Source organism: Staphylococcus pseudintermedius (assembly GCF_001792775.2).
Lineage (GTDB): Bacteria > Bacillota > Bacilli > Staphylococcales > Staphylococcaceae > Staphylococcus > Staphylococcus pseudintermedius.
Genome location: NZ_MLGE02000006.1, coordinates 1 through 57,671 on the forward strand (window position 1 = coordinate 1; position 57,671 = coordinate 57,671).

The window sequence follows — 57,671 nt, forward strand, 5'->3', positions numbered from 1 at the left end:
AAATAGGACAGCTTGAGCGCGTATCGCACGACAATGTTGTCCTATTTTTTAACGTTATTTAATTTTTTTCACAACTTCAGATTTTAAACCAATTTGTCCAAAACCAGGAATTTTACAGTCGATATCGTGGCCGTCTTCAGGGTCAACGAGTTTAATATTTTTTACTTTCGTTCCTTGTTTAATCATTTGAGAACTGCCTTTGATTTTTAAATCGCGAATGACTGACACCGTGTCACCATCTTGAAGTGGATTACCATTTGCATCACGGATGACGGCTTGTTCAGCAGCTGCTTCGAGTGTATCGTTTGTCCATTCATACGCACACATCGGGCAAATGTAAAGTCCGCCATCTTCGTAAGTATATTCAGAATCACACTGCGGACAGTTTGGGATTGCGGTTGTCATGTTAGAATCAACTACTTTCATTAAAAATATAAATCTAATCTAACACATTCTGAGTGAAAAGTATGTAACAAATTTAACGACATGTTACGATAATTGTATGAGACGCAATGAAGTGTCATACGGTCACTAACTAAAAGAAAGAGGGATGGAAGATGACAAAGTTTGATGTAGAAAACCCTTCAACAGGAGAAGTTATTAAAACTTATGCATTTACAGAAGAAGCTGAAATTCATCATAAAATTGAACGTGCGTATGAAGTGTATTTATCATGGCGTGAAGTCGATGCGCATGAACGTTCACGTTTATTATGGCAATGGTCAACTTTAATTAAAGAGAACCGTGAAGCATTAGCAGAATTGATTACACTTGAAGGGGGCAAGCCTTATCAAGAAGCATTAGGTGAAGTGGATTACGCTGTTGGTTATGTGGATTGGTATGCTGAAGAAGTGAAGCGCATTTACGGTAGAACGATTCCGGCTAATTCGCCAGATAAGAAAATTTTAGTGGATAAATTTCCGGTTGGGGTTGTAGGGGCCATTACACCGTGGAACTTCCCAGCTGCAATGATTACACGTAAAATGGCACCCGCGCTCGCAGCAGGTTGTACAATCGTATGTAAACCAGCGACACAAACGCCCATGACGACGATTCGTTTAGTCGAATTAGCACATGAAGCGGGCATTCCTGAAGATGCGATTTCATACATTTTAGCAAGTGGTAAAACAGCAGGGAAAATTTTCACTGAACATGAACTGATCAACAAAGTGACATTCACAGGCTCTACACCCGTCGGTAAAAAGTTAATCGAACAATCAGCAGCATCTGTAAAAAATGTCACAATGGAACTCGGCGGTCTGGCACCACTCATCGTGCATAAAGATGCCGACATTGAACATGCAGTCGAACAAACGATTAAAACAAAATTTAGAAATGCAGGCCAAACTTGTATTTGTGCCAACCGTATTTATGTACATGAAGACATTGCAGAAGAATACGAAAAACAACTCATTGAACAAGTCCATGCCTTAAAAGTAGGGGACGGTATGGAGAAAGATGTGAAAATTGGACCACTCATTAACCAAAAAGGCGTCGATAAAGTGCTCGATCACATTCAAGATGCGGTTGAACATGGCGGTCAATTATCACGTGAATTAGATGACATTCAAGCGCTAGGTGGTAACTTCTTAAAACCAGTAGTCATTACGAATGTTAACCATGATATGAAATGTATGCACGAAGAAACATTCGGTCCAGTAGCGCCTGTAATGCGTTTTGCTGATATTGATGAAGCGATTCATTTAGCGAATGATACAGAATTTGGATTGGCATCTTACTTCTTCACAAACGATTATCGTACAGGACTTTATATATACAACAACTTACATTACGGTGTCGTAGGTTGGAATGACGGTGCACCATCCGCACCGCATGCGCCATTTGGTGGTGTGAAAGAAAGTGGTTACGGCCGTGAAGGTGGTATTGAAGGCATCGAACCTTATCTAGAGACTAAATACCTCTCAATCGGTACAAAAACTAAATAACGATTGATTGAATCAACTAAAGGCTGGGAGAACATATCTTCCGGTCTTTTTATTATCGAATCCTCCTTTAAATTCTTTATTTATGTTATGCTTTTATTAACTAAAATCGTATAAAAAAGGATTAGCTCAATGATTATTTCACTTGACATTTTAGGTTTTCTTTTTATACTTTTGCTCGTGATTCATATGTTTAAATTAGATGTTTTGATTGCCAATATCGACTTTGAACAAATTGATGAACGCAATCGTGATACTGTTCGTAGACGATGGTTGATTTGGACGGAAATGATGATAGCTATATTATTTGTTTGGAGCTTATGCTTTTATTTGTATCATTTTTATATCGTTGTATTCATTATAGGTGTTTTCTGTTGGGTTATCATATATTCAATCGGGTTGCATTATCTGACAAAAAAATTTAAAAATAGGTGAATCACAAAATTCTAATTGATAATGATAATCTTTATCAATTATAATGAAAGAAGTTATCAATTGAACAGTGGATCTGTATCGAATTGACAATCAAGGTACCTCATTTGGAGATAGATACAATAAGGGTGCAGTCGCAATCAGGGCGAATGCGTAAAAGGAGATGAAGTCCAATGTTTATGGCAGAAAACAAGTTGACATTACAAAAAGGTACAGCTGAGGCAACAATGAAGCGATTCCACCGTCGTCAAGGTATTGAGACGATTGATGGATTCATCGAAATGTATGTAACACAAACGAATGGTTTAAAAGAATATGATGAAGTGAAAATTTTAACGGTTTGGCAATCTGAGGCTGCATTTCGTGAATGGTTAGGCTCAGATGTGTTTAAAGCGTCACATAAAAATGTTAGGCAGCATCATGAAGAGAAAGAAAGCCCGATTTTGAAGAATAAAGTGTCTACATACCAAATTGGTTATCATTATGAAAAAGCACATGCATAGATAGATGGAAAGGGAATGGAATAAAAAATTTGATGCTATTGATGCAATGTTTTGTTTAACTTGCCCTCTCGCTACGATTGGTTTTTGATTGCCTTTATGGCTGATCTTTCCTAGGGGCTGGCCCTTCAACTAAATTCGGCTTGATTATAGTGTACATTTGGTGGTAGCCGAATTGGATTTTGGGAGCAGTACAGAAATCTCATGTGTAACAAAGATTTCGTTGTACTGCCCCCGCAAGGCTGACTAGACTTCTCAAAAGCATGCGCATTGAGAAGTCAGACAGCTACTGCGTTAAACGGTAGCCACTTTTAAAGTTAAATGACGTTGTTTAGCCTTTAACTTATCCCTCGGGAGTCTCAGCCTTCCGGGTAATCTTACATCAAATACAGTAACATAGGGCAAGTTTATGGAATTAAGAAAAGCAATAGCATCAATTTTTTATCCAATTCATCTTCTTTTTTATGCTGTTTGATAATCTTTAATGAATAGATAAAGGCTAGGAAAATAATGTCCTAGCCTGTTTTTGTGTTTTGATTTTTGTATGATTGTCCTTTCCTTAACCTAGAAATACTACAAATCGCTCAAAATAGATTATAATGATATCTAAAGATGCGAGGTGTAGAAATGAAAACATATATAGAACGAGATGGACGTACAATTCAGAAACACTATTTGACATTAAATGGCCATCGACAAGGAATCATTATTGAATCAAGAGGCACAGCTAAACCGATATTACTCGTTGTCCATGGCGGCCCAGGATTTCCGCTTTATTCCTTTTTTAGAGCACATCATATTGACTTAACTGATCGTTATACAGTTGTATTTTGGGATCAACGTGGCACAGGTATGTCTTATACCCGTGAAACAGTTGAAATGGCGGATTTAATCTCTGACTCGTATCAACTGATTCAATTTTTACGGCATCATTTTCAACAAGAACAAGTGTATTTGATGTGTCACTCATTCGGTACCATTATTGGAACACATCTCGCGCATCGCTATCCAGAATATATTGCAGCATACATTGGGATGGGGCAACTCGGGGACGTATTTCATAATGAGCAATGTATTTTGCAGCATTTACGCTTTCTAGCATATGAAGAACGCAATCAACGTGCAATCAAACGATTAAGCGCAATCCATTTAACGCGTGATTTTAACAAAGATTGCCAATATGAAAAGGCAAGACAACGCTATACGGCACGTTATCATGTCGGTTTTTCAAGTCGTGGCTATTCCGTTTGGCGCATGTTTCGTGTGATGATGCAAACGCCATATTACCGTTTGATAGAAAGAATTAATATTGTCAGAGGTAGTTTGTCCACGTTTGAACATTTAACTAGTGAAATGGCACATACGAATTTGAATGATATTGCCCAGGAAATAAAGGTCCCATTTTATGTTTTACAAGGGGTTCACGACATGCAGACGACATACGAAGACAGTAAAGCTTTTTTTGAGCATGTCGGTTCTGCAGAAAAACGTTTTTACGCTTTTCAAGATACTGCGCACGCCCCATTTGTCGATGAGCCTGAAAAAATGATCGAAATTATGCATGAAATTGTTGACCGTCACGTGACGTCATAGGCTATACATGAAGTATGGAGGTGAAATCGATGTCACATTATTCGACAGGTGAACTTGCGAATATGTTTGGACTTACAAAAAGAACCATTCAGTATTATGATCTTCAACACATCTTAAAACCTGCCTATATAGACGATAATCAATATCGCATGTATACAGAGCATGAGGTGGAACAGTTGCGCCTAATTTTAGTGATGAAGTCATTAGGTCTCACGCTTAAAGAGATTAAGCAAATGTTGTCAGTGGATGGAACACTTCAAACGGTACGTACTTTAGTGACACGAAAAGTAGAAGAAACTGAGGCGGAAATACGACAACAACAACAGCAACTGAAACAAATGAAGCAAATGCAACAGATGATACTGGATTCATCACGTGCACCTGTTAAAAATCTATCTGACATTGAAGATGCGATGAAACAAAAACCACAACATCAACGTCTCGTGAAACACATGTTTTTGATGGGAACGACAGCCACATTATTTGAAGTGATTGGTATTGGCTTGAGTTGGAAATATCGTCAATTATGGCCAGCCGTTTTAGGATTTGGAAGTGCAATTACAGTAGCCCAAAAAATGACACATACGTACTATCAGCAAGTCAGTTACATGTGTCCAAATTGCCAACAGCAGTTTAAACCGCCATATCGAACATGGTTATTTGCACCGCATACGTCTCAAACAAGACTGTTGACTTGCCCGAACTGTGGCTTCAAAGGATATTGTACAGAAATTTACGATACAACCAATTAAATAATGAGGATTGAGTGCGTGACATGCGAGTCTGATAATGTTGCGCACTTGCTTTTTGTCTCGTTTTTAAAATGGAATGTGCATCGGCTGTGAAAATTTGTAAGCGCTTCAAAAACACGTTGAATTGCATGGATGAAGCGGATAAGATGGAGGTGTATGAATTTTGTGAAGAGAGGAAGCATTCGTATGAAAATACTTGCAGTTACATCTTGTCCAAACGGTATTGCGCATACATATATGGCACAAGAAAAGTTAGAACAAGCCGCAGCGGCACTCGGTATTGATATTAAAGTGGAAACGCAAGGGGGTGTCGGTACAGAAAATGTATTAACAGCTGAAGAAATCGCAGCTGCAGAGGGTATTATTATTGCCGCAGATAGACAAGTGGATTTATCACGGTTTAATGGTAAGCCGCTCCTGAAAGAAAGTGTCAGAGCAGGTATTCATCAACCGGAAGCCTTAATCCAACGTGTGGTGCAGGGGGAAGCACCGGTGTATCATTCGACAGGGCAAGCTGAAGCAAGTGAGACATCTTCACACCAAAGCGAGAATAACAAAAATGGCATGCAAATGGTTTATCAACATTTAATGAATGGGGTTTCCTTTATGGTGCCATTTATCGTTGTCGGTGGGTTACTCATTGCATTGGCATTGTCATTAGGTGGTGAAAAAACAGCGACACAAGGTTTAGTGATTCCCGATGATTCATTTTGGAAACCGTTTGAAAAAATTGGTGCATTAGCGTTTAGCTTTATGGTACCGATATTGGCCGGTTACATTGCGGTGAGTATTGCTGATAAGCCAGGTCTCGTGCCAGGGATGATCGGTGGTGCGATTGCAGCGGACGGTAGCTTTTACGGTAGTACTGCGGGTGCTGGCTTTTTAGGCGGTATCGTTGCCGGTTTCTTAGCAGGTTATATTGCGAAATGGATTAAAAATGTTAAAGTGCCAAAAGCGATGGCGCCGATTATGCCGATTATTATTATTCCAATTATTGCGTCGGTCCTCGTCGGCATGATTTTTATTTTCATTTTAGGTGCGCCCATTGCAGCAGTTTTTGAATCTTTGACGACTTGGCTGAAAGGGATGCAAGGGGCAAACATTGTCATTTTAGCTTTAATTATCGGTGCAATGATTGCGTTTGACATGGGTGGTCCAGTGAACAAAGTTGCATTTTTATTTGGTTCGGCTTTAATCGCAGAAGGCAACTACAGCGTCATGGGGATGGTCGCAGTAGCAGTCTGTACGCCGCCGATTGGACTCGGACTTGCGACATTTATTCAAAAACGTAAATTCAACCGTAATGAAATTGAAATGGGGAAAGCTTCATTTACGATGGGACTCTTCGGGATTACAGAAGGTGCGATTCCATTTGCGGCACAAGATCCATTACGTATTATTCCGGCGAATATGATCGGTGCGATGGTGGCTTCGGTCATTGCTGCACTGGGTCATGTCGGTGATAGAGTTGCGCACGGTGGACCTATTGTTGCGGTATTAGGAGGCATCGATGGGGTGCTCATGTTTATCGTCGCAGTATTAGTCGGTAGCTTTGTCACGACAGCACTCGTGTTAACATTTAAAAAGCAACCGACAGCAACTCAAGCGATATCTAGAACATCAATATCCACAGTGAAGGCAAATGACGATACAGACGTAGAAGATATGTTGAATCCACAAGCAATGATTCAAACAGCAACGCCTATGGATAGAGACAAAGCCATTGATACGATAATTAATCGTTTAGTGCGTGAAAACTATGTGGCAAATGCTGCGGTGTTAAAAGAGGCTGTACTCGCACGTGAGGCCGAATCGACGACAGCCCTCGGTATGCACATCGCGATGCCCCATGCGAAAACAAATGCGGTACGTCAACCGATTATTGGTGTACTTAAACATGATCAAGGGGTACAATGGGAAAGTTTAGACGGTACATTGCCACAACTCGTCTTTTTAATTGCTGTACCGGAACAAAGTCATGATACGCATTTAAAAGTGTTGCAACAACTGTCGAAAAACTTAATGCATGATGACAAACGACAACGATTGTTAGACACAACGAATGAAGCGGAATTATACGAGACATTACAACGTATCATCAAAGCATAACTGGGACTTAAAGAGGCTGGGGGTGACTCAGTCTCTTGCTTTTTGCTTATTTTCAATTTGCAATAGAACTTATCTTTATTTAAAAAGTGTTCAATACGCGCTATAATAGACACATGTTATAGAAAGGAATGATGGCATGACAGAACGAAAATCCCCTTCATCTCAAAACATGCGTCATCGTTTAGTCAAAGCTGGTACTGTCCTTTTATTGGTTGGTAGTGGACTGCAAATGCCTTCAACATTGTCACACGAAATGACAGCGATAGCTCAGACAGATGCGACTGATGATTTGAAAACATTACGTGAAAATGCAGATAAAAAAGTGAAAGCGTTACAATATTTAAATACGGATTATAAAAATGAATTTCTTGCGTTAATTCGTGAATATGATACGTCGTCAAAAAATATTGAAGTGGTTGTTGACGAAGCAGAAGCAGCCAATCGTCTAGCGCATGACGCTCAATCGAACGATGAAATACAACCTGAATTAGATGCCATTGATGAAAAAATTAGCGCGTTAAAGGCAAAGGTTGATGAAGGTCAACGAGAATCAACTGAAGCGCGTCAAGATGTAACGTCAACAGAGACAAAGAGTGCTGAATCAGAAGGAAGAGAGCCATCCACTGAAGGCGAGAGCAAAGTAAAGGAGTCATCTTCAGCACAAACGATTGTAGCACCCCATCATGGTCAACAAGATGTGAGCGCACTGAAAGACCATATTAAGAACGATGTCGATACACTTAAACAAGACTATGCAACGCAAGACAAGCAAGTGACACCACTCCAGGGCATTGACAGTGCAATCACACGCATTGACCATTTCGTTTCAGAAAGCGTGGATCACAAGTCTGACAATTATTTTGAAGAAAAACGTCAACATTTACAAAACTTTGAACAAGACATTAAAAAACGTACGGACATTTCTGGGACTGAGAAGGCGACTTTGCTTGATGATGCGAAAACGGTAGCCAACCAACTGAACGCGCAAAATGATACGATTTTAACTGAACTTCAACAGCATGACGATAAACGTGCAGCAGTTGAATCGATATTAGGTGAGATTTTTAATGCACAAGAAGCGGCTGAACGTGCGAAACAGATAGATGTTAAAGGTAAAACAGATCAACAATTGGCAAACGAAATTCATCAACAAGCGGACGGACTTATCAAAACGTCGAGTGATGATTTATTGTTAGGAATGTTGGAAAATAATTCAAATACACAAGGTCTAGTGGAAAGCATTTTACGAACACGCTTTGACAAACAAGAAGCGCACAAAATTGCCGGCGAAATCATGCAAGGCAAGCCTTCAAATGCAGCGATACTCGACCGCTTGAAAGACCATTTTAAAGCGAATGGTAAGGCGAGTGGAGATGATATTTTAAATGCGTTAATTAATAATACGGATGCAGATGCTGAAGTGATTGAATCAATTCTAGGGGGCCGTCTTAATGCAGAAAATGCAAAATTGATTGCCGACCGTGTACAGAAAGATAAAAAGAAAACACATCAAAACTTAAAGGCAATTGAAGACGAACTTAGTGCGCAAGCGAATCGGTTGTTAACGTTACGGAAGCAATTGCAACAAATCCGTCATAATACGCAAACAGATATGAATGACTTGTTTGCACCGCTGCGTCGTATTGCAAATATTCTCGGTGGTGGTTTAAATCGTGACGACATTCACTCTTCAGGTCGTACGAATGACAAATTGCAGCAACTGTTAAATCGTGATCATTCGTTGTTAGGTCGTGGTGGTGATTTATTCAAACATGATTTTGCGCCAAAGCCGAATATCGATCCATATCAAGCGATTAATAGTCAAACGGCATCACACGGCTTTTTAGATGGTTTATTTGATCAAAATGGCGATTTCAATTTACCGAATACAGGTGAAATAGTGAAGCGGACTTGGCTACCGTTGGGTATTTTAGTCGTTGCAATCGGTGTACTGATCTTAACGGTGAGATTTCATAAAAAAACACGCAAACAATAAGCACGAAAACTATGCATAAATAAGGGGAGGAGAGATAAAAATTTTTGATGCGATTGATACGATATTTTGTTTAACTTGTCCTCAATGCTTTATGGTTTTGATTGCCATTAAGGCTTCCCTTTCCAAAGGGGTGCCCCTTCAACGCACAAACGCTTGATTAAACGGGTACATTTGTTGAGCTGTTAATGGATTTTGGGAGCATTACAGAAATATCATGTGTCACAAAGGTTTCGTCGTATTGTCCTCGCAAGGCTGACTCGGCTTCTCAAAAGCGTAAACATTGAGAAGTCAGAGAGCTACTGCGATAAACAGTAACCGCTATTAAAGAAAAGAGGTCATTGTCAGCAGTATGCACGTATTCCCACAGGCGTCTCAGCCTTCTGGGAAATCTGATATTAAAATATTGAAATTGAGTGCAAGTTTATGAAATCAAGAAAACCAATAGTATCCAATTTTTATGTCCAATTCATCCTTATTTTTTGACTGTTTAATAAATATAAATAAAGCAAAACCTGAAAAGTGGTAGAGGCGGGGATAACTTAATGTCCTTGCCTCTACCACTTTTTAAATAAAACAGCATGAGTAAAATTCTTTATTCAGTTGCTAAGTCACCGCTAATGTAATCTAATTGTGCGGCATCTTTTGCATCAATTGTACGGAATGAAATGACACCCAGTCCTCTGACATTAGATTCTGATATAACGATGGAACCATCACGATTCACTTTCTCAACGAAGGCGACGTGACCGTAATAACGATCTGCACCTAATTCATTCGGATTAAATACTACTGCACTGTGTACTTTTGGCTTGCTTGATACGCTATAACCTTGTGTAAGTGCAGAATAAGTCCAATCAGCGGCATTTCCCATTGTACCTGAAATGTGAATGTCAAATTGTGCCATACGATTGTACACATACCACGTACATTGTCCATACGGATACGGTGAGTCTGCAGATATGGCAAATGGTTTGAAAGCACCGCCATCGCTTTTCGCAGTTTCGTTATCATCTTTCTCAGCTAATAAATCTGGCATGTCATCTTGGTCAAAACGCGTTAAATCGTACGCTTCAATTAAAGCTTCTAACTTTTGGTCATATTGTGGATCTGTCGCATATGTACCAACGAGTGCTGAAGCGGCATCGTGATAACTAGAACTATGGCTTTTCCAAACGTCTTCATAGATATTCGGATTACCATCGATGCCTCCTTTAATTAAATCTGCATAATCTTGTAAGGACGCTTTGTGATCGGGGTATTTTCGGAAAGCAGCATCGATTTCATACAATTGCTTGCCGTCTGATTCCAAAGTTTTGAAATGTGCGCTTTCTCCGTGATAGCTGCCTTTAATACCAAACAAGTTGAAATAAGGATCACGTGATAATTCACTTCTACCAGAGTCAGATTCTAAAATCGCTTGAGCAATCATGATAGAGGCATAGAGGTCTTCTTGTTGACCGATATCATGTGCATCTTTCGCAATGTCATTAATAAACTCACGTGTTGATGATTGCGGAACGACACGCATTGTTCCTGCATCATTTGGAGATGTATCAGAATCGGGCATTGTTTCAAACAGTGTCGTTTGACGTGTTTGCTTTCTATCTGCCTCATTTTGATAGGATTGTTTCGGCGCTTGTTCTCGTGATGACTTGAAAGTGTCAGGGTCAGAAATTTGCGCTTCATGTTTTGGCGATTTTGACGTTGAAGATGGCTCATTAGCCTCTTTTTGTTGTTGATGTGCATGATGCGCTTGTTCAGCTTTTTCGCTATATTCGTCTAACAGTGCATCAATCACCGCATCATTTTGATTTTTTTTAGTTTGTTGATCCGAAGTCGCGTCGTCACGAGTTGATGGCGCATGGTTTTCTGTTTGTTTATCTTCGGTATCCGGTGCATCTTCCGTTGTTGATGGCTTTTCAGTTGTACTATCGTCATTCACAGGTGGTACTTCCGATGTGCCTTCTGATGTAGCTTTGCTTTTTTCTGAAGTTGTCGCATCTTCAGTTGAGGGCTGTTCATTCGAAGTATCCGTGTTGTGTGAAGGTGTAACATTTTCATGGTCATTGTCTCGCTGTTCAGTTGAAGGTGATGCCGTTGTTGCTTGGTCTGATGATAATGCGTCATCAGTTGAAGTTGTCGTATCATTTTTACTGTCTTCACCACCGCTCAGAATCGCTTGAAGTTGCTCGAAAAAGTCTCGATTTTCAGGCGTCGATGATTGCGCTTGTGTTGGCGTTGATGTCGCGTCATTTGTTGGTGCTGGATATGTATGCTGAGGCGCGTCTGTTGTTTCATTTAATGTAGAATGAAACAGTTGGCCAAACCAATCTGTATGAGGCGACAAAGACGATTTCAACTGTGAATCCAAAGGGGATGTTATGTCGAAAAGGTCAGCCTTTTTTGAATCATGTTGTTGCGAAGTTGTTTTCTCACTTGTTTTCGATGATTCTCGTTTCGTTGTTTCTTTTTTATCTGATGATTGAGATTGCTTTTTACGGTCGTCACGTGTTTCGTCTGACGCGACATCTTGATCATGATTATCCACTTTTGGATTTTTAGGTCCATTTTCAGTTTGAGGTGTTGCTGCAACAGCCCATTGAGGTGTGACAGAAGGGATGAGCAATGCAGTACTTAACAACCCTGTATAAATGAATTTCTTATTCAATTTAAGACTCCTTTCTTAAAAAAAGCGCAGTGATTGATGTGTAAAATAGGGTTGAAATGCACAATGATAATGGCACGACTCGGGTCACAAGGGGAAGTGACGTGATGTGAGATTAACGTGTTTGATTCATCACTATCAAAAGCATTCCGTTTATACAAAGGTATACAAAATGCTAAAGAACTTGTTATACTAAAAGATGTCTTGCATTTCGTTGATGCGTGTTAACTTAAAAATAAAAATAACGAAATTTTGCAATTGTTATACATATTTTATATTACATGAATGAAAGTAAATAATAAAGTGTTTCACAAAATATTGAGGTGAAAAAATGAAGAATGCCATCAAACTTTTTCTGACGGATATTAAAAAAATTGCTAAAACACCTGGAGCGATGGTGCTGATTTTAGGGTTAGCGATACTGCCTTCTTTTTATGCGTGGTTCAACCTCGAAGCAACTTGGGATCCGTACTCGAATACAGACGGCATTAAAATTGCAGTTGTCAACGAGGATAAAGGCGATACAGTGCGCAATAAAAAAATTAACGTTGGGAATCAAATAGAAGAGACTTTGCGTAAAGATGACCATTTTGATTGGCAAATGGTGAGTCGAGAAAAGGCGGATCGGGAATTAAAAATGGGAAAATATTATGCGGCGATTTATATTCCAGAAAAATTCACGCATCAAGTGACTGGAATTGTGCGTAAAGACCCTCAACAAGCTGAAGTCGAATATAAAGTGAATCAGAAGCTGAACGCGATTGCACCTAAAATGACGGATGCTGGCTCAAGTGAAATAGTGAGAAATGCGAACAAAAAATTTAACGAGACGGTGACGAAAGCTTTATTAGATGAAGCAAATCGTATTGGCATTAAACTAGAAGACCAATTGCCCAACTATCACAAAGTCAGAGATGGCATTTATGCGGCGAATAATGCATTGCCAAAAATCGAAAAGTTCCGTAAAACATTGATTTATTTAGATGAAAATCAAGACCAAATCGATCAATATGCGGACAAATTTAGAGCACTAGATCAATATAAAGATGATGCAGTGACAGCAACCGAGCGTTTAAATCAACTGAACGCGAGCATCCCAGCCATTAACGAGCGTGCCAAACTTATTGTGTCATTAAATCAAGCGATGCCAGACATTGAGCGTGTGCTCCAAGTGGCAAGTGGTGTGCCTAATCATTTCCCAGAGATTAACGATGGGGTGGACCGTGCCATTGCAGGTACAGATCAAGCACTTGTTAAACTGAACGAAATTCAACAGCTATTGCCTGCAGTAGAACAACGTGTGAATGTACTTCAAAATGGCGTGGACCGTGGAAGAGTAGTAAATCAAGCTGTAGGAGAAAATGCGCGAAATGCGACTACAACCACACCGCAAAGTGCACGAGGTACGGCATATCATACGGCAGCAATGAGTACGACGACACAAGGAGATAGTACCAACGTTCCAGCGGGTCACATCATTTCACCAGCAGATGCGCAAACGATGACGACGGCTTATGGGGATACATTGCAGCAAGTGAATCAAGCGGTAACACAACAACTTAAAGCGACGTCCGCTGATTTAGATACGGCAGAAAACTTAAGTTACGGTATTTTGAGCGCCAAAGATCCAAAACAATTTGAATCGCCGTTAAACCACCTCATTGCACGTATGAATAACGCGACGAAAACGATTCGTGATTATAGAGATTATTTAGCAAACATTGAAAAAAGTGAAGGTGTCGATTTTTCAGATGCCCAATCACGACTCAAAACAGTGCAAGAAGATATTGAACAACGAACAAAACGTTTGAATGCATTAAAGGATGCTATCTCAGCAGGCAACTCTGGTCAAGCAGAAGCTGCAGATGTATTGGATAGTCTATCTAAAGCAAAAGATCAGTTAAACGCTGTTGGAAAATACCTTAGAGGAGATTTTACACAAACACTACGGGATATTTCTGACAGATTGGGCGCAGCATTGAATCAAGGGGCAACGACTTTAGACAATGTACAACAGCGTCTGAATCAGTTAAACAGTGCGATACGACAAGGGCAGCAATTTTTAACTGAAGGGCAACAACGCTTACACCAATTAAGTGATACGTTACCTCGCGTGGAAGCAGCATATATTAATGCGATGAAAGCAGCCCAAGCTTACTTTCCACAATTTCGTCAAAAGGTCGCTGAAGCATCCAACTTTGTAGAAAATGACTTACCAAGAGTGGAAGGACGAGTTTCTGATGCGACTGCCACAGTGAATGAAAAATTACCAGAAGCATTCGCACAATATGACCGTTTGCGCAATATTTTAGATACAAATCAACCAAAAGCGAAAGAAACATTACATCGTTTGGCAGAATTTGCAAGAAATGATTTGCCGCAAGTTGAAGAAGATTTGCAAAAGGCAGACGGTATTTTTAAACAACTCGATAAAGAGAATACGATAGAAGATTTAATTGACTTATTGCGGAATGACCTGAAAAAACAAGCTGGTGTCATTGCCAGTCCAGTCGATCTACAAAAAGAGAATGTTTTCCCAGTTAAAGATTATGGTTCAGCGAGTACACCATTCTATACGGCATTGGCAATTTGGGTCGGCGCATTGTTACTTGTCAGCTTGTTGTCAGTGCACAATAAGCATCCAGAGTTAAAACCATATTTGACCATTCGCGAAACATATCTAGGTAAAATGGGACTTTTCTTATTAATGAATATCATACAAGCGACGATCGTCTCTATTGGGGATATTGTGATTTTGAAAGCATCGATTGAATCAGTGCCACTTTTTATTGCGATTAGTATGTATTCTGCACTGATATTTACAACGATTGTGTATACATTAGTATCAGTATTAGGAAATCCAGGTAAAGCACTGGCTATCGTCTTGCTTGTATTACAAATCGCTGGGGGTGGCGGAACATTCCCAATTGAAGTGACACCACAATTTTTCCAAAGTATTCACCCATTCTTGCCATTCTCATACAGTATTGATGCATTGAGAGAAGCAGTGGGTGGACCTGTGCCACAAATTTTAACGTATAAGTTGACGATGCTTACTGTATTTGGTGTTGGTTTCTTCTTAGTGGGCTTGATAGGGAAGCCGTATTTAGACCCATTAGCACAAGGATTAGCGGAAAAGGCCGAGAAGAGCGACGTATTGGAATAATGTTTTTGAAATCAGGCATATTGTTTTTGGTGGTAACTACAATTGCTGAACCGTGCTGCGCTTTCCGAGACGCCGATCTCTCAACGAACTAACGCTTAATTGAACTGTTATAAAAGAAGCGTTAGTGGATTTTGGGAACAGTACAGAAATCTCATGTGCAACAAAGATTTTGTATGACAGTGATCTTTCAAAACACGATTCTTTGTTGAGTCGTCAATGTTTCATTATAGCAAGTGCAGTGCAAAGGTCGTGAAGCCCTTTTGCACTGTGCTTTTTATTTTTAGAATTTGTAGTTAATTGTATTTTCTTCTTTTTGAGGTTGGCAATAGTTGTTGATTAGTATATAATACATATCGAAATACTAGGAATTGAAAAGGGGATAATCATGGAGTTTATGGACGTGTTTGAAAAATGGGCAGAGCGTTATGATGAAACGGTATTTAACACTGGTAATGACAATGAGTATGAAGATGTGTTTGACGGCTACACAGCAATGTTAGAGGGCGTGGTTGCATTATCATCGGGACGTGTACTTGAGATTGGTGCCGGCACAGGTAATTTAACACAGCGGCTTATCCATCAGGAGTTCGATGTCACAGCCATTGATCCTTCAGAAGACATGCGGACGATTGCGAATCAAAAAGAAGGCATACATGTGCTAGATGGCCACTTTTTGAATATTCCTGTTGACGCACACTTCGATACAATCGTGTCTACATTCGCCTTTCATCACTTAGATCATGTTAGTAAACGAGAGGCGCTGACTTATTTGAAGTCATTTTTAACAGACGGGGGTCAAGTGATTCTCGTTGATACATTGTTTGAGTCTGAGGCAGACAAAGCGCGCATGATTGAGACGTATCGTGATAAGGGCTATGTCAATTTAGTCGAGGATTTAGAGACGGAATACTATCCTTTTAAAGATGAGCTCACTTCAATTGTTGAAGCAGTGGGTGGCAAAGCTGAATTTGAACGATTGAATACATTTGCATGGCGTGTGCGTATCACGTTTTAGGATGTTGAGTAATATGAATATTTGAACTGGTTAGTGTGGCATATCTCGCATTATCAGTATAGCAGTGATCCGATGTCGTGTTGGATGACTGCTTTTTTGTTGATGAAAATGGCCATACATTGTAAGAAATTTTGTGATATATTTGTTTTATTGAAAAGAGATAAGAATTCGAAATGGGGGAGTCCTATGATTCAAGCGGAACACATTTTAGAAAAAATGAAAAATCAAAAGATCAATTACGACAAAGTTTTACGTAAGATGATTGTCAATTGGGAGCGTGAAAATGAGCGTCCTTCTATTTTGTTACATAGTTGTTGTGCACCATGTAGTACCTATACGTTAGAGTTTTTAACGGAATACGCGGATGTGTCCATTTATTTTGCGAATCCGAACATACATCCCAAAAATGAATACTTGCGACGTGCACGTGTCCAAGAGCAGTTTGTGCATGACTTTAATGAAAGAACAGGCAATAATGTCCGCTATATCGAAGCGCCATATGAGCCGCATGAATTTATGAAAATGGCGAAATCTCGTGGTTTGACAGAAGAACCTGAAGGCGGTGCGAGATGTTCGGCATGTTTTGGTATGCGTTTAGAAATGGTGGCAGAAGCGGCGGTAGAACTTGGCTATGATTATTTTGGTAGTGCGATTACATTATCACCGAAGAAAAATGCACAGTTGATTAATGAAATTGGTTTAGACGTGCAACAATTGTATGATGTGAAATATTTACCGAGTGACTTTAAGAAAAATAAAGGCTATGAACGTTCAATTACGATGTGTCAAGATTATGACATTTTCCGTCAATGTTACTGTGGCTGTGTGTTTGCTGCTCAACAACAAGGTATTGATTTCAAAACCATTAACCAACAAGCAAAGCTATTTTTAGAACATTTAGAAAATAAAAATTAAGGATAACCAAAATAAATAGTTTTATATGACGAAAATTTTTCTGATATAATATTAGCGGTGATAGTGAGTTAGGCTAATTATAGAGAAAGAAGGCGCTTATCGTATGAAATTGAAATATTCACTCGCTGTTTTAACAACAACATCATTATTGTTGGCAAGTTGTGGTACAGAATCGGGGGACCGCAATGCTGACGAAAAGGTGTTAGATATTGAGATGCCTTTGAAAACGACATCGATTGCTCCATATGAAACAGATGTCCCTGTTAGAGCGGGCGCACTAGAGTCTTTATTCAAAGTATCCAAAGAGGGAGAAGTACAGCCTTGGTTGGCTAAAGACTTTAAACAGGTCTCTTCTGAAAAATTGGAACTAACGGTTAAAGATGATGTAAAGTTCCAAAATGGTGAAAAATTAACAGGACAAAAAGTGAAAGAAAGTTTAGAACAAGCATTGAAAGAGAGCGATTTTGTAAAATCAACGTTACCGATTAAATCTATTGAAGCGGTTGGTCAAAAAGTAACGATTACTACGAAAGAGGCTTACCCAGAGCTCGCTTCTGAACTCGCCAATCCGTACGTCGCTATTTTCGATGCGGATGCAAAAACAGACATTGATGCGAAGCCAGTCGGTACAGGCCCTTATCAAATTAAAGATTATCAACGCGCTCAAAAGATTACGCTTGATCGTAATGATAATTACTGGCATGGAAAACCTAAACTTGATGGTGTGACTGTGACATATCAAGAAGATGGTAATGCACGTGTCAGTCATTTACAATCAGGTGAAGCGGATTTAATTACGGACGTCCCTGTAAATCGAGTGAAACAACTTGAGGAGAAAGGTGATACAAAAGTGTCGCACGTTTCTGGCTACCGTACACAAATGGTGATTTACAACTTACATAGTGACAAAATGACGCATGATGTTCGAGAAGCCATGGATAAAATTATTGATCGTAAAGGGTTGGCGAAAGATGTGTCAAATGGTTATGCGAAACCTGCAACGGGCCCATTTAATGATAATTTAGACTTTATTGACAACCATAAAGTGAAAAAACAAGATATTGAAGGTGCAAAAAAGTTAATGGAAGATGCCGGTTATAGTGATGCACATCCACTCAAAATTCAACTTGCAACATATGAAGGTCGCCCAGAACTTCCTAAAATGGCACAAGTCATTCAATCTGATGCCAAAAAAGCACATATTGATATTGAAATTCGCAACGTCGATGATATTGAAGGCTACTTAGAAGATCGCTCACAATGGGATGCGACGATGTATAGTTTTGGTACGATTCCACGTGGGGATACAGGTTACTTCTTCAATCAAGCGTTCCATGAAGATGGTTCAAGCAATAAAGGGGCATACAAAAATAAAGAAGTGACAGAAATGATCGACACATTGAATCATACTGTAGATAAAGCGCAACGTGAGTCACTCTCAAATGACATTATTGATAAAGCAGCACAAGACATTCCAGCAAGCTACATTACGTATAACGATACAGTAGATGGCATGAATAAAGATGTGACGCACTTTAAGGCAACACCAGAAGGCATTTATTTAGTCGATGATAAGGTTGATATTCAAGATGCAAATTAAGCGTTTCGTGCGCGCTTTCGTAAAAATGATCATCATCCTATGGGTGCTGTCGACCATTACGTTTATTTTGATGAAAAGTACGCCAGGCGACCCAGTCAATCAAATTTTGCATGTTGGGGAATCCAATATTTCACAATCGACTATAGAGGCAACACGTGCACAATATGGTTTGAATGATGCGTGGTTTGTTCAATATTTTCGTTGGATAGGACAAATTGTACAGTTCGATTTTGGGACAAGTTATCAAACAGGTCGTCCAGTCCTTCAAGAAATTTTCTTTTATGCACCGCCAACGATTACGATTGCGTTCTTCACAATTATCGTGGTGATGGTGACTGCGCTTCCTCTAGGGGTTGTCGCAGCACGTCATCCGAATGGTAAACTTGATCGGATAATACGCGCCGTAACATCGGTGACAGTGAGTATTCCGTCGTTCTTTTTAGGAATAATTTTACTACACATTTTTGCGTTGCATTTTAAAATTTTACCCGTGTCAGGTTTCGGCTCACCTACACAATTGGTGTTACCGGTCATTGCGATGAGCATCGGAATGAGTGCGTATTACGTGCGTTTAATGCGTGCCAATGTCATGGATTTATATCGTAGTCGTGAAGTGACCGCCTCACGATTAAGAGGTTTATCGGAGCGTTATATTTTTATGACTGACATTTTAAAGCCGGCACTCGTCCCTGTTGTAACCATTTTAGGACTTTCTATTGGGAGCTTAATCGGTGGTACAGTCGTCATTGAAAATGTGTTCGGTATTCCAGGGATTGGGCGCTTTTTAGTCGATAGTATTCGGGCAAGAGATTATCCGGTCATTCAAGGGATTGTACTCATGTTAGGTATAATCGTAGTGCTGTCTAATTTGATGAGTGACACGATTGTCCTCTTTTTAGATCCGAAACAGCGCTATCTGAAAACTGACAAAGGTGATGCACACATGTCAACGTCAACATACGAGGTGTCGCAATGATGAAACAGTTACGACAATTACCGAAAATGGTATGGGTATGTGCGCTGTACGTCGTGGTACTCATCATTGTACAATTTTCTGTTTCCACACAAGCCGCGTTAGAAGTGAAGTTGAGCGACCAGTTTTTACCGATCAGTTCGATGCATTGGCTAGGGACAGATGACTATGGACGTGACTTGTTCGCACGCCTTATTATCGGTGCACGCTATACGCTACTCGTGAGTTTGGTGACAATCGTCATGACAGTTGTTATCGGTGTGCCTATCGGTATGATTGCGGGCTTTTTAAAAGGGAAAGTCGAAAAAACAATCATGCGCATTGTTGATATCGGTCTCAGTATCCCAGAATTTGTGCTCATTATTGCAATGGCAAGTTTGTTGAAACCGAGTATTTGGAATATCGTCTGGGCGATGGTGTTGTTACGTTGGATGACGTATACAAGATTGACCCGTACGATTGTGGCGAGTATTCGTCATATGGATTATATTCGTATGGCGAAATTGTATCGTGTTCCAACGTATCGCATGATGTTACATCATTTTGTTCCACATGTTTTGCCGTCTATTTTAGTGGTAGCGACGGTGGATTTCGGGAAAAACATTCTCTATATTTCATCGCTATCATTTTTAGGATTAGGGGCACAACCGCCATCACCTGAATGGGGCGCGATGTTAAATGCAGGTCGTGATTTTATGACTTCCAATCCGATACTGCTGTTTGCGCCTGCCGTGATGATAGCCGTGACAATTTTAATTTTCCAATTGACTGGCGATGCGTTACGCGATCATTTTACACAAGAGGAGCATCGTGGACATGAATAAGTTATTAAACCTAAACAACTTAACAGTACGCCAAGGTGAACGTCATGTCATAGAAAGTCTCGATATGACCCTTTATGCTTCAAAAGTGAACGTCTTGATTGGTGAAAGTGGTGCGGGGAAAAGTATATTGATTAAGGCGCTACTCGGTGCTTTACCGGAACATTTTGAAATGACGTACGATGAATGGCATTATCAAGGACAAAGGGTCACGTCATTGAAGCCGTATTTAGGTAAACAAGTCGGGTATATTTCACAAGATTATACACATAGTTTTAATGACCATACGCCGATTGGGAAGCAGCTCATTGGGATTTATCGTCAGCATTACAAGGTGTCGCGTCAAGAAGCGGCGCACCAAGTTCAAAAAGCGTTGCAATGGGTGGGATTAGACCATCTCGATTTGCGCAAACGGTATCGATTCATGCTGTCAGGAGGGCAACTGGAACGCGTCCTGATTGCGAGCGTCATGATGTTAGAACCGACACTCATTATCGCAGACGAACCTACTGCCGCATTAGATGCTGTGACAGGGCAGCAAATCATGACGTTACTGCATCATCTTGCTGAAGCACACGACGTGACGTTATGGGTCGTGACACATAACTTAACCCATGTGAAACGATTCAGTGATTATCTGTATGTGTTGCAACATGGGCGTATTGTGGACCATGGTGACGATATCTATTTCAAATCAGCAAACATCCATCCGTACAGTGCGTTGTTATTTGAACATCGAAGTCAGTTAAAACAAGGTGAATCATATGATTAAATTAGAACATATCACCGTGCAATATAAAGAGGTGACCGCTTTAGATGATGTGTTATTAGCAGTCGGCCCGCATGAAATCGTGGGTATCGTCGGTGAAAGTGGGTCTGGAAAATCTACATTAGCGCACGTGATGTTAGGTGAATTGCGCGCCCAACGAGGTCAGGTCACATCGACATTTCAACGTGTCCTGCCGATTTTACAACATGCCAGTTACGCATTTAATCCTAAGATGACCATAGCGCGTGCATTAAATGAGGCGTTAGCTTATGAGGCATCACAGCGTCAAGCACATCAACATTATCGTGATGAATTGATGGCGTCGATGGGATTGTCTCATGAATTGATGAAGCGGTATCCGAATGCATTGAGTGGAGGACAATTGCAACGTTTCAATGTCATTCGCACATTAATGTTGCAACCAGACTTGTTAATTTGTGATGAGATTACTGCAAATTTAGATGTCATTGCAGAACATCGCATGGCTCAGCAATTAAAACGACATGTCGAACGGACACACTGTGCCATGGTTGTCATTTCCCATGACTTGGCCTTTTTACAAAAATGGGTCTCACGAATTGTAGTGATGTATCAAGGGCGTGTCGTCGATGCTTTTCCAATAGAAGCGCTGTTTGATGAGGCACGCGATGATTATACGAAAGCGTTGTTGTCGATTTATGAGTAGATGCCGATGCGTCAGGTAAAGCGTTACGTATGATCAACTCATTCACCGTGGTTGGATGTCGTTAAAATGAATTAAGAGGAAAACTGAAATACATGAAAGAAGCTGAGATCACAATGACGTCATCTCAGCTTTTTGTATTTTATAAGTGGAAGTTAGAATATGAGAACATGAGTTTAACTTAGATTAACAAAAGATAAAAAAATTGATTATCTTCAAATTAAAAGTCTGCCCGCATTGTCTATCATACTTAAGTGTCAAATTGCTAAAAGGGGCGAGACTCTTGAGGGATTATGTAAAAAGCAAAATAACGTCATTTAACTTTAACAGTGGTTATTGTATATCGCAGTATCTGTCTGACTTCTCAAGGCGCATGCTTTTGAGAAGTCTAGTCAGCCTTGCGGGGGGCAATACGACGAAATCTTTGTTGCACATGAGATTTCTGTACTGCTCCCAAAATCCACCAACGCCTCCTTCAATGTAACAGTTCAATCACGCGTTAGTTAGTTGAAGGGCAGCCCCTAGGAACGCGAGCCCAAAATAGCAATTGTTTATTATTATCAATGTGGGAACTTTATTAATCTGAACTTTTCTGAATCTCATTGTATATCATGTCACCAATATATTGAGCCGCACGCCCATTTTCCATCGAACAAAAACGTTGGTGAAAGGCTTCAATCTGGTCTTGATATGTTTCGCGAATCAGTTCAATATTTTTCAATCCTTCAATTAATGCATCTGGATCTGTATAAATAGGGCCTGGCAGGTCATTATGATAGTCGATATAAAAGCCACGTAATTCCGTCGCATATTTTTCAATATCATAAGGAAAGAACAGTTGCGGACGCTTCAAAATGCCATAATCAAACATGACTGAAGAGTAATCCGTAATCAAACAGTCGCTAATTAAATAAAGTCTTGAAATATCATTATAATTCGATACATCAATCGCAAAATCTTCGTAGTCTTTAAGTGACAATTGATTCGAAATAAAGTAATGCATTCTTAATAAAATAACGTGTGTATCTCGAAATTGTTCATAAAATTGTTGTAGGTTAAAAGGCAAATCGAACGTGTAGTGACCTGCTTCTTTATATTCATCGTCACGCCAAGTTGGTGCGTACAATAACACTTTTTTATCTTTAGGAATGTTAAGCTCTTCCTTGATACTTTGTTGAAGTATAGTATCATTCGCATGATTCACTAAAATATCGTTACGTGGATACCCTGTCTCTAAAATTTTATTCGGTGCCATCCAGAATGCAGATTGAAAGATTTCAGTAGAATATGGATTGGGTGAAATCAAATAATCCCAACGACGAGTCGCAGCATAAAAATTCCTCTTATATAGTTCTGTTGTAGTTTCAGGTAGACGCACTTGTTTCATATCATTGGCAAGTCGTTTCAGAGGAGTGCCATGCCACGTTTGAATATATGTTTGATTTGGCTTTTTTTCTAGATATAGTGGAAGTCTAGAGTTAGAAACCCATACACGCGCTTTTTTGAAAATTTTATAATAATCTGAGCTTCCTTTTTGAATTTTTTGTATATCATTTGGAAGTTCGGGATTACTAATATCGTTGAAAATCCAATAGTATTTTAAATTAGGGTATGCATTTTTCATGTATTCGTATATGTACTTAGGGCTATCACTATAATTTTTACCGCCGAATGATTCGAACAGTATTGTATCATTTTTGACTAATCGCATTGGGTTATAAATCTTGTATTTTGAATATGCTTTATTAGGTTTAAATAGTACTATATTTTTAATTAATCTGATATATTTTCTGAAGCTATGAATAACCTTTGATGCTTTATAATATTTCCTCTTAAGTAAATCTAGTTCTATGCGAAATAATAACTTTTTTTCTCTTTTAATCGCTGGTTTTATCGCTAATAATACTTCGCTTAATTGTTTATAAAATTGTTTATATCTTTGAGGAGTTCGTACAGACGACGGATCAAATGCATAGCGAATCCGGTCAAGCATTTGTTTCTGTAATAAATACCGAACTTTATCATTATTTACAGACTTTAAAGATGCGTAGAAACTAAGAATATAATCTTTAAAGATAACATCGAAGGGTTGTGCAGTAAGTTTTTCTGTATTGAATGGATCATAAACTTCTCCAGTATAATAAAAGATATCGCCTTCTATTGAGGTATAGCTCTCGATTGATTGCATATATGAAATTAAGAATGGCATATCAGCATAAATATTAAGATGATTGTTAAAACGAATGTTGTGTTCGCGAACAACTTGTGTGCTAAAAATAATATTACAAACTGACATCCTATTTAAAAAAACGTCTTCATTGCCTTCTATAACCTCATTTTTGATATTTAAATTTAAAGTATCGATTTGCTTTAACGATGATGTGGTAAAAGCGTTAATTGGAGCAATTAAAGTTTTGGTATTTCTCAACGCTTCCAAATAAATTTCAATAGAATAAGGTGCAAGAATGTCATCTCCATCAAGAAACATGAAAAAAGGTGTCTCAACTTTCTCTATACCTAGGTTTCTAGCATAACCATGCCCATAGTTCGAATCTAATTTATAATAAGTGACATTTTTAGAATACAGATTGAGCATTGAAAAGAGCTCTGCTTCACTATTATCGTTAGAAGCGTCATTGATAATTACAACGTTAAAAGATTGGTTCGTTTGGTCTATAAGAGATTTAATAGAATTTTTAATGTGTTTTTCTTTATTGTATACAGTCAAGATAACAGTTAACATGTTTTTCATAATGATCGTCCCTTATTTGAATTACTATTTCTAATTATATATTTTGAGTATATTATTAAAAGAATGATGCTTCAATAATTGAGTGACAACGTTTTGAAATAAATATTTACAATAACTACTAATAAGAAACATAATGAAAATAAAAATGAACCTCCTTGAAGCGCAATGTTAACTATGTACTTCAAGGAGGTGTTTGATAAATGTCAGTATTAAATTATTAATTAATTACTATTTTACGTTAAAAAAGCGGTTAATAATTGTTTGTGCGGATGTTCCATTTTCAAATGTACAGAATTCGTTGTAAAAAGCACTGTATTTATTGGCGTAAGTTCTGTTAATATTATCGATGTTTTTAATAGCATTTATCAGTTCATTGTCGTTGTAAAGAAGTGGACCAGGTGACATTTCTTTGAAGTCAAAGTAAAATCCACGTAAGTGTTCTTTATAATGTTCGTAATCATAAGTAAAAAATAGAAGCGGTTTTCTAGTATTTGCGAAGTCAAACATGATAGATGAATAATCAGTAATACAAATATCAGTAATCAAGTACAAATCGCTAATCTCGTTGTAATCTGCCACATTAACAACAAAGTCCTTAAGATGTTCTTCGATGTATATAGCATTGCTGATAATGATGTGTGGTCGCAGAAGCAAAATATATTCTTGACCTAATTGATCTTTCATTTTATTTAAGTCCATTTTTAAATTGATGATATGTTTTTTTGATTTACTCACTTCATCATCTCTAAAAGTAGGAGCGTATAAAATGATTTTTTTATCACTAGCTATTCCTAATTTTTGTTTTATTTTTTTTGTTTTTTGAGCAATAAAATTTTCATCTTGATTATAAAAGAGGTCATTTCTAGGATATCCAATTTCTAGTATGTCCTTTTTAAAGTTGAAAGCTGATTTAAAATGTTTGGTTGCGTAAGGACTTGGTGATATCAAATAGTCCCAACTTTGGATGGACGTATTAACACGATCTTTGTATCCTTCATCTCTCCCCTCAAAGATGGGAACATCATTCAACATTTTCTTTAAAGGTGTACCATGCCAAGTTTGTATATATGTCGTTTGATTAGGTTTAGTTAAATAATAAGGGAAGTTTTGATTGTTTATCCAAAATTTTGCACGTGATAAATAATAAAAATATGCTGGTGACAGTCGCTTTACTGATTTTACATTTGGATCATTGAATGGAAATGACTTGTTATTGACCCAAACGATTTGATAATCATGTGATTTTTCTTTTAAACAATCATAAATAACTTTAGGGCTATCACTGACTGATTTTCCTATATTGCTCTCAAAAACAACCATTTTTTTGTCAACTGGCATTACTTTGGCTATTAATGAATTAAATTTACTCATAATATTAAAGTAGTACTTATTTTTTCTGAACCGTTTAGTTAAATGTTGTGTTAACGGATCAAAAATGATTTTGCTTTTAATGGTTCCAGTTTGTCTAGCATTTAGAATCAAATTATAAACTCTTTTAGAATTATTTTGGTCATTAAAAGAATAAAATGTTTTCGCACGGGCTTTGATTTCTTTGTTTACTATAAAATTGTTGTCAACAGTATTTTGTATTTCATTCTCTAAATGATTAATGTTATTAACGATTACCCCTGGTAATTCTGATTCAATATCAATATGGGATGGCTGATTCCCTAGAAACTGATTAGTATCATATTGGTAGTAAATCACAGGTTTATTTAAGAAACTGAAATCAAATGCAACACTAGAATAATCTGTAATCATTAGTTGGCTTTCTTGAATGAGTCGTTGAACATCGACATCTCCCTGCTTAATACTTGTAATATATTTAGGAACATCGAACAATTTTAGGAATGGTTGCATGTTTGGATGTAAGCAGAAAATAATACTAAATCCTTTACTGTGAAGTGTTTTTAATTTAGGTGAGTGTAATAATTGTTCCATCCGGATACGATACTCAGAATTTTCGACACTTTCTAAATTGGTTAGCCAATCTCTCCATGTTGGAATGATGAGAATTTGCTTTTTAACTGTAACGTTCGGATTGAATAGCTCATCAAAGCGCGGTAAACCACTAACTAATACTTGACTATCATTAAAATTTAGATCTCTAACTACAATTTCTTTTTCACGTTCCGAACTTGTAACGAAAAGATCAACATCAAAATCAATTAAGTGGTTTCCATTTATTTCAGTGAGGTTTTTAGTACCAAGTACCCCGTGTTGGAGAAAAATTTTGGTTGCACTTATTTTTTTTGTGTATATTTTACTGTTCGTCGGATATAACAAATGTGGGTGATGTGTAGAACAAATATAGTCAGCTTCTAACATAATCTTGAAGTGCTCAGGAGAACGATAATAAATAACGTTACCAAGTGGTAAAACATTTCTAACTTCTTGAGATTCACGTTCAATAATATAATATGCTGGGATTTCAGGATGATGTTTTCTTAAATATTTAAAGAAATGATAACCATTATCTTGGGCCTTGTAAGATTTTTCACCGATTACCCACACTTTTTGTTCACTTTTAGATTTAAATGATTTTATGCTCTTAAGATAGGAAAGATAACTTTCAATAGAATATCTGTTAACTCTGAAAGATAAATTTCTCCCCTTCATAGTGAAATAAGGAGTAGCGGAAATTATTTCATTTTCAAAGTGAGAGATAATTTCACCTTTAAGAAATCTTTCGACCATGATTCTTGGATTTCCAAGTTTTACTTTTATTGATTCTTTAAGTTCTTGAATATGGATGTCGATGTATATATCGATAATATCCTCAAGATCAAATGGATATTGCATGAATTCGATAAACTCATTGTATATATCTACAGAAAATTCATGAACTTCAGTCTTTGTATTGCCACTAATTCTATCAGTTTTAAAAGGAATTCTTTTCTCATGATTCGATAATCGAGTTGTAATAACAATATTTGCAGTTTCCATTGTTGAGTTAATAAGTGAAAACTTACCAGAGATTGATAATGAACTGTTATTAATCATTAAGTCATCGATATGACGTCTGAGTAGATAAGTTTTTGTTGGAATATTGTCAGTAAATGATAGGTGTAAAAATCCGTTTTTTGAAATGTATGGATAAATTGAATTTACGCCATCACTATAGCGATGTAGTTTATGTACGTTTGAAAAGTTATTAAACACTTTTAAATTTTTTTGTGTCGTTAAAATTTCTTGATTTTCTTCAACAACAACAAAAGCTTTATCTCTATCGTATTGTTTGAAAACTTGAATAACTTCATCTAAATCTATTTCAAATTCCAAATCATCACCATTTTTGGGATATGTAATGGAATGAAATTCATTCTTTACGTACAATTTACTGATTGATGTAGTATTACTTGTTTGTTGAAAAGAAATAGTAAGCTTTGAACCATTTTGAGTTACATTAACACTTTGCACTTTCATAACCTCCATGTTAAGCTAGTTCTTGGTTAAAATCCATAAGCAGCATTTACAACTTTTCATTATACATTAGGGGGGATATAAATGAAAAATAAAAAGCCGATTTTTTCTATTGTTATTACGACTTATAATTCTGAAGCCAGTGTATTAAAAACAGTATATTCAGCGTTAAATCAAAGTATTGAAGCTAGTGATTATGAAATCATTGTAGTGGATGATTGCTCGACAGACGAAACGTTTACTTTATTAAAGGGGCTACAAGGAGATAATTTAAAAATATTTCAGTTAGATGAAAACTCTGGAGGGCCTTCTAAACCAAGAAACATTGGGATTGAAAAGGCGAGAGGAGAGTATATTTTCTTTTTAGATGGCGATGATTGGCTAGACGAGAATATTTTAGAGAAAGTTAAAGGGTTAGATACATGTAGTAAAAGTGATCTAATTATTACAAGAGTGATTAAAGATAGAGATGGCAAACAGAGTGAGCATGCACGGTTCATGACTATTGAAGAAGTGAAGCATAAGAATCATGAGGAGCTACCATATTTTTATTACTATTTAGGACCTATTGGGAAATTTGTTAAAAGAAAAATACTCATCAATCACAATATCAGATTTAGAGACGATTTGGTGTTTGGGGAAGACAAAATATTCTTCATGAATTGCTATAATAAAATCAATAAAGTTTCGGTTACTAAAAATATTTCAGCTTATATTAATCGATCTCAAGATAATCAATCAATAGTTAAAAAAACAAATTTCATTGATAAACGAAAGAGTGATGAGGAATTTTTTAAAGAAGCATTACAATTAAGTAGTAGAAAAATGAAAAATAAATTTCTTGTTAGAATTTTAGAATACGATTTGTTAAAGAATGTACAAAGTATGGTCTACTTAAAAATGTCATTAGACGAAAGAAAAGAGACCTTTGTAATAATTAGAAATATATACACTCACCCTTCTTTAAAAAAGCATTTAATTAAGAGAATAGATGATAAATATAAATCGGCACTAGATGCGATTTTTGAAGATGATTTTGAAAAGTTTGATACATTTTTCCACTGGTTGCAAAGAGGTGTTAAGGTTACTGAATATGACAAAAAGGGACGACAGGTTTTAAAAAGTACAGATGATTATGAATTTAAAATAAAAGTTCCAAATGCACATACTGTGAATATTCAGCAAACGAAAGAGAGTCTCTTGATTCAATGTCGAGTAGATCATATTGATGCTAAAAATTTGAAAGATATTCTATTAGAGAATAGAGAAGATTATAGAAATAATAAATGTATAGAAATTATAAAATTTGATAATTCCATTCTAACTTTTCAGATTAATATGAAGTTAACAGAAGGCTTGCATAAAGGGATTTATAATATTTTAGTTCGATATAATAATTATATGCTATGTAATATTAAATATGGATTTACCAAAGAAATAGACAATGCTAAAGTTTATCCGACAATTAACGGCAATTTATCTTTGAAGGTAAATTGAATTCAGAAGATTTAATTTAAAAAAGTAAAATATAACATTGAAAAAAGAGCGTAGATTAATTTGCATCCCTTTTTTATTAGTTTGCAATCGCCTAGGACAACAATGTGATATTGAACGTCCCTTAGACCTTAGTATCAGTGATTGTTATGACAGTTAAGGATGTGCATTTTTAAGTGGAATCCGGCGACTAGAATTGTCACCGATGAATAGAAAAGGGTTGCTTTATACTAAAATATGCGAGAATGCACGTTTGGAAGAGGATTTATAAAGTCCTCCTCAATATCATTAAATCATGATTAAACCGAAAAAATGAAGATTCAGACCGCCCATATTTAAACGGTGGAAAAGAAAACCTAAGGTGTTATGACGGTTTCTCTTGACAATAATAGTACAATAAAACAGTGAATACGAGTGTAAAAAAATTCTAGTGGTAATCGATACGTATCATGTTTATACTCCACTTACAACATATCAACATTACAATAAGGGGTTAACGACTTTAGCGCAGCTTGAAGAGTTAATTTATGTGAGATTTTGAAGTTTAGATTCTGGAGGAGTGTCATCGGTTGGGTGAGATAATGAATAGTCAGCTAAAAAAATATTTCCCTACTAAATAGATACGCACTATTAATTTGAAGCTGTTTTTTTCTTCAACAGTTTCATGATGAATGGATAGAATAATGCTAATACAGTCATCATGGTTAAAACAGTCGCAATCGGTGAACCGGAGAAAATGTCATCGATGTATGTGACAATTAGTTATATTTTATCATAATATTCAGAATTATAGAGGTTGGATTCAAATGATATACTATTGTCAACATTATTTTGGTTTTGGTTATCAATCAAAGTTTGAAAGAAGATGGGGGAGCAGCTTTTAATGATAAAAGAGTGTGAGGAGAAGTTGATGACAAAAAGAATCCCCTCACTATAGCGGCAGTGAGGGGATTAGTGTTTATTATGTTGGATTCCTTATAAACAGATATTAAGCTATAGATTCGTATTTGTCACCGCTATAAATCTTGATGTCAGTCATCCTTCATGTTTGACTGATGGCGATTAAACCCAATCAATAACTTCTTCCTTGCTACGGCGTGTTTTGGCACGTTTTGGATCTTCCTCGCGATAACCAAATGCCACCATAACTGATGGTGCGTACTCTGCATCATCGAAATAGCCTTTTTCAGTTAAAATACGTGATACTTCATCGTATTGGAACCCTTCAATTGGACATGAATCGATGCCTAAAAATGCTGCAGATGTCATCATGTTTCCAAGTACAATATAGGTTTGTTTGCTTGCCCAGTCCCATAATGCACGTTCGCTTTCGTAAAGATGTAAATTGTCGTTTTGGAATGCGGATGTTTTCTCGCTCATTTGTTCAATCATATCCGTATCCAATTGCTTCACATCGCGTAATAATTTTTGGAAATATTCATTTTCTGGACGTACATTTTTACGAGCTAAAATTAATACGAAATGACTCGCTGTGTCTAATTGTCCTTGAGCGCCCCAACTAATCGATTTGAGTGCTTCACGCATTTCAGGATCTTGAATAACTAAAAATTTCCAAGGTTCAAGCCCAAGTGAACTTGGTGACAGACGTCCTGTTTCTAAAATTGTATCGAAATCAGCGTCGTCAATTTTACGACTTGCATCAAAACGTTTTGTAGCAAAGCGATAATTAAATGTATCTAGTAACATTTGGCGTTTATCTTCCATTTGTTGCAACTCCTTTAAGTAGTGTCATACAATTATAGTATAGATGACTTTAAATCGACGTTAAAATAGTTTGTTTGGATTCAATTTCAAAAGAGAAAAGGGGTTGAATGTCATGAATGAAAAATGGTATCACACCTTACCACTCGACGATATCCAGTCGATTGAACCGGTCAATGGTGGTGATGTCAATCAAGCTTTTCGCATCAATACAAATGAAAGTCCTTACTTTTTGTTGATTCAACCAGGTCGTGAAGCGTCATTTTTCGATGCAGAAGTCGCGGGTCTCGAAGCGTTTGAAGCAGCGGGTGTGACGGCGCCGAAAGTGATTGATCAAGGACAGGTTGATCAAGATGCTTATCTATTACTGAGCTATTTAGACGAAGGACAAAGTGGCAGTCAAAAAGCGCTCGGAAAATTGGTTGCACAATTGCATCAAACACATGAACGAGAAGGTCGATTTGGATTTCATTTGCCTTATGAAGGTGGGGATATTCAATTCGATAATACGTGGGCAGACGATTGGCAAACATTATTTTTAAAACAACGGATGGACCCGCTTGCTGAGGTGATTCGTCAGCGTCAATTGTGGTCTGATTCGGATGATGCGTTATTTGAAAAGGTATACGGCTTAATGGCAGACACGTTAGCCCAACATGAGAGCCTACCGTCTTTGTTACACGGAGATTTATGGGCAGGCAATTATATGTTTTTAACTGATGGCCGTCCCGCGCTGTTTGATCCTGCACCTTTATACGGCGACCGCGAATTTGACTTAGGAGCAACGAAAGTTTTTGGTGGATTTAGTCCAGCATTTTATGAAGCTTATGATACAGCCTATCCACTCGCTGAAGGGGCGACGTTACGCATTCGATTTTATGAGTTGTATTTATTGCTCGTCCATTTAGTGAAGTTTGGCACGGTGTATCTAGGTAGTGTGAGAACAACAATGGAGGAAATTGTGGATGAAGCAAATTAATCGATGGATTCCAATTTTGTGGTTGGTTTCGATCGTCATATTAGCGTTATTTTATACGCAACTCCCTGCGCAAGTGGGGACACATTTGAACTTCAATGGTGATGTAGACGGATGGGGTGCGAAAAGTCAATTGTGGATTATACCGGTGATATTTTTGGTTATCTGGGTTTTTCTATCTTTGTTGCTACACTATGCGCCAGTATGGGAACACACTATTCAAGGGGCAACCGTTGAAAAAAGTCGGTCACAACGTCGAGATGTATTGCACACTTTAGTTATCGTACAGTTGACGGTGTGGGTGCTTTACATGGTGTATCTGATTGGTACGATAAATGGTAAAGAAGGGATACCGTTTTGGCTCATGTGGCTTGCGTATCTCGCCATCGGATTGACATTGGTCACTCGTATCGTCCATGTCTTTAAACGAAATCAAGCATAATAACGTTAAGAAAAGAGGCTGAGAATTTAAAGTTTTCTCAGCCTCTCCTTTTTTATGTATGCTTTATGCAACGATTGCGGTAAATACGACACTTAGGATGAACACTGCGATGCCTAATAGCCAAGACCACTTAGCAGGTAAATGACCATTTGAATGAAGCATGACACCGAATAACCAACCTGACAACAAATTCGTTAAGCTGAACGCACCTAAAAGCGTGTTACCTGGTGCGAAAATATTTAGCGAATCAATTTTAACTGTTGTGATATCGAGTTGGAATAACAGTTGAATGATGAGGATGATGCTCATCACGGCTAAAATAGTGTTATAGTAACGTAAGACTGCACCGAATATCGCTCTTTTCATAAGTACTTTCTTGAAAATCTTATAAATGAGTAGTGTGATCAAATAAGTAATGCCCACAACGACGAGACTAGTGATAACGGCAGCAATGATGCCAAAAACGATAGCAACAGGTGCTGATTGTTGCGCTTGAGCTTCAGTTAACCCTTGTTCAGTGAGTAGCTTTATGTAATCGACAGAAAGCGTAGTAAGTGCAGTTTGTATAATGATGAAAAATATCAATAGTAAAACTTTCTTCCATAAATGAGGTTGTGTCCTATCTCTGTTAAAAGCTTCTATATATAGTGGTTTTGAAAATACCATAGCATTAAATAATATAATTTTATACTTGAATCACGATATTTGTATAAGCTTTTGTCATATTTTAGAATTTTTACTTGAAATATAAAAAAGCCTCTAACAATGTGATAATATTAAGATAATCTTTTTGAGGAGGCAAACAAAGTTGGTCAAGACAAATCTACCTCTATTCCAACATTTTGAAGACTTGCGCAACCACCCGACATGGAAAGTGAAAGCAATTTTAATGATGGTTGTGACACTCATTCATGCGTTTTTGTTGAAAATTGATACGGATAATACAACGTTATTAGAAGGTTTTGGTTATTCAAAACAAGATATTGAAGAGTTCCATCAAATTCATTGGTTCGCTGATACGATGAGTAGTTTGATGGGGGTATTGATTAGTTTTTTGTTTACATTTGTTGTATTTATGATGTTTTCTAAACTGTTGCACTCCGATGTTTCGGCCCAAACGATATTATCTGCCTCATTCAGTCATTCGCTTATTGTGACGTCGGTTGCTCTAGTATTTGTATGTATTCAACTGATCTTTCATTTACCATTTCCTACATATAACATTACAAGCTTGAATATATTTCTACCAGGGAATATGTACCTAGCTGCTTTTGATGTACAAACGATATTCAAAGGTTATGTGACATTTATCGTTTATTATGCGACAAGCCGTTTGTCTTTACGCGCTGCTTTGACTCTAGGCTTGTTAACCATTGCATTGACGATATTACTGGCGTTAGGTTCAGCGGCTCTAGAAGACACGATACTCAGTTTAGCCGGAGAATTGTAACGGTCTGCTATATATATAAATTTATTGTTTTTTTAAAGAGAATTTATCCTTCTTAATGTTATAATACAACCAAAGTATCTTATGCCATTAAGGAGGATTTTTATTTTGAAGAAAAAAACTTTGATTGTGTCATCACTGATAGGCGTTATCTTACTTACAGGAATAGCATTTTTGGTGAAAACATTTGGTGATGTCGGAGGCCAAAAAAATGAAGCTGCTTACGATACATATACTGTAAAAACTGAAAAACCGCTGCGTGTGACGGGGAAGATCTCTCCGGAGACGATTAAAACATATTTAAATAATGCACAACTGGGGACTTTTTTAAATGTTCAAGTGAAAGATGGACAGACAGTCACTCAAGGCACGCCATTATTGAATTATGATATTGACCCAACGCAACGCCAAAAGTTAGTCAAACAATTGACGGACGCGCAACAAAGTGGGGATCAACAAGCGATTAACCAAGCTTGGAAACAATTGAATCGCTATGACGGTCAAGTGAATAACAGTGTAAATGCGACATTTAATGGAACAGTATCTTTCGTCGATAACAGTCAAGTCGGTGAAGGTGAACCAATTTTGAAATTAATTGCGAATGAGTTAGAAATTCAGTCAACGATTTCGGAATTTGATTTAGAGAAGATTAAAGTCGGCGATACGGTCAATATTAAAGTAACAAGTACCGGTAAAGAAGGTAAAGGGAAAATCACGCACATTTCACAACTTCCGACGAGCTATCAACAAGATGCTAAAGGAGAAGCTGCTGGTAGTGCGCCCGTTGTAGGTGAAGGGAGTGAAGGCGCTGATTCATTAACAACGAATAATCCTGTACAATCGCATCCAACAGGTGAAAGCGACAAAGAAACATCGAAATATAAAATGACTATTGGTGAACTAGATTTTGATGCGCGTAACGGCTATTCCGTAGAGGCAATGATTCCGTTAGAAACACTCAAAATTCCAAAATCTGTGCTAACGAAAGATCATCATGTTTATATTGTAGATCAATCTGGTGTGGCACATCGTACGAAAATTACGTATGACGAAAAGAATGGTGAATTAATCGTGAAAAAAGGTGTTAAAAAAGGCGATCGTATCATCAACCATCCTGACGCTAAAATTAAAGATGGTGAGAAAGTTGAGGTGGCCAAATGATTGAACTGAAGGGGATCAATCGTCATTTTAAAAATGGGAACGAAACCAATCACATTTTAAAAGATATCGAGTTGCGGATTGAACAAGGTGAATTTGTCGCGATTATGGGCCCTTCAGGATCAGGTAAGAGTACACTTATCAATATTTTAGGTTTTATCGATCGCGGTTATGAAGGGGACTATTTGTTTAATGGTGAGAATTACCAAAAAACGTCAGATAATGAATTGGCAGCGATTCGTAACCGGACAGTAGGGTTTGTATTTCAAAATTTTAAACTCATACAAAACAACACGATTTTAGAAAATGTCAGTGTGCCGTTATTGTATGCCGGAATGCGACCAGCTGAACGTAATCGACGTGTGTTGGACATTTTACATCGTGTCGGATTGTATGATAAAGAAAATTTAGTGCCTAACAAATTATCAGGGGGACAACAACAGCGTGTGGCGATTGCTAGAGCGATTGTGAACCGTCCTCGATTTATTATTGCCGATGAGCCAACTGGGGCACTCGATTCGAAAACGTCTGAAGATATTATGGCGTTGTTTATGGAGTTGAATCAAGAGCAAGGCACAACGATGATTGTTGTGACACATGATCCAAAAGTCGCTGCACAAGCGGATCGTGTCATTCACATTTTGGATGGCCGAGTTCAAAGAGAAGAGGTGCTGTCGCATGGCGTACATCGCTAATATTCTCCACGTTTCATTACGTTCGATTATGAAAAATAAACGCCGTAATATTTTTACAATGATCGGGATTATTATTGGGATTGCGGCCGTAATTACGATTATGTCATTAGGAAATGGTTTTAAAAAGACAGCCGACGAACAGTTCAGTGATGCAGGTGCGTCGAAAGATAGTGCTTTGGTCAGCTTTTTACCAAATAATTTTGATACAGTGAAAGAACCGCCTTTTACGACTGAAGATATTGAGGTTGCACGTCAAGTCGAAGGGGTTCAAGATGCGAGTATTAAAGAAGATGATACACTCGGCTTAACGGCTGAAGCGCGCACTGTGAAAAAGAAAGCGGATGTGGCCGTCGTTAAAAGTGAAACTGTCACGGAACCAGACGAAGGGGAAGGTTTTAGTAAGGAAGACAATGCATTGAAACAGCGTGTGGCAACGGTATCTTCGGAAGTGGCGGAAACGTTATTTAAAGGTGATGCAGTCGGTCAAACACTGTATATTGACGATATCGGTTTTGAAGTCGTCGGTGTAAAAGAAAAGGCACAGGTTCCGAATGCTGTCCAAATTCCGACAAAAACAGTTGAAGCGGATTTACCTAACTTGAAATCTGACTATCCACAATTGATGTTAAAAGTTGGTGAAGATGCGGATAAAAAAGAAATAGCGACAAAAGTTGCGGATCAATTGAATCAACGAGGTTCAGCTGTTGCGCAAGGAAGTTACGAATATGCAGATACTGAAGCGTTGATGAAGAGTATCGGTAAAATCTTTGACTCTATTACGTACTTTGTCGCAGCGGTGGCAGGGATTTCACTCTTTATTGCAGGTATCGGTGTGATGAACGTGATGTATATTTCGGTAGCAGAACGTACTGAAGAGATTGCCATTCGACGTGCATTCGGTGCAAAAGCAAGAGATATTGAGTTTCAGTTTTTAATCGAAAGTGTCGTGCTTTGTTTAATCGGTGGGATTATCGGTTTAGTCATCGGTATTTTGATTGCGAAATTGGTCGATGTGGTGACACCTGAATATATTCAAAGCGCTGTGAGTTTAGGTTCGATTATTTTAGCCGTCGGTGTGTCAACTTTGATTGGGATTGTGTTTGGGTGGATTCCCGCACGTGCCGCAGCGAAGAAAGAGTTGATTGATATTATTAAGTAACCCCACATATTGGTGATGCTGAAGTGTTTCAAAATTATTTATTTTAAAAATATAGGTGAGCATCTTACAGGTTGCTGAACCTTTTTTCTCAGTTTAATCATTTAACCCTTTATAGATTGTTGTTTTGGGCTTCGCGTTCCTAGGTGCCTCGCTTCAACTAACCAACGCTTGATTTGACAGTAGCAGAGGTGGATTTTCCGCTTCGACTGGATGCCTCAGGAGTCTCGCCTAGCTCGCAAACGAATAAAGGCTATTGATTTTGTGAGAGAAGAAAGGTTCTAGCAATCTTTATTTTGGTTTTCTGACTGTTAACAGGTGAATGTATGAATCTCATCATTATCGTCGCGTAGGGAGTTGAGTGTGAAGTAGTAAGAGTGGTTTTGTATTGCACTACATTTTTGAAGCGGTTTAAACAATGAAAGAGGGAGACATAGAAAATTTTAGATTTCAATCTATTCATAGATTTATGATTCATTAATAATTATAAAACAGTATTAAAATAAAGGGAGGGATTGAACATAACAAATTGATGATATTGGTCGTCATCATTTCAGAAACTTGCCCTCTGTCTCGGTGTATTAGGTCTAAGATTGCCCAGAAGGCTAAGACTCTTGAAGGAGCAGTCCCTAAGAATGCGTAACCATGAGGGCAATCAAAATCCACAAATCATACGGAAAGCAAGTTAAACAAAATAATGTATCAATAGCATCAAAATTTTTTGTGTCCGGATGCCGTGTATATTAAATAGGATTAAAATTTGAAAATCGTTTTAATGACGTTAAAAATGGATAATAATAGTTCTATTGGTGTTCCTGCCATTGTCCTAACCTCCTTATGCTGTTTGATCCTCTGATTTGACTAAGTCTTCCGCGAGTTTGTGCCAGAAGGCTTTAAGTTCGTCTTGTGAATGTGCGGTATCATTCGTATCTTGACCCACAAAGTCGACGTGGTCCCAACCATGTTGTACAGGCATCACTTGCCATACCCCTTTTTTCACTTCATCTGTAGCATCGATCCATGCTTGGTTGTACGGATGTTGTGATGAAACGACTGACACGAGACCATCATTTTCACGCCATTCTTTTTCAGCAGCTTTACCGATGATATTGGCTGTGAGTGTGAATGGGAAAAACAGGTTGTAATCAGCTTTTTGTTTACCTGAAAGTGACGGATGTGTGGCTTCACCTGTGTACGTTTTATAGACGATATTTGGATTGAGTGAAGTCTTTTTGTTCAATTTTGATGCGCCTTCACGTGTTAGATCATAGAATCCGTTATCTTCGGTACGCCACAATTGGTCATTATTTGCAACGCGATTAAAGTAATCATCCAATGACTCGCCTTCTTTACGCTGTAGACCCCATTGATTTAAGCCAAAGTCCACGCGTGCTTTATTTTTAGCAAGAACTTGTGCGACATCGAAAACGATTTGACGTACAATCGGCTCATTACCGAGTTGATCTGATGCGTGTGTTCCATTATGTGGTGTGCCGAGTGTTGTAATAGAGGATACCATGTTGTCGTTATTACCAGTGAACAGTGGAGAAATATCGCCACCGTGTTCCTTTTGGTAGGCAATTTCTTCAGGATTTCCATTGCGTAACAACGCTTCTAATTGGCGAATCGTTTGTCCACCCATGCTGTGACCGACAAGGTGAACTTTTTGACCTGGCTTCCAATCTTTGTAAACACCTTCATATGTTTTACCGTAACGTGAATGACCGTATTTTGCGGCGTGTGCTGCACCGTAATCCACAGTACCTCCCTTAATGTAGTAATAAAGTTCTACTGCACGGTCGTAGTTACTACCGAATGCACTAATACTTGCTTCATATGTGTTGTAACCGTTCTCTTCTAAGTCTTGTCTAATATTCAGTTTTTCTCCACCCCAATAGTGAGATAAGACAGAAGGGTTTATATTGTCTGTAAAGCCATTAAAACCGTGCACTAAAATGATAGGGTCGTTGTTTTTATAGAAGCCTTGTTTCGCTTTTTTATCTGCTTGTGACTTCACTTGTTCAGCTTGACGTTGTTGATTTTGTGGTTGTGTCGTCGCTACATTGGCTGTCGTTAGTGTTTTCACATCATCTTTTGTAGGTTTTGGCGCTTTTGTATTCACGAGCGTATTTTTGTCCACGCTTTTCGTTGTCACTGCTCGAGGTGCAACGCGTGCATTGAACGTTTTTGTATTATTATCAGACTGTTCTGTCAATTCTTGGCGTTGATGTGTTTCGTCAGCAGATAAATCAATTGTTGTAGGTACACGATTTTCATCAGATGGTAAATGTGCCTTCTGTGAGTGAGTGGGTTCATTTTTAGATAAAGTTTCTTCTGTTTGCTGTGCGCTGTTTTCACTAGTTTGAACTGTATTTAGCACGTTTTTTTGTGCGTCATTATCCACTTGTGCGTCGGAATCAATAACTGTTTCTGCTGTCGATGGTGATTGTTCCGAAGTTTCTTTCAAATCAGCTGTTTCTTTAGGTGCTTCTGCTACTGATTTGGATGATGCTTGATCTGTTTCAGAGGCCGTGTCATCTTGCATTTTGTCAGTATGTAAATCTTTAGTTTCGGTTGATTGTTGAGCAGAAGGTGTTTTTGTAGATGACATGACGGATGTATCTTTTGTTGTTTTCTCGGATGTTGGTGTCGATGCTTCTTTAGCTTGAGGAGAAGCGGGTGTATCTTCTTGTGCGTGATTTGTTTCAGCAGTCGATTTTGCTTGTGTAGCCTCTTTGGTCGCAGGCGCTTCTTGATTGGTCGCTTGTACAGTAGACTTTTGTTCTGATGAATGGGCCGTTGATTCAGTATCGGCTAAAGCAGGTGCGTGAGATAAACCTATGAAAAATAAAGATGCGATAACGACTGATGAGGCACCGCTGTTAAATTTACGAATACTAAAAAGTTGTTTTTGATCTTTCATTTTTCCACCTCTTTGTTTATTAAATTAAATGAATAGGGTTTAGACAAAAATATTAATCAGTAAACGTGGTAAGAAACCGAATATTTTAGCTAAAATAGCAGACATTAGTTTTCCCCCCTTTATATTGAAAAACCGAAAATACAATTTGAAAAGGTTTTCATTAATTTGGTGTAAGGATACAGTAATTTTAAAAAAATGTCAAAACGATTAATTCAAAATTTGATTTTTTATTTTATTACTTTAAATGCTCTGAGACATGAATTTGAAGAGGAATGTGGCGTTAATTTTGACGTTCAATATGAAGTCTAAAATTTTTTGAGCATAACAAAAAGAGAGGGCTGGGATATGATGATATGCTCCCCCAGCCTCAATCCATGCATAGGTTTTTGATGGGTTAATTGATTTTAAAGCAGTTGGAAAACTAGAGTGAATGAGGTAAAAAATTGATGCTATTGTTTTGCTAGGTTTCAAAAACTTGCCCTCAGTTCTCTGAATTCGATATAAGATTGCCCAGAAGGCTGAGACTCCTGAGGGATCAGCTAAAGGATAAACAACGTCATTTAACTTTAAAAGTGGCTACCATTTAACGCAGTAGCTGTCTGACTTCTCAATGCGCATGCTTTTGAGAAGTCTAGTCAGCCTTGCGGGGCAGTACGACGAAATCTTTGTGACACATGTGATTCCTGTACTGCTCCCAAAATCCAATTCGGCTCCCATCTCATGTATGCTTCAATCAAACCGAATTGAGTTGAAGGGCCAGCTCCTAGGAAAGGGAAGCTATGAGGGCAATCAAAAACCAGAATCTTAGGGAGAGGGCAAGTTTAATAAAAATACTGCATCAATAGCATTAAAATTTGAAAATATTTCTTAGTAACTTAAAAATTGAAAGTAAAAGTTCTAAAGGTGTTCCTGCCATCTACACCACCTCCTTATTTTGTTGTTTCTTCTGACTTAACGAGATCTTCAGCAATACTATGCCAAAAATTTTTTAATTCATCTTGTGATCGTGACGTATCATTCGTATCTAGGCCGATAAAGTCTAAATGGTCCCAACCTTCTTGTACAGGCATGACTTGCCAAACACCTTTTTGTATTTCATCTGTTGCCTCCACCCAGGCTTGGTTGTATGGATGTTGAGAAGAAACAACAGAGACGACACCATCATTGACGCGCCAATCTTTTTCAGCAGTTTTACCGATAACATTGGCTGTCACTGTTAATAAGAAGAACATGTCGTAGTCCGCTTTTTGTTTGCCTGAAAGTGTTGGATGTGTCGCTTCACCTGTGTACGTTTTGTAAACAATATTGGGGTTCAATGATGTCTTTTTGTTCAATTTTGCTGAACCTTCTAGTGTGAGGTCATAGAAACCTTGATCCTCTGTACGCCATAACTGATCGTTATTCAAAATGCGCTCAAAATAAGCATCGAGTGATTCTCCTTTTTTACGCTCAAGACCCCATTGTTTTAATCCAAAGTCTACGCGCCCTTTATTTTTAGCAAGATATTGTGCGGCATCAAATACGATTTGACGTACAATTGCTTCGTTACCGAGTTTGTCTGAGGCATGTGAACCGTTATGCGGTGTACCTAATGTTGTAATCGATGAAATCATACCATCGTGACCGCCTTTGAAGACTGGAGATATTTTACCTCCATGCTTTTTTTGATAAGCAATTTCTTCTGGGTCTCCATTACGCAAATATTCTTCAAGTTGGCGGATGGTCTGTCCACCCATACTATGGCCGACTAAGTGAATTTTTTTACCAGGTTTCCAATCTTTGTCGATACCTTCATATGTTTTGCCATAACGGGAGTGTCCATATTTCGCTGCATGAGCTGCACCATAATCGACAGTACCACCTTTGATATAGTAATAAAGTTCAACGGCGCGGTCATGGTTACTACCAAATGCACTCACACTGGCTTCATATGTGTTGTAGCCATTTTCTTCTAAATCTTGCCTAATATTCAGTTTTTCTCCACCCCAATAATGTGGATAAACCGATGGGAGTAAATTATCTGTAAATCCATTAAACCCATGGACTAAAACAATCGGGTCTCTGTTTTTGTAAAAGTTTTGTTTGGCTTTTTGACCGTCTTGTGTTTTGACTTGTTGAGTGGTGATGTTTTGATTTTGTACCTGGGATGACGTTTTATTTTCAGAATTGAGTGTTTGTACATTGCTTGTTGTTTTGGAGTGTAATGTGTCATATGATGTATTATTTACTGAAGATCGCGCTGTTTCTTGTGCTTTTTTAGAAGAAGGGTTCATCGTTTCTGAATTGGCTAAAGCGGGTGTGATGGATAAGGTTGTGAAAAACAAAGATGCGATAACGACTGATGAGACACCGCGTTTAAATTTACGAATACTAAAAAGTTGTTTTTGATCTTTCATTTTTCCACCTCTTTTTTTAATGAGTTGAAGTTGTAATGGTTATACAAAAATATTAATAATAAGTCTTGGTAAAAAGCTGAAAATTTTAGCTAAAATCGCTGACATACGTATCCCCCCTTTACTTTAAAAGTGGCACCCTAAATATTTGTAAGGGCTTTCGTCAATCCAATGTAATAATATAATAATTTTAAAAAAATGTCAAAACGATTTATTCTAAAGTTTGTTTTTTATTTTTGAATTTTTATAACATATTGTAAAGTTTTTTTAGCAGAGAGATAAAGTATGTTTATAAGCAATAAGTGATAGGGTATGATAAAATAAAAATCAACATGGAGGCTTGGCTGTGGCAGTCCGCCCGTGTTTAACTGATCGACAATATCAAGTAGACGAAAGTTTAGTGAATGACGATTTTATAACATATAGCAAGTAGAACTCATGAGGTGAATGCGGCAGTGGTCGTATTCACCTCGCGTCGTTTATAAGAACTGAGAAATATTATCAAAGGAGTACTTTTATGGCTAGAAGAACATATTTTCATCATGTTGAGCATCGCAAAACACAGGCACACTCGAAAACGACATTATGGCTTTCTCTCATCATTACACTTTTTTTTACAGTTGTAGAGTTTGTAGGGGGACTCGTTTCTAACTCACTTGCACTGTTATCAGATTCATTTCATATGTTGAGTGACGTCATTGCGTTAGGTTTATCGATGGTCGCGGTTTATTTTGCGAGCCGCCGCCCAACCGCACGTTATACATTTGGATTTTTAAGGTTTGAAATTCTCGCAGCGTTTTTAAATGGGCTAGCACTCGCAGTGATTTCTGTATGGATTTTTTATGAAGCCATTATGCGTGTTATTTTTCCGCAAACCGTCGAAAGTGGTTTAATGCTTGTCATTGCAACTATTGGTTTGATTGTGAATATTATTTTAACCATCATTTTAATGCGCTCATTGAAGAGTGAAAATAATATTAATATTCAAAGTGCATTGTGGCATTTCATTGGGGACTTATTGAATTCTGTTGGTGTTATCGTCGCGGTCGCTTTGATTTATTTAACGGGGATTCAGTTGATTGACCCAATTTTAAGTATGGTCATTGCCCTAGTCATTTTGCGCGGTGGTTATAAAATTATGCGCAATGCATGGTTAATTTTAATGGAATCTGTACCTGAACATTTGGAGACTGATGAGATTATGGAGACGATGAAATCAGTAGACCAAGTGTTGGACGTCCATGAGTTTCATTTATGGTCAATTACGACGGATCATTATTCGCTTAGTGCGCATGTTGTGTTGGATAGCAGAAATAGTGAAGACGCGTACCGTACGATTAATCGATTGGAACGGTTGTTGAAAGAAAAGTATGGGTTGGCACATACAACACTACAGATTGAGCATTTGGATATTAATCATTTGAATGAGTCGTATTTTGAAGAAGTGAAGCATGATGAATGATGTTAGATAGCACGCACTGGACTTCATCACTTGTGTGTTACTTTTAAGAGGGAAAGGTTTCGCAAGCAAACGTAGAATAAGTTGAATATGCTCAAAAAAGTGCACGCATCGCGCGTATTAAGGCGATGCGTGCACTTTTTTGATGTTTTGTTTATTTGGAAATATCTGGCTAGGTTGTTGATTGCCCAGCTAAAAGTAAAGTCCATGTTGTGATAATAAATGGAAATGTCAGTGATGGGATGCCAATCGGTTCTAAAAATGTTGCGGTTGCTGCATACATCATAGGCGTCATGACTACCGTTAAAACAAAGGCTATCACTGCTTTGAGATGGTTGGCAGACCGGAATGTCACACCAATTGCGATGATAGATAGCATCAAGTTAAAGCCGAAGAGACCTTCATTCAATGTGCCAATATCTGCGCCAAAGAAAAATTCCAATAATAAACCTAAGAAGTTGGCAATTAAAAGATAAATACCCGCGCGTCTTGAAGCAATAAAACAAGCGATAACAATGAGTATACCGCTGATTGTATGTTCGACTAAAAAGATTTGACTCACGTCGTTAAAAAAGGCGTGTATCGGATGAAAAGTTGTATTTAAATTGATATGCACATCTGCAGTTAACGGTAAGACATCGACGTTCGTTTTAACAAATTTAAACTGTTGTGACATCAAGAGAACAACCCATGTGATGACGACAAAAGGTGTAGTGAGTTCGGGTAGATGGAAAGGTTTTAGAAAGTTTTTAATGGCTTGTGCAATAGGCATCGCTAATACAATACTGATTAAAATGACGAGTATACTTTGCCAAGACCAGAGTAGAAATAAAGTTAAGTCAATCGCAATCAGTACAGGATTGAAGCCTGCGAGTCCGGAATGAATCTCTTCGTCAGTATAATTGAAATGACGTGCGGTTATGAGGCTGATGGTACTTCCAATCATCGCGGCAAGTCCGATTTTCCAGTTGCCAATCCAAAGTGCGATTAAAATGAGTAAACCTGTCCACGTATTTTCGAGTAGGACGACTTGAGAAATGTTTTTGAAAAAAGTATGTATCGATTTTGACATTAAAGTTCACTTCTTTCTCTATTACTAAAACAAAATACATGTTCACATTTTAACATTTGCATATTTCAATTAACAACTATATTGTAATAATGTTAATAAGAGTATAGCGCTTTTGAATTTGAATCACACATTTCTTTGGGAAGCGCTTTTATTATTATCGTATAGTATTATGATTTGAAAGTACGGATAGGGAGGACTATAATTAAGGTCTAAGACAACTTAATTATGAGAATAAGGAGTGAATGGGATGCACTTTACACAACGAGAACAAGACAAACTGATGATTGTTGTTGCTGCGGATTTAGCCCGACGACGTAAAGCGCGCGGCTTGAAATTAAATCACCCTGAAGCAGTCGCATTAATTAGTTATGAAATATTAGAAGGTGCGCGTGATGGTAAAACAGTTGCTGAGTTAATGAGTTACGGGCGTGAAATTTTATCAAAAGATGATGTCATGGAAGGTGTCGAAGCGATGGTGACAGATATCGAAATCGAAGCCACTTTCCCAGATGGTACAAAACTAATTACGATTCATCATCCAATTGTGTAGGAGGGGATAATGATGAAACCTGGAGAAATTATTGTGAATTCAACCGAAATTATGATTAATGAAGGACGCGAAAATACAAAATTAAAGGTTAAAAATACAGGGGATCGACCTGTTCAAGTCGGTTCACATTATCATTTTTTTGAAGCGAATCCCGCGCTGTCGTTTGAACGTGAACAAGCGTATGGAAAACATTTAGACATTCCAGCGGGTGCAGCTGTTAGATTCGAACCTGGTGACGAAAAAGAAATTCGTCTTGTACGTTATGCCGGTAAACAACATGTGTATGGTTTTCACGGCTTAGTCGATGGGCCACTTGATCAATCTCGCATCACAGCGCCTAATATGACTGAGGGAAGTGAAGTCAAATGAGTTTTAAAATGACAGAATCACAGTATACTAGTTTGTACGGCCCAACAGTCGGCGATTCTATTCGTTTAGCTGACACGGATTTATTTGCGAAAGTCGAAAAAGATTACGCAAGATATGGTGATGAGGTTACTTTCGGTGGTGGTAAATCAATCCGTGATGGTATGGGACAAAATCCGAATGCAACACGTGATAACAAAGCCGTGGCAGACCTAGTTATTTCAAATGCTGTCGTGATTGATCACGATAAAGTCATTAAATGTGATATCGGTGTGAAAAATTGTTACATCATGAAATTAGGGAAAGCCGGCAACCCGGATATTATGGATGGTGTCGATATTATTATTGGTTCCTCGACAGATGTGATTGCAGCAGAGGGGATGATTGTTACTGCGGGCGGTATTGATACACATGTACACTTTATTAACCCTGAACAAGCTGAAGTTGCATTAGAAAGTGGCATTACAACACATATCGGCGGGGGAACTGGTGCTTCAGAAGGCTCAAAAGCGACAACGGTGACACCAGGTTCTTGGTATATTCACCGCATGCTTCAAGCTGCAGAAAATTTACCGCTTAACATTGGTTTTACAGGTAAAGGTCAAGCGGTGAACCCGACTGCATTAGTAGAACAAATTCATGCAGGGGTCATCGGTTTGAAAGTGCACGAAGATTGGGGTGCGACGCCTTCAGCATTACGTCATGCACTTGAAGTGGCAGATGACTATGATATTCAAATCGCACTGCACGCGGATACTTTGAACGAAGCGGGCTTTATGGAAGATACGATGAAAGCGATTGGTGATAAAGTGATCCATATGTACCATACAGAAGGGGCTGGTGGTGGACACGCACCTGACTTAATTAAATCAGCGGGTTATCCGAATGTGTTACCATCATCGACGAACCCAACATTGCCGTATACACATAATACGATTGATGAACATCTAGACATGGTCATGATTACACACCATTTAAATGCATCGATTCCAGAAGACGTGGCTTTCGCGGATTCTCGTATTCGTAAAGAAACAATTGCTGCAGAAGACGTTTTACAAGATATGGGTGTCTTTAGTATGATCAGCTCTGACTCTCAAGCGATGGGACGTGTCGGTGAAGTTATTACGCGTGCATGGCAAGTCGCACATCGTATGAAACAACAACGTGGACCGCTTGAAGGCGACAGTGAATATGATGATAATAACCGTATCCGTCGTTATATTGCGAAATATACGATTAACCCTGCCATTACACACGGCATATCCGAATATGTCGGTTCTGTTGATGCCGGTAAATTAGCGGACCTTGTCATTTGGGATCCACGTTTCTTTGGTGTGAAACCGGACATGGTTGTTAAAGGTGGCATGATTAACGTGGCGGCAAATGGTGATGCAAATGGTTCTATCCCAACATCTGAACCGATTAAGTATCGTCACATGTACGGTCAATATGGTGGTAACTTACAAAGTACGGCCATCACTTTCGTATCACAAGCGGCTTATATGAACGGTATTCGTCGTACATTAGACTTAAAACGTGACGTGAGACCTGTACGTAACATTCGCCAATTAACAAAAAAAGATATGAAAAATAATAGTGCTTTACCAAAACTTGACGTTGATCCAGAAACATATGAAGTTTTCGTGGATGGGAAAAAAGTAACGAGTGAAGCGGCAACAGAATTACCGATGACCCAACGTTATTTCTTATTCTAAAGTGGCTTTGACATAATATTAACGCCATTAGCTATGTAAATAGAAATGAAGCTTGTTCGAATGTATCGTCATGACACTCGAGCAGGCTTTTTCGTATTGTTTCATCGTGCGTTTATGAAATATGCGCAACGGGTATGAACATCTCATCTGGTTGCGTTGTCAAAAGATTTTTACGATTATATAACATTGCTTATTTATTGTATTTTGATAACATTACTCGAAAATAAAATGAAAAATATTCAAAAAAATCTTGTCCGAATCTTCTGGACATGATAAATTATGAAAACATCACGCTACGTAAAAATGATGATTTATATTTAAGAAACTGAGGTGCATCGTATGATTTTGTCAGATAGTGATATTAAGGCGTATCTCGAACGTCAATTATTGAATATTGAACCATTAGTAGAAGCACATATTGAGCCAGCATCTGTTGATTTAACATTAGGATCGCACTTTTTAAAACCGATACCACCCGAAACAGGGGTGCAACGGATGAGTGATCCGATTGCGTATGAGACGATTGAACAACCTCGAGTGGTGATACCTGCGCACGCTTTTATTTTAGCTACGACAGAAGAATATATCACGTTACCCCAACAATTAACTGGGTTTATTGAAGGGCGGAGTTCAGTCGGTCGAGCAGGACTTTTCATACAAAATGCAGGTTGGGTCGATCCAGGTTTTGAAGGTAAAATTACATTGGAACTTTACAATGCCAACGACTTTCCGTTAGAAATTGAACAAGGCCAACGTATTTGCCAAATCGTATTAGCTGAAACAAAAACGGTACCAGAAACAAAATATCAAGGGAAATATCAAGGCCAACATACCACAACGGGAAGCCGGTTATTTCGTGATTGGATGAAAGATGGAGGAGATTAGATGGATATCGTCATATTAGCGGGCTTCTTAGGTGGCGGTAAAACGTCTACACTGAACTTTTTAATACAAGATGCGATTGATCAAGAGTTAAAACCAGCTGTGATGATGAATGACTTTGGGGCTAAAAATGTCGATGCACAGCTCGTGACTGAAGATGTGAAAATGGAAGTGTTGACGAATGGTTGTATTTGCTGTGATTTGAAAGCGAATGTCTCACAACAACTCCACGAATTGTATTTAACACATCAACCTGACATTGTCTTTATCGAATGCAGTGGTGCCGCACATCCAGTTGAAGTGTTTGATGCATGCATGACGCCTGTTCTTGCGCCATTCATTCAAGATTTGAGTGTGTTAGGTATTGTCGATGCGGCAGCCTATGAAAGTCGAGATACTTTACCAGAAACGATTCAAACGTTAATGGATGAACAAATTCGTTACTGTAGTCATTTGATTATTAATAAAATTGATTTGCTAGAAAGTGACCAGTTGTTAGCCGTTGTCCAAACTATACAACAACGCTATCCTGATATACCGTACATACTTACACGTTACGGTGAAATTACATTACAAGAGATTCAACATGCGTCGAAATATGATATGAGTGAACGTTCATCCGTCCATCATCACGGGCATTTGTCACATATGTTGTATGAATTTCAATCGCCCATCCAACAAAGTGCGTTAATTGAAGGATTAAAAGGGTTAAAAGATGTCTTTAGAGTTAAGGGCTTTGTCTATTTTAAAGGTTGTGAAACACCCTATGTCGTACAATATACGCCCGGACATTTAGAGTTGAAACAGTGTCCAATTGAAATGTCACCTTATTTGGTCGTGGTAGGGCACGATTTAAATGATGTTGAGATTACTGAAACACTAGATATTATAGAATTTTCATCATAAATTTTTTAGACACTTCAATTTTTTTGAGAAGTGTCTTTTTTAGTGTAGAATCATTTTTCATGTTACAGAGGGGACATTGTAGAGGGATGCACTTTCTAGAAGTTGAAATGCATGTCGAAGATACCGAGAGTAGCGTGTTTGTGTAAAAAATAATTTTATGCATGTGCACCATTAACAAAGTAGGGCGCCTTGAGAAAGCGTTATCATAGTGCTAAAATAAAGGTGATGAGAAAGCCGTCTCCGATATAGTCATGTCGACATGAGAATAAAGGAGACACCAAAAATGAGGAGGGATTAGATATGTTTAGCAATATTCTCGTTCCATATGATTTTGGCAACAGCTTTAAAAATGTCCCTGAACAATTAAAAAAGCTAACAGGCAATGATGCACCATACGAAATTGTCGTTTTTAATGTCATTTCAGAGACAGAATTAGCGAATTATGTTCGCTATCAAGGTAAACATTTTGAAGAAGTGGTAGAAGAAAAGAAAAAAGAAATGAAGCCATTCTTGAAAACGATTGAAGATGTTGGCTTATCTTACAAAGTGAAATTTGCGACAGGCTCACCGACAAAAGAAATCGTCAATGAAGTTGGAAATGAACATTATGATATTGTCGTGATGAGTAATAAACGTTCAGAAATGGATATTAAACATGTACTCGGTCACGTGACACATAAAATTGCAAAGCATGTGAACATCCCTGTGCTCATCGTGAAATAATAATAAATAGCTTCAACAAATTATATTATTATAACTTTAACCCCTTCAGCCATTCGTTGCTTGAAGGGGTTTTTAGGATTTATGGGATGAGAAGACATGCTACATTGACTCAAAATTACTTTGTGGATATAATATAAAAATAATAGAAGTGATATATTATATTGTTTTTGTTTTGTATTAAAGTGGTGAAGGGAGGGAGTTGATGAGCTATTATGCGTATGTAGACAGAGACATGTGTATTGCTTGTTCAGCTTGTGGTGCTGCGGCGCCCCGATTGTTTCGATATGATGCGCAAGGGATAGCGTACATGTGCTTAGATTGTAATAGTGGCACGGCGCAAATACCCGAATGTGACTTAGGAAATTTAGATGATGCAGTTGAAAATTGTCCCACGTCAGCAATCACAGTGGGGCAGCAGCCTTTTTCATTACCCATTATATTAGACAGAGAGAAGGAATTGTAATGAAGCAAAAAGGGTTTGAACAGTTGTTGGAAGAAACGCATGCAAAGGTGACACAGCTTGAGCAACCGTTAGCAGTGATTGACACGATGTTGACATTGGATGGTAAGATTCCACTTGAGATTGCACGACAAAGTTTGAATTTTGAACAGTGGGCGATATATCAACATTTGGCGCATGGCACTTGTCTGTTTACTGATGAAAAACCGTCAGATTCAGAGCAAGTCATCAGTTTTGGAATGTCAGCCTATGGTCGTCTTCATCTAGGACCAAGTTTTAATGATGACTATACGCAAATTTGGGGTTATGTCACATTGACGACAGAAGCAATGACTGAAATTCAACAATTGACGACACGTTTGCATACGGAGGAAATGTTGCGCTATCAATCAGAAGTTGTTCCATTTTTTCGGCGCCTCGAACCGCAAGAGGTTATAGAAGTGATTGATGCGATTAAAGAAAAAGTCGATTTTATGGCACCGGTGCTCCTCTATTACAATAGCCATACGTATACGACATTTTATCATTACAACAATTTATTGAAAAGTTTAGAAGGGGATACGACGCACTTTTTATTGGATGAGTTGGCTGAGAAAAATAAGGACACGTGGACGAAAGATGAACGCATTTTTATTTTTAACCTCTACACATTGTTGCAATCTGGTCCGCCTGCCAGAGGAGAAGAGGTGAATGGTGTTCATTTTTCACTGCATTATTTATCCGACTATTTAGAAGAAAAGTTAGCGGTTTATCAAGAAATGACTGATACACCGTCCAAACCTGTACCAAAATCTCTTTTAGCGAAATCACGGTTGATTTGTCAATTACGTGAAAAAGTTGCCGAAAACTATGTCATTTATCGAAAAATTAATGGTCTCAATTTGCATAAGCAAGAACAGTTTTTAAATCAACAAGAAGTGGGACTGTATCGTGATGAAGCGATGGAGAATGAATTAGCGCAAATTTTAGGGATGGCTTCAGAACAGACGTATTATGACGCATTTTTAAACGATATTGCGCAACATCCGGATATGACCACAATTCAAACTTTACTCGAAAAAATGGTGGGTTATGCGATACGGGCGACGCATTCAGATGTTGGTATGACGCGAGGGTTTAGATATCCATGGATGTATTACGATGCATTAAAACATCATCAGCTAGAAACAATTTTTGAATGGAAACAACAAATGTATTTTTGCTGTGCGATACCGAGTGAAGCGATGAAACAAGCTTTTCGCAATCAAAGTCAGATATTGGTAGGTATTTTGACAGCAATTAGTAAACGAATGGAATACAATAGTTGGCATTATACGCCGGGAAATTTTTTGTATGAGCGCCATCGTATTCAGCGACATTACTATTTTCCGCCAGTGATGAGTGACATTACCGAATGGAGCAATCAGCATCATAAAGGGCATGTATTTGCAAATGTAAAACATGCCATTCGTTGTCCTGGGGCGATTCAATGTCCACCGTATACGTTAAACGCCTATTACGATTTACGGTTGATGAAAACATCTGGCGTAGTGTATTCTGAAATAGACTTAATGAAAGCGCTTTATTACAGAAGGGTTGTCGGTGCACTTTATCAAGCGTGGTTTGATTATTGTCGTGAACATCAGAGTCAACTTGATATGGCAGCATATGATCGTAAATGGTATCAACAGCAATTTATAGAGGTTTAACATAGGAGCGTGAAGTGCGTGAAAACATTACTATTTATTAATTTGAGAAGTCATAAAGTCGAGCGAATCGCACCGGTCATTGAGGCAAAAAGACAAGGGTATCGTGTCGTATTGATGACAGATCATGATCCACAACTGATTGACAGTGGTCTAGATGAAGTGATTGAAATCGATACGTATGACGAAACAGCAGTCGTTGAAGCGGTGATCGCGTATCATCAACAGCACCATTTAAGCGGGATATTGACATGGTCTGATAAAGATGTAGAGCTCGTTGCACAATTAAATGACCGTCTGCAATTACCGGGCATTCCAGTCTCGCATGTTAAAAATGCTCGCAATAAATATTTAATGCGTATGGCGTTTGACCAAGTCCCTGACATTTCGCCCGACTATGAAAATGTGCGTAGTGAAGTAGATTTACGTCATGCTGTTGCGCGTATTGGAACGCCTGGGATATTGAAGCCGGTGGGCGCTTCTGGAAGTAAAGGCATTTTTAAAATTGAAAGTGAAGAATGTATTGAATATGTGTACGAAACATTACGCCATGCGACATCACCAGAACGTGACAAAGTGTATCATTATTATCCGAATGATTATATTTATGAAGGGTATCTTGTCGGTGAAGAAGTATCGGTTGAAGGTGTCGTGCAAAATGGAGAAGTACGTATTGCAGGGATTACGGACAAAGCGGTCACACCTGAATATTCACTGGAGTACATTGCGATTTTCCCATCTGATAAAAATGCGGCCTTACAACAAGAAATTAAGACGAAAGCGACGCAAGCTATTCAAAGTTTAGGCATTGATCATTGTGCTTTTCATCTAGAAGGTAGAGTGACAAAAGACGGTTTTAAAGTGATTGAATCAGCGGCCAGACCAGGAGGGGGCTTCATTGCGTCACATTTAATTCCAGGTGCATCTGGCCATTCATACATTGAAAAAATATTAGATGTTGCAGTCGGTAACGATGTGACTGAAAATTGGCCTACTTTTGATCAAACGTCAAAGAAAATGTGTTTTTATAGCGTCATGGCCGAGCAAGCTGGGATATTTAAAGGGGTTCAAGGGCTTGACCGCTTAGTTGAAATACCAGGTGTGCACTATGTTGTGTCTTTGAAAAATTATGGAGATTCGGTGATTTTACCTCCTGAACACTTTTCGAGTTGTTTTGTACTCAATATCGTTTTTGAAGCTGAGTCGACTGAAGCGGTGCAGCAAAAAATTGATTGGATTCATGAAGTGATTGAGGTGATTGTGGAATGACAATACTGATGTTATCAAGTACGGACCATGCTAAAACACCGTATAATGAATGGTTTCCGGATACAGCAGAGCAAATGATTCTATTTTGTCCGGTTGAGAAAAAAAACAGTTATGCAGACGAAGATTATTTGCGAATTGAAGCATTTGAACATTATATGGTAAATCCCGACATTGAAATGCGTGCGCTCGAATTAAGTCAACAATATGACATTAGCCACGTCCTATCGATTTCGGAATTTGACGTGATAAGAGCAGCCAAAATTAGAGCGTTGTTGAAAATAGAAGGTCAGTCGTTAATCAGTGCAGAAGCGTATCGGGATAAAGTGCTCATGAAACAGTTGTTACAAAGCACATCAGTGAAAACACCACACTTTGATAAAGCGATAGACAGCGCGAATATACAACGATTTGTAGGAAAATATGGCTACCCTGTCGTACTTAAACCGATAGATGGATCAGGTTCGTCGGATGTTGTGATTGCACGTGCACAACAGGATATTGACACGTTTTTACAGGCGCATCCCGACATCGGAAGATATGAAATTGAACAGTTTATTGATGGGGAGATGTATCATGTCGATGGACTTGTTCATAATGCAGAAGTGAAGTGTGCCTATGTGTCGCACTATTACAATGGATGTTTAGCCTTTAAAGACCATCAGCCACTAGCGAGTTATATGTTGAAGGCAGATAATCCACTCAGTCAAGCGCTACAACAGCAAGTGGAGCAAGTCGTTGCGGCATTACCGACCTTGCCGAGCGGATCATTTCATGCAGAATTTTTCGTGACGCCGACGAACGACATCTATTTTTGTGAAATTGCGAGTCGTACAGGGGGTGGTGAAATCGGTCGTACGCTAGAACATGCTATTGGGATGCAGCTCAATCAAATGAGTCTTTACTTACAAACAGGACGTGCAGAAGAGGTCGAGGCGCACATACAAATTCAGCGGTATGGCGGGTTCATCTTGTTGCCCCCTCAAAATGCGACATTTCAAGGGATACAACATCCGTTAGAGGAAGATTGGGTACTTTTTCAATCTCTTAAAGCAACACCAGGCCAACCATTTGGAGCAGCGCAATTGAGTGTGGATCATATCATGTCAGTTGTGGTCGAAGGAGAAGATGAGGCGACATTGATTGCGCGAATTGATCAAGTCATCACATGGTATCAGCAAGAAGTACAGTGGAAATCATTGCAAGCAACAACATACAATGATAACGTATGATATGCAGACACATCAGTTGAAAAAGGGAGACCGGATGAACGAACGTCAGCACACGGTGCCAAAATCATAGTAAATCTCGCTCGCAGTGTTTCTAATGATTTTAATACTAGAAATTGAATTAACCGCCTTTTTCGTTTCATTTAGTTCATTTATTTTTAAAGGACTGTGCATTGTACATGACTTACTAATAGCCGTATTTATCAGTCGACAAATCACACGAAAAGGGATGTAGTTGAAATTTTTAATGCCATTCATCCTCATTTTTTGACTATTTTAAAATCATTAATCAGCGCCAAATATATGTGAAAGGATTGAGACTTAATACGCTATGTCTCAATCCTTTTAACTATGCTTTTTTAAACTGCCTCGTATCGTTTGACAGTTGACAGTAATAATAGAAAACCTGTTATGACTGTTGCTAAAACTAAACCTGACATCATCAGCGGCGTGAGTACGGTACCAATAATTAAAAATAGCCGTGATATGAGTTCTGCACCAATTGGCACCCAACTATCCAATGCGGAATGGGCACCGCGTGTGTCGGCAGGGATAAAACGTATTTTTTCTGCTTCCACAGTTGGCGTGAACAAAATTTCACCAATCGTGGCCATCAACATAAAGATAACGAGGACGAGTGCGTGGTTATTACTCATGACGACCGTATAGCCTCCCGCGAAAAAGAGGAAGCCGATATTTAAAATGGTCGCGACTTTGAAGCGTTTGAAATAATGTAAAATTGCAAAACTTAAACTAATAATCGTTATCGTGTTGATTAATAATAGGATTGAAAACATACGGACGCCATCAATCGGGAAGTCATACAACTGAATCGTTTTGAATTGATGTTCTAAACGCACTGCAACATAGGATGAGAGCGACATTTCCGCACTTAATATGAGCATACTACTGATGAGTAATAAGACGAAAGGACGATTCCGATATGCTACTTGATAACGTTGAAATATTGCCACAAAGCGACGTGCTGATGGATGGCTGATTGTGCGTCGTGTTTCTTGTACACCAAAATAGAGAATCAACACATTCACAGTTAAACAAATATAAATTAACACAAATAAACTCACTTTGAACGAGCCGTAAAATAATCCCCCCATCAGCATACCGAGCGCAGTGGAAGTGTTCGAAATCCAATATTTGAAGCGGGCATAGCGTTGTCGGTGTGTCTCGTCAATACTATCTAAAGCTAAAGCGTTGTACATCGGCTTGGCTAAGGCAGTCAAAAGTTCATTGAGAAGATAACAGGCCAAGAAAACAACAAATAATAATTGAAAGGACTGCACCCCCTCTAACTGCGCTAATACGGCTCCCATACCTAAGAAAAGGAATGCGCTCATTAACGTCAAACAAGCGATGACATTCTTCTTGAGTGGTAAATGGTCGCTCAAATAACCCCCGATAATCGAACCGCTAAACTTTAATAAAATCCCAATAATAAGCATCATTCCAGCTTTTTTACCGCCTAGATAGTGTGTAAGTAATAATGCCATAAACGGAAAAACGGCATTCACAGAGGCATTTTGGATAAACAACATGAGTAAACGCAACTTCACATTTTTAGGTAATGTCATAAGCATATCTCCATTGTATAAGATAAAAAATATGTAAAATTAGTATTATATTACCCTTAAAATGTAAGTGTGTCAAAATTTGTATGAGAGCGCCATGCACGCTACAATTTATAAGAAGCATTACGCTATAATAAAGAGAAAGAAGGGAGGAGGACAATTGGATATTAAACAGATGAAGTATTTTATAGAGATTGTCCGTCAAGGTGGGATGACGCGTGCAGCCGAGACGTTATATATTGCGCAACCGACGATTAGTAAGGCGATTAAAGAGTTAGAGTCTGAAATCGGTGAGCCGTTGTTTGATCGCACACGTCGCCAATTGTTGCTGACAGATGTGGGGGAAGTGTTTTACCATAAAGCGGTTGAAATTTTAAAGTTATACGAAAGTTTGCCGAATGAAATCAGTAGTCTGCTGGGGTTGGAGAAAGGATATATTTCGATTGGCATTTCTGCATTGATGGATATGGAACGCCTCGTCCAAGTGCTCGGTCAGTTTCATCAACAGTATCCCAATGTCGTATTTAATTTAGATGAAAATGGTGGGAAGACGATTGAAAACCAAGTGCGGAACAATGATATTCATCTCGGGCTGACATCGTTACCTGTAGATAGTAAGCTTTTTGATTCATTTCCATTGTACAAAGGTGAATTTCAAGTCGTCATGCATCACACGCATCCACTTGCGCAAAAGGAAAATGTGACGTTCAAAGATTTAAAAGATGAAGATTTTATTATGTTTAATGAAGACTTTTATATCAACGACAAAATTATCGCGCTCACTCGACAAGCTGGTTTCGTGCCACATATCGTTTCTAAAATCTCACAGTGGCAATTTATCGAACATTTGATTACAGCCAAAATGGGCATCAGTATTTTGCCAGATAACATTGTGCGTATTATTAGTCGCAATCCAGAAATTCGTGTGTTGTCGATTGATGACAGTACAGTTGATTGGACGATGGGAGTCATTTGGCGGAAAGATGTCTATTTAAACCATGCGACACAAACATTTTTAGACTATCTCAACATTCAATTACCGTTAACGACAGTGCCTGAAAACCATTCCATAGATAAAAGTAATGATTAACATGAAAAACCAATATTTTTATAATGGTTGATTACCCGTTACAATAGAATCATTCGAACGAAGAAAGGATGATTGAAATGGCAAAAGTGAAACAGCTATTGAAAACTGTAACGCAATTATGCATCATTTATGGGATTACGATGTTAGGTAATCAAATACAGCAGTTTTTC

General features: G+C 38.2%; 43 protein-coding genes and 2 pseudogenes (1 of these 45 running past the window's edge). 34 read left to right on the forward strand and 11 right to left on the reverse strand.

Features of this window, described 5'->3' with window-relative positions; translation table 11 throughout:
• Positions 1-54 precede the first annotated feature (54 nt).
• Complete coding sequence (locus BJK46_RS06025; RefSeq protein ID WP_015729673.1) at positions 55-405, reverse strand: zinc ribbon domain-containing protein YjdM; 351 nt, start codon at positions 403-405, stop codon at positions 55-57.
• Between the two features lie 152 nt (positions 406-557).
• Between BJK46_RS06025 and BJK46_RS06030 the strand changes: the two genes are divergently transcribed.
• The 6 genes from BJK46_RS06030 (at position 558) to spsA (ending at position 9,325) form a co-directional block, all read left to right on the forward strand.
• Positions 558-1,946 (forward strand): NAD-dependent succinate-semialdehyde dehydrogenase, encoded by a 1,389-nt coding sequence (locus tag BJK46_RS06030; protein WP_065353993.1) that lies wholly within the window; start codon positions 558-560, stop codon positions 1,944-1,946.
• Between the two features lie 602 nt (positions 1,947-2,548).
• Entirely contained in the window at positions 2,549-2,878 is a 330-nt protein-coding gene (locus BJK46_RS06040) for an antibiotic biosynthesis monooxygenase (RefSeq protein WP_015729670.1), read from the forward strand.
• 624 nt (positions 2,879-3,502) lie between these two features.
• Entirely contained in the window at positions 3,503-4,468 is a 966-nt protein-coding gene (locus BJK46_RS06045; protein ID WP_063278895.1) for an alpha/beta fold hydrolase, read from the forward strand.
• Positions 4,469-4,497: 29 nt separating this feature from the next.
• Positions 4,498-5,220, forward strand: coding sequence for a helix-turn-helix domain-containing protein (locus BJK46_RS06050; protein ID WP_015729668.1), 723 nt, complete (start codon positions 4,498-4,500; stop codon positions 5,218-5,220).
• Between the two features lie 186 nt (positions 5,221-5,406).
• Complete coding sequence (locus tag BJK46_RS06055) at positions 5,407-7,329, forward strand: fructose-specific PTS transporter subunit EIIC (protein ID WP_103263652.1); 1,923 nt, start codon at positions 5,407-5,409, stop codon at positions 7,327-7,329.
• A gap of 136 nt (positions 7,330-7,465) precedes the next feature.
• Positions 7,466-9,325, forward strand: a complete 1,860-nt coding sequence (gene spsA / locus BJK46_RS06060; protein WP_103263651.1) for an LPXTG-anchored surface protein SpsA — start codon at positions 7,466-7,468, stop codon at positions 9,323-9,325.
• A 592-nt stretch (positions 9,326-9,917) separates the two neighbouring features.
• On the opposite strand, the gene BJK46_RS06065 is transcribed toward spsA, so the two are convergent.
• Positions 9,918-11,993, reverse strand: coding sequence for an amidase domain-containing protein (locus BJK46_RS06065; RefSeq protein ID WP_103263650.1), 2,076 nt, complete (start codon positions 11,991-11,993; stop codon positions 9,918-9,920).
• Positions 11,994-12,321: 328 nt separating this feature from the next.
• Here BJK46_RS06065 and BJK46_RS06070 point away from each other — a divergent pair, with 328 nt between their 5' ends.
• The 8 genes from BJK46_RS06070 to BJK46_RS06105 all read left to right on the forward strand — a co-directional run bounded on the left by BJK46_RS06070 (position 12,322) and on the right by BJK46_RS06105 (position 21,934).
• Complete coding sequence (locus BJK46_RS06070) at positions 12,322-15,156, forward strand: YhgE/Pip domain-containing protein (protein ID WP_103263649.1); 2,835 nt, start codon at positions 12,322-12,324, stop codon at positions 15,154-15,156.
• A gap of 385 nt (positions 15,157-15,541) precedes the next feature.
• On the forward strand, positions 15,542-16,171 hold the full coding sequence (locus BJK46_RS06075) for a class I SAM-dependent methyltransferase (protein WP_065353999.1): 630 nt from the start codon (positions 15,542-15,544) through the stop codon (positions 16,169-16,171).
• Between the two features lie 186 nt (positions 16,172-16,357).
• Positions 16,358-17,086, forward strand: a complete 729-nt coding sequence (locus BJK46_RS06080; RefSeq protein WP_014612925.1) for an epoxyqueuosine reductase QueH — start codon at positions 16,358-16,360, stop codon at positions 17,084-17,086.
• A gap of 103 nt (positions 17,087-17,189) precedes the next feature.
• On the forward strand, positions 17,190-18,686 hold the full coding sequence (gene nikA / locus BJK46_RS06085) for a nickel ABC transporter substrate-binding protein (RefSeq protein WP_015729662.1): 1,497 nt from the start codon (positions 17,190-17,192) through the stop codon (positions 18,684-18,686).
• Positions 18,676-19,662: a nickel ABC transporter permease gene (nikB, locus tag BJK46_RS06090; RefSeq protein WP_063278902.1), complete on the forward strand. Its 987-nt coding sequence runs from the start codon at positions 18,676-18,678 to the stop codon at positions 19,660-19,662. Before nikA ends, nikB begins: the two co-directional genes overlap by 11 nt.
• Positions 19,659-20,483 carry a nickel transporter permease gene (gene nikC / locus BJK46_RS06095; protein ID WP_081247717.1) on the forward strand — a complete coding sequence of 275 codons (825 nt, stop codon included), beginning with the start codon at positions 19,659-19,661 and terminating at the stop codon, positions 20,481-20,483. Before nikB ends, nikC begins: the two co-directional genes overlap by 4 nt.
• The gene (locus BJK46_RS06100; protein ID WP_014612929.1) at positions 20,476-21,252 is read left to right on the forward strand and encodes an ATP-binding cassette domain-containing protein; all 777 of its coding nucleotides are present in this window, start codon (positions 20,476-20,478) and stop codon (positions 21,250-21,252) included. Before nikC ends, BJK46_RS06100 begins: the two co-directional genes overlap by 8 nt.
• Positions 21,245-21,934 (forward strand): ABC transporter ATP-binding protein, encoded by a 690-nt coding sequence (locus BJK46_RS06105; RefSeq protein ID WP_063278904.1) that lies wholly within the window; start codon positions 21,245-21,247, stop codon positions 21,932-21,934. Before BJK46_RS06100 ends, BJK46_RS06105 begins: the two co-directional genes overlap by 8 nt.
• A 574-nt stretch (positions 21,935-22,508) precedes the next feature.
• On the opposite strand, the gene BJK46_RS06110 is transcribed toward BJK46_RS06105, so the two are convergent.
• Both BJK46_RS06110 and BJK46_RS06115 read right to left on the reverse strand, forming a co-directional pair.
• Positions 22,509-24,683: a bifunctional glycosyltransferase/CDP-glycerol:glycerophosphate glycerophosphotransferase gene (locus tag BJK46_RS06110; protein ID WP_099986887.1), complete on the reverse strand. Its 2,175-nt coding sequence runs from the start codon at positions 24,681-24,683 to the stop codon at positions 22,509-22,511.
• A 228-nt stretch (positions 24,684-24,911) separates the two neighbouring features.
• Positions 24,912-28,103: a CDP-glycerol glycerophosphotransferase family protein gene (locus BJK46_RS06115; protein WP_370863429.1), complete on the reverse strand. Its 3,192-nt coding sequence runs from the start codon at positions 28,101-28,103 to the stop codon at positions 24,912-24,914.
• A gap of 87 nt (positions 28,104-28,190) precedes the next feature.
• Here BJK46_RS06115 and BJK46_RS06120 point away from each other — a divergent pair, with 87 nt between their 5' ends.
• The gene (locus tag BJK46_RS06120; RefSeq protein WP_099986891.1) at positions 28,191-29,603 is read left to right on the forward strand and encodes a glycosyltransferase family 2 protein; all 1,413 of its coding nucleotides are present in this window, start codon (positions 28,191-28,193) and stop codon (positions 29,601-29,603) included.
• A 1,059-nt stretch (positions 29,604-30,662) separates the two neighbouring features.
• Here BJK46_RS06120 and BJK46_RS06125 read toward each other — a convergent pair.
• A complete protein-coding gene (locus BJK46_RS06125) occupies positions 30,663-31,325 on the reverse strand; it encodes an NAD(P)H-dependent oxidoreductase (protein WP_014612939.1) in 663 nt (220 codons plus the stop codon).
• A 112-nt stretch (positions 31,326-31,437) separates the two neighbouring features.
• Here BJK46_RS06125 and BJK46_RS06130 point away from each other — a divergent pair, with 112 nt between their 5' ends.
• Both BJK46_RS06130 and BJK46_RS06135 read left to right on the forward strand, forming a co-directional pair.
• Positions 31,438-32,301 (forward strand): fructosamine kinase family protein, encoded by an 864-nt coding sequence (locus tag BJK46_RS06130; RefSeq protein ID WP_103263577.1) that lies wholly within the window; start codon positions 31,438-31,440, stop codon positions 32,299-32,301.
• Positions 32,288-32,740 (forward strand): DUF1648 domain-containing protein, encoded by a 453-nt coding sequence (locus BJK46_RS06135; protein WP_103263576.1) that lies wholly within the window; start codon positions 32,288-32,290, stop codon positions 32,738-32,740. The genes BJK46_RS06130 and BJK46_RS06135 overlap by 14 nt, the downstream gene beginning before the upstream one ends.
• 63 nt (positions 32,741-32,803) lie before the next feature.
• Here BJK46_RS06135 and BJK46_RS06140 read toward each other — a convergent pair whose 3' ends face one another.
• Positions 32,804-33,325, reverse strand: a complete 522-nt coding sequence (locus tag BJK46_RS06140; protein WP_240621162.1) for a hypothetical protein — start codon at positions 33,323-33,325, stop codon at positions 32,804-32,806.
• A 223-nt stretch (positions 33,326-33,548) separates the two neighbouring features.
• Between BJK46_RS06140 and BJK46_RS06145 the strand changes: the two genes are divergently transcribed.
• From BJK46_RS06145 to BJK46_RS06160, 4 genes are all read left to right on the forward strand, one after another.
• Positions 33,549-34,190, forward strand: a complete 642-nt coding sequence (locus BJK46_RS06145) for a hypothetical protein (protein WP_063284779.1) — start codon at positions 33,549-33,551, stop codon at positions 34,188-34,190.
• 105 nt (positions 34,191-34,295) lie between these two features.
• The gene (locus BJK46_RS06150; RefSeq protein ID WP_096538181.1) at positions 34,296-35,348 is read left to right on the forward strand and encodes an efflux RND transporter periplasmic adaptor subunit; all 1,053 of its coding nucleotides are present in this window, start codon (positions 34,296-34,298) and stop codon (positions 35,346-35,348) included.
• The gene (locus BJK46_RS06155; protein ID WP_014612945.1) at positions 35,345-36,040 is read left to right on the forward strand and encodes an ABC transporter ATP-binding protein; all 696 of its coding nucleotides are present in this window, start codon (positions 35,345-35,347) and stop codon (positions 36,038-36,040) included. The genes BJK46_RS06150 and BJK46_RS06155 overlap by 4 nt, the downstream gene beginning before the upstream one ends.
• Positions 36,024-37,199 carry an ABC transporter permease gene (locus BJK46_RS06160; protein ID WP_063279093.1) on the forward strand — a complete coding sequence of 392 codons (1,176 nt, stop codon included), beginning with the start codon at positions 36,024-36,026 and terminating at the stop codon, positions 37,197-37,199. Before BJK46_RS06155 ends, BJK46_RS06160 begins: the two co-directional genes overlap by 17 nt.
• An 832-nt stretch (positions 37,200-38,031) precedes the next feature.
• Here BJK46_RS06160 and lip (BJK46_RS06165) read toward each other — a convergent pair.
• The 3 genes and pseudogenes from lip (BJK46_RS06165) to BJK46_RS12655 all read right to left on the reverse strand — a co-directional run.
• Positions 38,032-40,119 (reverse strand): YSIRK-targeted triacylglycerol lipase, encoded by a 2,088-nt coding sequence (gene lip, locus BJK46_RS06165; protein WP_100006587.1) that lies wholly within the window; start codon positions 40,117-40,119, stop codon positions 38,032-38,034.
• Positions 40,120-41,048: 929 nt separating this feature from the next.
• Positions 41,049-42,389, reverse strand: a pseudogene (gene lip / locus BJK46_RS06170) (YSIRK-targeted triacylglycerol lipase); the annotation flags it as partial.
• 39 nt (positions 42,390-42,428) lie between these two features.
• Positions 42,429-42,515 (reverse strand): annotated as a pseudogene (locus BJK46_RS12655) (YSIRK-type signal peptide-containing protein); the annotation flags it as partial.
• Between the two features lie 514 nt (positions 42,516-43,029).
• Here BJK46_RS12655 and BJK46_RS06175 point away from each other — a divergent pair.
• Complete coding sequence (locus tag BJK46_RS06175) at positions 43,030-43,974, forward strand: cation diffusion facilitator family transporter (RefSeq protein WP_014612950.1); 945 nt, start codon at positions 43,030-43,032, stop codon at positions 43,972-43,974.
• 169 nt (positions 43,975-44,143) lie between these two features.
• On the opposite strand, the gene yut is transcribed toward BJK46_RS06175, so the two are convergent.
• The gene (gene yut, locus BJK46_RS06180) at positions 44,144-45,043 is read right to left on the reverse strand and encodes an urea transporter (protein WP_100006586.1); all 900 of its coding nucleotides are present in this window, start codon (positions 45,041-45,043) and stop codon (positions 44,144-44,146) included.
• Between the two features lie 247 nt (positions 45,044-45,290).
• Between yut and BJK46_RS06185 the strand changes: the two genes are divergently transcribed.
• The 10 genes from BJK46_RS06185 to BJK46_RS06230 all read left to right on the forward strand — a co-directional run bounded on the left by BJK46_RS06185 (position 45,291) and on the right by BJK46_RS06230 (position 54,828).
• Complete coding sequence (locus BJK46_RS06185) at positions 45,291-45,593, forward strand: urease subunit gamma (RefSeq protein ID WP_014612952.1); 303 nt, start codon at positions 45,291-45,293, stop codon at positions 45,591-45,593.
• A gap of 12 nt (positions 45,594-45,605) precedes the next feature.
• Positions 45,606-45,962, forward strand: coding sequence for an urease subunit beta (locus BJK46_RS06190; protein WP_041614887.1), 357 nt, complete (start codon positions 45,606-45,608; stop codon positions 45,960-45,962).
• Complete coding sequence (gene ureC, locus BJK46_RS06195; RefSeq protein ID WP_103263575.1) at positions 45,959-47,674, forward strand: urease subunit alpha; 1,716 nt, start codon at positions 45,959-45,961, stop codon at positions 47,672-47,674. Before BJK46_RS06190 ends, ureC begins: the two co-directional genes overlap by 4 nt.
• 339 nt (positions 47,675-48,013) lie before the next feature.
• Positions 48,014-48,559 carry a dCTP deaminase gene (gene dcd, locus BJK46_RS06200; protein ID WP_014612955.1) on the forward strand — a complete coding sequence of 182 codons (546 nt, stop codon included), beginning with the start codon at positions 48,014-48,016 and terminating at the stop codon, positions 48,557-48,559.
• Positions 48,560-49,462 carry a CobW family GTP-binding protein gene (locus BJK46_RS06205; RefSeq protein WP_070407390.1) on the forward strand — a complete coding sequence of 301 codons (903 nt, stop codon included), beginning with the start codon at positions 48,560-48,562 and terminating at the stop codon, positions 49,460-49,462.
• A gap of 300 nt (positions 49,463-49,762) precedes the next feature.
• A complete protein-coding gene (locus tag BJK46_RS06210; protein ID WP_100006585.1) occupies positions 49,763-50,185 on the forward strand; it encodes a universal stress protein in 423 nt (140 codons plus the stop codon).
• Positions 50,186-50,387: 202 nt separating this feature from the next.
• Positions 50,388-50,648: a ferredoxin gene (locus tag BJK46_RS06215; protein WP_020219461.1), complete on the forward strand. Its 261-nt coding sequence runs from the start codon at positions 50,388-50,390 to the stop codon at positions 50,646-50,648.
• Positions 50,648-52,333 (forward strand): hypothetical protein, encoded by a 1,686-nt coding sequence (locus BJK46_RS06220; protein WP_103263574.1) that lies wholly within the window; start codon positions 50,648-50,650, stop codon positions 52,331-52,333. The genes BJK46_RS06215 and BJK46_RS06220 overlap by 1 nt, the downstream gene beginning before the upstream one ends.
• An 18-nt stretch (positions 52,334-52,351) precedes the next feature.
• Positions 52,352-53,599 (forward strand): ATP-grasp domain-containing protein, encoded by a 1,248-nt coding sequence (locus BJK46_RS06225; protein ID WP_014612960.1) that lies wholly within the window; start codon positions 52,352-52,354, stop codon positions 53,597-53,599.
• Complete coding sequence (locus tag BJK46_RS06230) at positions 53,596-54,828, forward strand: ATP-grasp domain-containing protein (RefSeq protein WP_014612961.1); 1,233 nt, start codon at positions 53,596-53,598, stop codon at positions 54,826-54,828. The genes BJK46_RS06225 and BJK46_RS06230 overlap by 4 nt, the downstream gene beginning before the upstream one ends.
• 356 nt (positions 54,829-55,184) lie before the next feature.
• On the opposite strand, the gene BJK46_RS06240 is transcribed toward BJK46_RS06230, so the two are convergent.
• Entirely contained in the window at positions 55,185-56,414 is a 1,230-nt protein-coding gene (locus BJK46_RS06240) for an MFS transporter (RefSeq protein WP_041613207.1), read from the reverse strand.
• Between the two features lie 157 nt (positions 56,415-56,571).
• Here BJK46_RS06240 and cidR point away from each other — a divergent pair, with 157 nt between their 5' ends.
• On the forward strand, positions 56,572-57,501 hold the full coding sequence (cidR, locus tag BJK46_RS06245) for a cidABC operon transcriptional activator CidR (protein ID WP_015729636.1): 930 nt from the start codon (positions 56,572-56,574) through the stop codon (positions 57,499-57,501).
• A gap of 77 nt (positions 57,502-57,578) precedes the next feature.
• Positions 57,579-57,671 carry the 5' portion of a CidA/LrgA family protein gene (locus BJK46_RS06250; protein ID WP_014612964.1) on the forward strand. 300 nt of this gene lie beyond the right edge of the window, so the window shows 93 of its 393 coding nt (coding positions 1-93); it begins with the start codon at positions 57,579-57,581; its stop codon lies off the right edge, out of view.

Coding starts and splice junctions, on each gene's coding strand:
- BJK46_RS06025 (WP_015729673.1), bottom strand. CDS start 405: ATGACAACCGCAATCCCAAACTGTCCGCAGTGTGATTCTGAATATACT.
- BJK46_RS06030 (WP_065353993.1), top strand. CDS start 558: ATGACAAAGTTTGATGTAGAAAACCCTTCAACAGGAGAAGTTATTAAA.
- BJK46_RS06040 (WP_015729670.1), top strand. CDS start 2,549: ATGTTTATGGCAGAAAACAAGTTGACATTACAAAAAGGTACAGCTGAG.
- BJK46_RS06045 (WP_063278895.1), top strand. CDS start 3,503: ATGAAAACATATATAGAACGAGATGGACGTACAATTCAGAAACACTAT.
- BJK46_RS06050 (WP_015729668.1), top strand. CDS start 4,498: ATGTCACATTATTCGACAGGTGAACTTGCGAATATGTTTGGACTTACA.
- BJK46_RS06055 (WP_103263652.1), top strand. CDS start 5,407: ATGAAAATACTTGCAGTTACATCTTGTCCAAACGGTATTGCGCATACA.
- spsA (WP_103263651.1), top strand. CDS start 7,466: ATGACAGAACGAAAATCCCCTTCATCTCAAAACATGCGTCATCGTTTA.
- BJK46_RS06070 (WP_103263649.1), top strand. CDS start 12,322: ATGAAGAATGCCATCAAACTTTTTCTGACGGATATTAAAAAAATTGCT.
- BJK46_RS06075 (WP_065353999.1), top strand. CDS start 15,542: ATGGAGTTTATGGACGTGTTTGAAAAATGGGCAGAGCGTTATGATGAA.
- BJK46_RS06080 (WP_014612925.1), top strand. CDS start 16,358: ATGATTCAAGCGGAACACATTTTAGAAAAAATGAAAAATCAAAAGATC.
- nikA (WP_015729662.1), top strand. CDS start 17,190: ATGAAATTGAAATATTCACTCGCTGTTTTAACAACAACATCATTATTG.
- nikB (WP_063278902.1), top strand. CDS start 18,676: ATGCAAATTAAGCGTTTCGTGCGCGCTTTCGTAAAAATGATCATCATC.
- nikC (WP_081247717.1), top strand. CDS start 19,659: ATGATGAAACAGTTACGACAATTACCGAAAATGGTATGGGTATGTGCG.
- BJK46_RS06100 (WP_014612929.1), top strand. CDS start 20,476: ATGAATAAGTTATTAAACCTAAACAACTTAACAGTACGCCAAGGTGAA.
- BJK46_RS06105 (WP_063278904.1), top strand. CDS start 21,245: ATGATTAAATTAGAACATATCACCGTGCAATATAAAGAGGTGACCGCT.
- BJK46_RS06110 (WP_099986887.1), bottom strand. CDS start 24,683: ATGAAAAACATGTTAACTGTTATCTTGACTGTATACAATAAAGAAAAA.
- BJK46_RS06120 (WP_099986891.1), top strand. CDS start 28,191: ATGAAAAATAAAAAGCCGATTTTTTCTATTGTTATTACGACTTATAAT.
- BJK46_RS06125 (WP_014612939.1), bottom strand. CDS start 31,325: ATGGAAGATAAACGCCAAATGTTACTAGATACATTTAATTATCGCTTT.
- BJK46_RS06130 (WP_103263577.1), top strand. CDS start 31,438: ATGAATGAAAAATGGTATCACACCTTACCACTCGACGATATCCAGTCG.
- BJK46_RS06135 (WP_103263576.1), top strand. CDS start 32,288: ATGAAGCAAATTAATCGATGGATTCCAATTTTGTGGTTGGTTTCGATC.
- BJK46_RS06155 (WP_014612945.1), top strand. CDS start 35,345: ATGATTGAACTGAAGGGGATCAATCGTCATTTTAAAAATGGGAACGAA.
- BJK46_RS06160 (WP_063279093.1), top strand. CDS start 36,024: ATGGCGTACATCGCTAATATTCTCCACGTTTCATTACGTTCGATTATG.
- lip (WP_100006587.1), bottom strand. CDS start 40,119: ATGAAAGATCAAAAACAACTTTTTAGTATTCGTAAATTTAACAGCGGT.
- BJK46_RS06175 (WP_014612950.1), top strand. CDS start 43,030: ATGGCTAGAAGAACATATTTTCATCATGTTGAGCATCGCAAAACACAG.
- yut (WP_100006586.1), bottom strand. CDS start 45,043: ATGTCAAAATCGATACATACTTTTTTCAAAAACATTTCTCAAGTCGTC.
- BJK46_RS06185 (WP_014612952.1), top strand. CDS start 45,291: ATGCACTTTACACAACGAGAACAAGACAAACTGATGATTGTTGTTGCT.
- BJK46_RS06190 (WP_041614887.1), top strand. CDS start 45,606: ATGAAACCTGGAGAAATTATTGTGAATTCAACCGAAATTATGATTAAT.
- ureC (WP_103263575.1), top strand. CDS start 45,959: ATGAGTTTTAAAATGACAGAATCACAGTATACTAGTTTGTACGGCCCA.
- dcd (WP_014612955.1), top strand. CDS start 48,014: ATGATTTTGTCAGATAGTGATATTAAGGCGTATCTCGAACGTCAATTA.
- BJK46_RS06205 (WP_070407390.1), top strand. CDS start 48,560: ATGGATATCGTCATATTAGCGGGCTTCTTAGGTGGCGGTAAAACGTCT.
- BJK46_RS06210 (WP_100006585.1), top strand. CDS start 49,763: ATGTTTAGCAATATTCTCGTTCCATATGATTTTGGCAACAGCTTTAAA.
- BJK46_RS06215 (WP_020219461.1), top strand. CDS start 50,388: ATGAGCTATTATGCGTATGTAGACAGAGACATGTGTATTGCTTGTTCA.
- BJK46_RS06220 (WP_103263574.1), top strand. CDS start 50,648: ATGAAGCAAAAAGGGTTTGAACAGTTGTTGGAAGAAACGCATGCAAAG.
- BJK46_RS06230 (WP_014612961.1), top strand. CDS start 53,596: ATGACAATACTGATGTTATCAAGTACGGACCATGCTAAAACACCGTAT.
- BJK46_RS06240 (WP_041613207.1), bottom strand. CDS start 56,414: ATGACATTACCTAAAAATGTGAAGTTGCGTTTACTCATGTTGTTTATC.